Genomic DNA, 54808 nt, shown 5'->3' on the forward strand with positions numbered 1-54808 from the left:
TTGGTGGGCGCGGGCGTAGCGCTGGGCGCGAGCTTGCTGGCGAGGCCTTTAGGTTTGCCGCTGTCGGCGTTGACCGCTGACCTGCGTACGGGCACCGGCGAGCGCCGAACCGTCGAGTTGGCCGATGGCAGCGAGTTGCTGCTCAACGCGCGCAGCACAGCGGATATCCAATTCGATTCTCAGCGACGGCTGGTGCGCCTGCGTGAGGGCGAGTTGCTGGCGAAGATTGCCAATGATGCGAGCCGACCGTTTCTGATCCAGACCGAGCAAACCCGATTGCGCGCCTACGGCAATCGGTTGCTGCTGCGTGAGCGGGAAGGGCAGGGCCACGTGGTGGCGCTCAACGGCGCCCTGGAGATCGACAGCCCGAATGGCGGCCACCTGCAATTGGCGGCCGGGCACGAAGTCAGTTACGACCGGGGCGGTTTTGGCCCGGTGCAGGTCAGCTCCTCGGGGGCGACGGCGTGGATCGACGGCTTCCTGCAAGTGCGTGACCGTCCGTTGGTGGAAGTCATCGACGCCTTGCGGCCGTATCACAATGGCGTGTTGCGCCTGGATCCAGCGGTAGCCGGCTTGCGCGTCAGTGGCCTGTACCGGCTGGACAATCCCCAGCAGATCCTCGACACCCTGGCGCGCACCTTGCCGATTCATATCACCCGCCGGACCGGGTTGTGGGTGACCGTCAGTGCGGCCTGAAAAACACCGACAACTCAATGTGAAAGCTGTCCCTGTAGCCGCGGCCGAGGTACGAGGCGGCGATGGGCTGCGCAGCGGCCCTATGGGCGGTCCTGCGGACACGCATCGCAGCCTCGTACCTCGGCAGCGGCTACAGAAAGCAGCCGCAGGTTCGGTGTTAGCCGTAAGGCGTTTTTTCAAAGACCTTGAAAGGCACGGTTCTAAGAACATAACCAAACGGTCTGCAAGTTTTCCCCGCGCCATCCCACATCACTCCCGTAAGCGCTGCGGGGAGCAGCGTTATGGAGTTTCCTTGGGGGGAGCCAATGTGAGCCAGTTCAACCGTATGCCGCTTCGAACCTTTGCGCTGGTGCCGTTGGCCAGTCTGTTTTTGTCGTTTGCCGCCAGCGCTGAAGACGCGCGTCAGCTCTACCACATTGCGCCCGGCCCCTTGGATGAGGTGCTGCTGAACATCAGTCGCCAGAGTGGCCAGGTGATTTCCTTCACCCCGCAGTTGGGCAGCTATTCGTCGGCCAGCGTCGATGGCTCGTTGTCTGCGCAGCAAGCGGTGGACGCCGCGCTCAAAGGCACCGGCCTGCAAGTGCAGGTCAGCCCGGACGGCGCCTTCATCATCAAGGAAGGCCCCAAGTCCAGCAGTAACATCAAGGCGCAAACCGCTGCCGCGCAAGCGCCGACCCTGGACCGCGTGGTCGCCATCGGCACCCGCCGCAACGATGCCACGGCCTTGTCCGGCAGTGCCCCGGTGGACGTGATCAACGCCGAAGAACTCAAGCAAACCGGTGCCACCAGCCTGAACCAGGCGCTGTTTCAACTGCTGCCCTCATTCAATTTTCCGCAGAACAACAGCGCCACCCGCGGGCAAGACCCGAAGGGCGCGTCGCTGCGTGGCTTGTCGCCTGACCAGACCCTGGTGCTGATCAATGGCAAGCGCCGCCACACCTCGGCAGTGGTGAATATCTCCGGTGGCGTGCCGTTCATTGGCGCGCAGCCGGTGGACCTGGACATGATCCCCATCAGCGCCATCGACCACGTCGAAGTGCTGCGTGATGGCGCCTCGGCGCAGTACGGTTCCGATGCCGTGGCCGGGGTGGTCAACATCGTGCTCAAGGAGCGCGACAGCGGTGGCCAGGTCAATACGCAACTGGGCAAATATGCCCAGGGCGACGGCTTCAGCAAGACCACCGATGGCTGGTACGGCGTGGGCTTGCCAGGGGATGGTTTCCTGACCCTGAGCTTCAATACCTTGAACAACAAGCCCGACGATATTGGCGACAAATACGTCGCCGACGGCCAAGTGCAGGACCCGCGTTGGGGCGGTGCCGGGCGCGACAAGTACAACCTGGCGGCCAATGCTGAAATCGGCCTGAATGATCAGTGGCGGCTCTACAGTTTCGCCACCTTTGGCCAGGACACCTCGGTGAACAACACGCCGCCGCTGTTGGCCAGCAGCCCGAACAACGTAGCGGGGATTTACCCGGGCGGTACGATCCCCAAATACCGCTACCGCTATGAAGACGGCGCCTTCACCCTCGGCAGCCGTTATGAAGACGAGACCCTGGGCCGCTTCGACCTGAGCGCCACCTATGGCCGCGACAAGCACGACGAACTGGCCTTCAACACCGTCAACCCGAGCTACGGCGTCAACAGCCCGACCAAGTTCGACGTCGCTACCCTGATCAACGAACAGACCAACGTGACCCTCGATTACGCCAAGGACCTGGACGTCAGCTGGTCCAGCCATCCACTGACGGTCTCCGCCGGCATCGCCTATCGTCATGAGCAATATCGTTTGGAGGCGGGCGACTACGACTCCTACTCCTACGGCGGTATCGACGGGGTACAGGTCGGTGCGGTGCAGGCCTCGGGACTGACTCCGGACGATGCCGGCACCTTCAAACGTGATGTCGGCGGCGTGTACTTCGGCCTGGAAAACCAAGTCACCGACAAGCTCCAGGTAGGCCTCGCCGGGCGTACCGAGCACTACTCGGACTTCGGCTCGGCCACCACCGGCAAGCTCTCGGCGCGGTATGACTTCACGCCGCAAGTGGGCCTGCGTGCCACGGTCAACAACGCGTATCACGCGCCAAGCCTGGGCCAGGTCGGGACCTCCTGGACCACCACCACCAACCTCGATGCCAACGGCAACCCGGTACTGACCCGCATGCTGCCTGCGGACAACCCGGCCGCCCGCGCCCTCGGTGCGCAGCCGCTCAAGCCTGAGAAGTCCACCAACTATTCCCTGGGCCTGGTACTGCGGCCTACCGAGCAAGCCTCGCTGACCATCGATGCCTACCAGATTTCCATCCGTGATCGCCTGCTGTTCAGCGGCGGTATTTCCGGCCCGCGTGCCGAACAGATCCTCAAGGATGCCGGCTTTGGCCAGTATTCCTGGGCGCAGTTCATGACCAACGCCGCCGACACCCGCACCCGGGGCGTCGATATCGTCGGCAAGTACAACCTGGACCTGGCGCAGTACGGCGGCTTGAGCCTGTCGGCGGGCTACACCAAGGCCCGTACCACCATCGAAAAGGTCCACGAAAATCCCAACGGTTTCGAAGTGCTGACCCGTGAGTCCCGAGGTTTTCTGGAACACGGCTACCCGGAAGACAAGCTGGTATTCGGCGCGATCCACAAGCTTGGCCAATGGACCATCGCGCTCAGCGAAACCCGATACGGCAAATACCGTAAATACGCCGCCAGCGAAGCCAACGCCCAATACGACCAGACCTTCGCCGCGCAATGGAACACCGACCTGGACGTGAACTACGCCTTCACCAAGCAACTGCGCGTGTCGGTGGGCGCCAACAACCTGTTCGACAGTAAGCCCGACGACTACAACACCCGCCTGCGCCAGACCCCGGGCCAGCAATACAGCTACCTGTCGCCGACCGCGCCGGAAGGGGCGTTTTACTACACGCGGCTCAGTTATGACTTTTAAACCCTGATCTTGAAGCTGACTCCGATCCCCTGTGGGACCCGACAAGCCAGTTCCCACATTTGCTCGGCTGTACTTTGAAACCCGAATCACCCTGAGGCTCTTCATGAAAAAACTAAAAAACCTGCTCGGTGGCTCGCTGCTGGCATTCACCGTCCTGGCACAGTCAGCCACCGCTGCGGTCCCGGCCAAACCGATTCACTTCGGCGACATCACCTGGGAAAGTGGCAGCCTGATCACTGAAGTCCTGCGCTTGATTGTCGAAAAAGGCTACGGCTATCCCACCGACACCTTGCCCGGCAGCACCGTGAGCCTGGAAGCCGCGTTGGCCAAGGACGATATTCAGGTGATCGGCGAAGAGTGGGCTGGGCGCAGTCCGGCCTGGGTCAAGGCTGAAAACGAAGGCAAGGTGTTCGGCCTTGGCGACACGGTCAAAGGCGCCACCGAAGGCTGGTGGGTGCCGGAATATGTGATCAAGGGCGATGCCGAGCGCGGTATCAAACCCCTGGCGCCGGAGTTGAAATCCGTGGCCGACCTGTCGCGCTACAAGGACGTGTTCCGTGACCCTGAAGACCCGACCCGTGGACGCTTCCTCAACAGCCCCACCGGCTGGACCTCGGAGATCGTCAACAGCCAGAAACTCAAGGCCTACGGGTTGACTGACAGCTTCGTCAACTTCCGCACCGGCTCCGGCGCAGCGCTGGATGCCGAGGTGGCGTCATCGATTCGCCGAGGCAAACCGGTGTTGTTCTACTACTGGTCGCCGACGCCGCTGCTGGGGCGTTTCAAGCTGATCAAACTGGAAGAACCACCGTTCAACGCCGAAGCCTGGAAGACCCTGGCCGACGCGAACAACCCGCATCCGCAAGGCACCCGCTCGATGCCGGCGCACCTGGCGATTGGTGTTTCGGCGCCGTTCAAGACCCAGTACCCGGAGCTGGTGACGTTCTTTGAAAAGGTCGACCTGCCGATTGATCTGCTCAACGGCATCCTTGCGCAAATGGCCGAAAAACGGACGGCGCCTCGCCAAGTGGCCGAAGCCTTTTTGAAAGAGCAACCACAGGTGTGGCAGCAGTGGGTACCGGCGGATGTCGCGTCGAAGGTCAGGGGGAGTCTCTAATGCGCAAGCTCGTCGCTGCAACGCTGCTGACGCTGTTGACCGGGCAGTTGCTGGCCGCTGAACCGCCCACCCTGCGCATCGGTTACCAGAAAAGCTCCGTGAGCATGGTGCTCGCCCGTGAGCATCACCTGTTCGAGCAGGCGCTCCCCGGTACTCAGGTGCGGTGGACTGAATTTCTCGGCGGCCCACCGCTGATCGAGGCGCTGAACGCCGGCAGCCTGGACATCGGCAACATCGGTGACATCCCGCCGATCTTCGCTCAGGCTGCCGGGATCGACGTGCAGTACATCGGCGTCGAGCCCAATGATGGCCGTACCGAAGCGATCCTGCTGCCCAAGGCCAGCACGGTGCAAAGCGTGGCGGACCTCAAAGGCAAGCGTGTGGCGCTGCTCAAGGGCTCCAGCGCCCACAACCTGTTCCTCAAAAGCCTGTTGCGCGCGGGCTTGCAGTGGAAGGATGTGAACGTGGTGTACCTGTCGCCTTCCGACGGTCGTGCTGCGTTCGAACAAGGCAAGGTGGACGCTTGGGTCGTCTGGGACCCGTACTACTCGGCGGCCGTGGTGGACGGTTCGGCGCGGGTATTGGGGGACGGCCAAGGGTTGAATCCTGCAGGCAGCTTTTTCATCGCCAGCGGTCCGTTTGCCAAGCAGCACCCGCAGGCCATCGCCGCCATTCTCAAGACCTTCGCCCAGGCGCAACGTTTATCCCTGGACCAGCATGACGAAAGCGTCGCGCTGATGGCCAAGACCCTGGGTCTGCCACCGGCAGTGGTGGAAAGCTATTTCAGGCATCGTTCGCCGACGCCTAGCCGTCCACTGGACGCGGTGGACATCGCCAACCAGCAACGCACCGCCGACCTGTTTTTTGCCAATGGCCTGATCCCGAAAAAGGTCGATGTGCAGCAGATTGTCTTCAAGGCCCCGTGACCTATCAGTGAGCAGACCATGCAACCGATCTACATCGATTTTCTCAACGGCCTGGACATTGACGAACTGGACTTGAGCAACGACGAAATCCTCAACGCCATCGAAGCCAGCCTGGCCATCCAGGGTCGTGGCGAGGCGGTGATCGAGCCGCGCACCCACCTGATTCCCGGCGGTGAAATCAACGGTCATTTCAACGTGCTGCGCGGAGTGTTGGGTGGCGCGATCGGCTACGCCGGGGTCAAGGTGGTGGGGGATTTTGTCGACAACTACCGCAAGGGTTTGCCTTCGGAACTGGCGATTCTCAACCTGTTGGACCCGGCCACCGGCATCCCGAAAGCCATCCTCGACGCCTCGGCCATCACCGACATGCGCACCGGTGCCGTTACCGCCATTGGGGCCAAATACCTCGCCCGAACGGACAGTAAAGTGCTGGCCCATATCGGTGCCCGAGGCACGGCGTATTGGAACGTGCGGTTGCTGGACCACCTGTTCGATTTCGAGGAAATCCGTGTGCATTCCCGTCGCAGCGAAAGCCGCGAAGCCTTTGCCGAACGCCTGCGTCGCGACCTCGGCAAGCCGGTGATTGTCACCGAGGATTGGGCGTCCACGGTGCGCGGCGCTGACATCGTGGTCGAGGCCTCGCGGCTTGATCAACCAGAACCGCTGTTGCGCACCGAGTGGATCAAACCCGGCGCCTTTGTGGTGCCTTACGGCACCATGAGTGCGGTGGAACTGTCCCTGACCGACATCATGAACAAGCGGGTGGTGGACGACTGGGGGCAGTGCAAAGACGGAATGTTCGGTGCGTTGCGCGCCCATGTCGATGCCGGGAAACTCAGCGCCGACACCTTGCACGCCGAGTTGGGGCAGATCGTCGCGGGCTTGAAAAGCGGCCGGCAAAACCCCGATGAAACCATCCTGTTCTGGCACCGGGGCTTGAGCCTCAGTGATATCGCCCTGGGCCATGCGCTGTTGGAAAAGGCCAAGCGACTGGGTATCGGCCAAAGGCTGCGGTGGGCATGAAATACCTGGATCCCCAAGGACTGGCGCTGGTGGACTTGCTCGCTATTGCTGAACAGGACGCGCCCGTAGCCTTCAGCTTGTACGCTCGGCAGCGCATCGAGGAAGGGCATCGATTGTTGCTAAGCCTTGCCAGTCAGGGCACGCCGATTTATGGCGTGACCACAGGCCTCGGTGCGGCGGTGGATGTGCAGGTGCCTCTGGACGATTCGCTGCTGCAAGCGCGGATTCCCCTGGGGCGCGCCGTGGGCGTAGGACGCCTGGCCAATCGTCAGGAACTGCGGTCAATGATCACGGCGCGGTTGGCGGGGTTGGCCCAAGGCCGTTCGGGGATTTCCCCTCACGCGGCCGACAGCCTGCTGGCCTTGCTCAATGCGGGTATAGAGCCCGAGGTGCCATTGCTGGGCTCTCTGGGTGAGAGCGATCTGGCACCTCTGGCGCACCTGAGTCTGGCGCTGTTGGGTCAGGGGTGGGTGCAGTGGCGCGGGGAGCGCTTGCCGGCTGCTGAGGCGCTGCAACGCAGCGGTCTTCAAGCGGCACGGCTGGTGGGCAAGGATGGTCTGGCATTGGTGTCGGCGAATGCGGCCAGTGTCGGCCTTGGCGCGTTATTGGTGGCCGAGGCCGAGCGCGCGTTGCAGGCGGTGTTGGCGGCCATTGCACTGTCGTGTGAGGGCTATCGCGCGAACCTTAGCCCGTTCCAGCCCTGGGCTTCACGGTTGCGGCCAGCGCCAGGGCAAACCGAGCAGTCACAGGCGTTGTTTCGGCTGCTGGACGGTGGTGAGTTGGCGGACAACCCGCGTCGGTTGCAGGACCCGTTGAGTTTTCGTTGTGCCACTGTGGTTCAAGGCGCAGCTCGGCAGGCCTTGCAGCAGCTGCGTGAACAGATCGAGTTGGAATTGGCCAGCGGCGCCGACAATCCGGCGTTGATCAGTGAGGAGCAGCAGGTGCTGGCCACGGCCAACTTCGACAGCACTCACCTGGCGCTGGCCGGTGAAGGACTGGGCCTGGCCTTGAGCCGGGTGGCCGCTTGCAGTGCCGAACGGATTGCCAAGCTGTTGTCGCCGGCGTCCAGCGAGTTGCCGCGCTTTCTGATCGGCCAACCAGGACACGTCGGCATGGCGGCATTGCAACGAACCAGCGCGGCGCTGTTGGCGGAGATTGGGCACTTGGCCAATCCGCTGCCTGCCGTGAGCGTGCCGGTGGCGGATCGGGTGGAAGACTATGCGGGGCAGGCGCTGGCGGTGATCGACAAGACTCGACGCCTGACGGAGCGGGTGTTGTGGCTAGGTAGCATCGAGTTGATCGTCGCGGCCCAGGCCGTGGATTTGCGTGGGACGGTGCGGTTGGGGGAGGGCAGTGGCCGGATTCATCGGGCAGTGCGCAGCCAGGTGATGCACCTGGATCAGGATCGATCAGGGTCGGTGGATGTGTTGGCGCTGAGTGCGTTCATCGAAAACGGCGGCTTACTGGTGTAGCCGCCGAGGTATTTCAGGTCATGAGTTTTCGGCTGCAAGTGCAGCAATCACCGCAGGACGTGCACTGACTCGCTGCTGAAACCGCGCCAGTGCCGGCCACTGTTGCAGGTCGATATCGAAAAACGCCGCCCAGCGCAGCACCACAAACAGGTACGCGTCGGCCACCGAGAACCGTTCACCCTGCAAGTAGTCCTGGCGCTCCAGGGTTTGCACCAGGATCGCAAAGCGCTTGAACAGCGTGGCCTTGAACAACGCCTTCACCTCCTCCGGGATGGCTGAGTTGAACAACACCCCCAAGCCACCATGAATCTCGCTGGAGACAAAGTTCAGCCATTCCTGCAAGCGCACGCGCTCCCAACTGCCGTTGGCCGGCGCCAAGCCCGCTTCGGGCACCTGATCGGCCAGAAACTGGAGGATTGCGGCGCCTTCGGTCAGCACTTCACCGTTATCCAATTGCAGGGCCGCTACGTAGCCCTTGGGGTTGATCCGCAGAAAGTCGTCACCGTTGGCGGTGGTTTTTTTCTGGTTGTCGACGCGGATCAGTTCAAACGGCAGGGCCAATTCGCGCAACACGATATGGGAGGCGAGGGAACAGGCATTGGGGGAAAAATACAGCTTCATCGGGGGCAGACTCCTGCGGAATTTGCGTCAGTTTCCCGGGCATGGCACCGTGGGTAAAATTAATCCTTCAGAACTCACCCATAAGGTCAGCTACTGCCATGATGAACCTGATGCACTGGCGCCTCCTGGTTGCCGTGGCGGATAACGGCAGCATCACCGCCGCCGCAGAGCGGGTCGGCATGACCCAGTCCGCCGCCAGCCAAGCCATGGCTGCCATGGAGGCCACCCTCGGTGCGCAACTGTTCGCCCGCGAAAGCCGTCGCACTTTGCCTACTGCACTGGGCTTGCAGGTGATTGAGCAGGCGCGGGTGATGCTGAATGCCTTGCAAACCATTCGTCGAACCGTGGACGAGTCCAAACCCATGTTGCGCGGGACCATTCGCCTGGCGAGTTTCCCCATGGTGCTGGCCGCTTTCCTGCCGCCGTTGCTGCGGCGTTTCAACCAGCTTTATCCGGGAATTGAGGTAACGGCGCTGGAGGTCAGTGACGATGAGGTCAACACCTTGCTCGACGCGGATTTGATCGACTTGGGTGTTGTGCTCAATCCAGGGCCTGAGCGCAAGGCCACGGTGCTGGGGCGGGACAATTGGGTCGCGGTGTTGCCGATGGATCATGTGTTTTCCCGGCGCCCGGCCGAGGCTAGCGTCGCGCTGGAGGCGCTACTGGAACAACCCTTCGTACTGGCCACTGGCGGTTGCACAGTCAATGCCCGCAGCCTGGCAGCGGAAGCCGGGCTGGCATTGCAGGATGTCCGTGTGGAAGTGCGCGAATGGAGCAGTGCCTTCAGCCTGGTGCGCGAAGGTGTCGGCGTGACCCTGGTGCCCGAGATGACCTTGCCAGCCCAGCGCCAGGGCTTGCGTGTGATGCCGCTGACCTGTCCGGTGCACCGGGAGTTCGCCTTGGTCGCCTCTCGAACCCGTGCACCCTCGGCAGCCGCCACTGCGTTGTTAAAGATGCTGGCTGATTAGTGGCCTTGCATAGCGCCAAGCCCTGACTATGCTCACCCGTAGCCATTGATGGCGCTTGCCATATGAAGCGTTCCGAGTGGTTATTTCGACAGTAGTGCCTGACCACTGTGAAAGCCGTGAATAAAGCGAGTGCGTCTCCAAGTTGCCCAAAGACAGCGCTAAGGTGAACCGATCATGTTTAACCGCCAACACAAATCCGACCTGCTGGAAATCGAACGTTTTTCCTGCGCGCTGACCGAGGCCAATGCCAAGCTGGCCGCCATCAGCCGATCCATGGCGATGATCGAGTTTGATCGCGACGGCGTGGTGCTCAACGCCAATGAAAATTTCTGCAAAACCATGGGCTATGGCGCCGAGGAAATCCGTGGCAAGCACCATCGGATTTTCTGCGAAGAGGCGTTCTACCGCAGTGATGCTTACACCAAGCTATGGCGTGACCTGGCGCGGGGCGAGTCCATCAGCGGCACCTTCATGCGCTTGAATAAACGCGGCCAGGAAGTTTGGCTGGAGGCCAGCTATATGCCGGTGCTCGGCCCGGACAACCAGGTGCAGAGCGTGATCAAGGTGGCGTCGGATATTTCCGTACGGATCCATCGCGAGCATGAAAACCAGAGCCTGATCGATGCCATTGGCCGCTCCATGGCGGTGATCGAATTCACCCCACAGGGGCAGATCATCAATGCCAACGAAAACTTCCTGAAGACCATGCACTATTCCCTGAGCGAAATCGTCGGCCAGCACCACAGCCTGTTCTGTCACCGCAGCGAAACCGATTCGCCGGCGTATAAGGCGTTCTGGGCTTCCCTCAATCGCGGCGAGTATCACTCCCATCGTTTCGAACGGCGCAACAAACACGGGCAAACGGTATTTCTGGAAGCCTCCTACAACCCGATCTTCGATGCCAGCGGGCGGCTGTACAAAGTGGTGAAGTTCGCCAGCGATATCACCGATCAAGTCACCACCTTGCGAAGCGCTGCCGAGTCGGCCCACAGCACCTCGGTGCAGAACGACGTCTGCGCGCGCAAGGGCTCGGAAGTGGTGCAGCAAACGGTGCAGATCATCGAAGAAATTTCCCGCGACCTGAACGAAGCGGCACTGAGCATCGATGCGGTGAGCAAGCAGTCGGACATTATCGGCAGCATCGTTCAGACCATTCGCGGGATTGCCGATCAGACTAACTTGCTGGCACTCAACGCGGCGATTGAAGCGGCCCGGGCCGGTGAGCATGGCCGTGGCTTTGCGGTGGTGGCTGATGAAGTGCGCAGCCTGGCGGCCCGTACCAGTCAGGCGACGGTGGAAATTGTCGATGTGGTGCGCAAGAACCATGACCTGTCGCTGAGTGCGGTGTCGAGCATGCAATCGAGCTTGAGTCGCACCGGGCTTGGAGTGGAATTGGCCAATGAGGCGGGGCAGGTGATCCTGGAAATTCAGGAAGGCTCACGGCATGTGGTGGATGCCATCAGTCAGTTCAACTCCACCTTGCAGTTGCAATAACCTGGATGTGGTGAGTGGGCTTATCTAAGCCGCTGCACAGCTGCATTTTGTAGCCGCTGCCGAGGCACGAGGCTGTGATGGGTCGCGTAGCGGCCCCCGGCGGCGGTCCTGCGGCCCGCATCGCAGCCTCGTGCCTCGGCAGCGGCTACAGCCTCGCCACAGGGGCAGTGTTCGTCCCTCAGTGGGCGATATTCTCCAGCGCCAGGTTGCGCGTACGCGGGCCGAATACGCCGATAGTCACCATCACGATCAACATGCTGCTGGCGATAAACGCCAGTACCCCCGGCGTGCCGAGGTGTTCGAGAAAGAAGCCGATCAACAGGCTGCTGAACACCGTCGACAGGCGGCTGAACGAGTAGCAGAACCCTACGGCTCGGGCGCGGATGTTGGTGGGGAACAATTCACTCTGGTAGGAGTGATAACTGAAGCTCAGCCACGCATTGCAGAAGGTGATCATCACCCCGCAGGTTATCAGGCCCACGGCACTGCTTTGCAGGGCAAACAGGCTGCCGAAGATCACCGCGCCCATGGCCGAGCCAACAATCTGCCATTTGTTTTCGAAGCGGTTGGCGACCTTGACGAACAGTAGCGGCCCCAGCGGATAGGCAAGGGTGATGATGAAGGCGTACATCAGGCTATGGGTGACGCTGACACCCTGGCCGGAGAGCAGCGCCGGCAACCAGTTGCCGAAGCCGAAGAAGCCGATGGCCTGGAACACATGAAACACAATCAGCATCAACGCCCGACGGCGGTACGGCGGTTGCCAGATATCGGCAAAACGCCCAGTGCCCTGGACGCTGACGGCCTCGGGCTCCGGTTCATCCAGAGGTTTGCCGTGATCTTTTTCGCAACGTGCTTCAAGGCTGTCCATGATCTGCCCGGCTTCCTCGAAGCGGCCTTTTTGTGCGAGCCAACGGGGTGACTCCGGCAACCGTGAACGCAGCCACCAGATAAACAATGCAAACCCCGCACTGGCCAACACCACCCAGCGCCAGCCAGACACCCCGAACGGCGCCTGCGGCACCAGCCACCAGGACATCAGTGCCACCGCCGGCACCGACAGGAACTGCACAAAAAAGGCGAAGGCAAACGCCGAGCTGCGCATGCGCTTGGGCACCAGTTCCGAGAGGTAGGCATCGATGGTCACCAGTTCGATGCCCAGGCCGATGCCTACCAGAAAACGCATGCAGATAATGCCAAGGGCCGAAGTTTGGATGCCCATCAGCACCGTGGCAACGGTGTACCAGATCAGCGCGTAGGTGAAGATCGCCCGGCGCCCGTAACGGTCGGCAAACGGGCTGAGGAGGCTGGCGCCGAGGAACAGGCCGAGAAAGGTGGCTGAAGCGAAGGCCGCCTGGTCGGAGAAACCGAAGACGCCCTGGCTGCCGCTGGCAAAAATGCCATCACTGATCAGGCCCGGGCTGATATAGGCGGTCTGGAACAGGTCGTACAGTTCGAAGAAACCGCCAATCGACAGCAGGGCCACCAGACGCCAGACGGTGGCGACGGCCGGCAGGCGATCAATGCGGGCGCTGATATGGGCGGCTCGAACCGGGTCGACGCCGTCCGAGGCCATCGCTGAGCGTGAGGACATGGCGTGGGACTCAGTAGGTGATAGGAATCTCGAATGTCTGGAACGCATCATCCACCGGCTGATAACCCAGGACCCGCGTGGTCTCGCTCAAGTCCAGGCGTTTGAAGCGGTTATTGGAAATGCCGTGGGCGATCAGGTGCTTCACGCCTTCGGTTTCCACGGAGCGCTGGAGTAACTGCACGGCATCGCGAGGGCTGAGCCAGGCGCTGAGGTCACGGGCGTTATTCAGGTCGTGGGTTTCGGGAAACTCAAAGGCGCCAATGCGCAAGGCGATGGTGGAGAGTGGGGTTTTCGCCGCGTAGTACCCACACAGCGCCTCGCCGTAGCATTTGCTCACGCCGTACAGGTTGGCCGGCAGCACGGGCATGCCCGGGGTGATTTGCCGGTCCACCGGATAGCCTTCGATGGTCTGGGCGCTGCTGGCGAAAACCAGGCGCTTTACGTTGGCCGCGACGGCGGCTTCGAACAGGTACGTGGTGGCGAGGATGTTGTTGGGCAGTAATTCGTCGAAGGTGGCGCTGGCGTGGGGAATGCCCGACAGGTGCACGATCACGTCGATGCCGTCGAGCAATGCTGCCAGGGTCGCTTTATCACTCAGGTCGGCCCGCACGAAGCGATGGTCGCCGAGGGCGAAGTCCGGTGCGATGCGGTCGGTGAGGGTGAAGTGGTAGCGATCTTTCGAGGCTTCGAAAAACGTCTTGCCGATCCTGCCGCACGCGCCGGTGAGCAGTACGTTGAGTCCTTTCATCGTGTAATCCTTAGTTATGACCGTCGAGGGCAAAGGCCTGGAAGCCTGGGCGCTGGCTGAGTGTTTCGTAGTACGCGCTGACGGCAGGGTAGGACGGACGCTCCATGGGCGTCATCTGCCAGCGGTGTACTGACAGCCCCACCAGGATGTCGGCCAGTGTGAACGCTTTTCCGGCCACATAGGCACCGGTGTGGATCAATTGTTGTTCCAGCAGGCTCATCTTTTCGTTCCAGCCGCGCACGCCAGCGGCGATGCGTTGCGGGTCCTGAAAATCCGGGTTTTTGCGCACCAGGGCGTGGAAGGCGTAGCCCCAGGAGGGGTTGAGTTCGGTGGCTTGCCAGTCCATCCATTGCTCGACCTTGGCGCGTGGCGCAGCAGCGGCGGGCAGCAAGTCATGACGCTGGTGCAGGCCCACCAGATAGCGGCAGATGGTGTTGGATTCCCACAGCACACCGTTGTCATCAATGATCACCGGCACCTGAGCGTTGGGGTTGAGGGCCAGGAACTCGGGGGACTGGGTTGGGGTGAACCCGATGCCCCAGTCTTCGCGGTCATAGGGGATGGCCAGTTCCTGGCAGGTCCACAGGACCTTTCGTACGTTGATGGAGGAAGTACGACCCAAGATTTTCAGCGAATGGCCCATGGTGCTTTCCTGGCAATGGTGAGTTGGCAGGGGGCAATTTAGCAGGGGCCAGGAGGGACGGCGAGGGGTTAAGTGGACACGGTAAAGAATGTGGGAGCTGGCTTGCCTGCGATAGCGGTTGTAGCCGCTGTCGAGGCACGAGGCTGCGATGCGTGTCCGCAGGACCGCCTGGGGCCGAACCGCCATCGCAGGCAAGCCAGCTCCCACACTGACCGAGTTCGGCCTGCTCAGGTACTCTCGCGCACCATCAACTCAAACCCCATATCCACCACCGGCCGGGCAATTTTGTTGCCCGCGATCAGCGTCAGCAAATGCTCGGCCGCACGTCTGCCGATGGCTTCCCGAGGCGTGCTGATGCTGCTCAGGCGCGGCACCATGAAGCTTGATGCAGGCAGGTCATTGAACCCCAGCACCGCCACTTGCTCCGGCACTTTGATTCCGTGACGCAGGGCTTCCAGTAGGGCGCCTTGTGCCAGGTCGTCGTTGCCGAAAAAGATCGCGTCCACATCCGGATGGCTGGCCAGCAGTTGCAGGAACAGCTCGCCGCCCAGGCCCACCGATGATGGGCGCGGTGTCATCAGCTCCAGCGCGGGGTCATACAGCCCGGCCTGTTGCAACGCCCGACGAAAACCTTCACCGCGCAGCAATGTACGTTGGTCCAGTTGCGCGCCGATATAAGCCAGGCGCTTGCGGCCACGGGAAATCAAATGCGCCGCGGCGGTCTCGCCCGCGCTGGTTTGCGAGAACCCTACGCAGTTCAGGCCGGCGCCGGGGTCCAGGTCCATCATGTACACGCTGGGCACATTGCTGCTCTCGACCATGCGCCGGGCGCTTTCGGTGCGATCAAAACCGGTCAGCAGAAAACCCCGTGGCTGGTAAGCCATGTAGTTGCGCAGCAGGTTTTCTTCTTCTTCCCGAGAGTAGTGGGTGTTGCCGATCAGCACTTCGAAGCCTTTGGGCCGCAGTACCTGATGAATGGCTTCCAGGGTTTCGATGAACAGCAGGTTGGACAGCGACGGCACCAACACCACCACCGACTGGCTCTGGGCCGAGGCCAGGGCGCGCGCAGCGGGGTTGACCACGTAGTTGAGGTCGGCGGCGGCCTTCTGGACTTTTTCCACCAGTTCGGTGGCCACGGTGCTGATGCCGCGCAGTGCCCTGGAGGCGGTGATCGGGCTGACGCCGGCCATTCGGGCGACTTCGTTCAGGGTGGGGCGTCCCGTCGTGCGGGTATTTTTATCGTTCTTGGGGGTCATCAGGCGGCTTGCCAAACAAAAATCGAGGCACTAAGGTAGCGCTGTCTCCAAAGGCCTGCAAATCCTTGAGCGTTGGGTTGCCTGATCTTGCTCGAGGGTGCTTGGAGAGGATGCACGCGTCACTCCATAAAAATGAAAAGACGGCGCGGGAAAAGCCTGTTTTTGCACTAGCCTTAGGGCTGGCAAAGGTAGCGCTATCTGCGTCCTGAGGTGTTTCATGAGTCAACCTGTTACCGCCCTGGTCATCATGGGTGTTTCCGGCTGTGGCAAGTCCAGCGTCAGCGAGGCCCTGTGCCTGTTGAACGGCGCCACCGCCATTGAAGGCGACAGCTTTCACCCTGCCGCCAATATCGAAAAGATGAGTGCCGGTCATCCGCTTAACGACGACGATCGTGCCGGCTGGCTCGATATCCTCTGTGATGAACTGCGCCGCTCGCTCAAAGCCGGCCAACATCCGGTCCTGACCTGCTCGGCCCTGAAGAAAAAATACCGTGACCACCTGCGTGAAGCGGCGCCGGGCCTGGGTTTTGTCTTCCTGGAACTGACCCGTGAGGTGGCCGCCGATCGTGTTTCCCATCGCCCCGGTCATTTCATGCCGGCGAGCCTGATCGACAGCCAGTTCGCCACCCTCGAATCGCCGAAGGGTGAGCCGCTGACCCTGGCCTTGAACGCCAGCGAAGACAGCGTCGCGGACCTGGCCAAGCAAACCAATGCCTGGTGGCTTGAACACGGCTTTGAACCCATTCAATAATTTTTTGCCTGACAAGATAGCGCTATCTGACGGCACGAAATTCAACACCGGCTTTAATAACAACAACAAACAGGAGAGATCCCCATGTTTGGCATGTCCCACGATTCCTACTTGCTGCTTGATGCAGTGGTGACCATTATCGGGCTGATCGTCTTGATCACCCGGTTCAAAGTCCACCCGTTCATTGCGCTGATCATCGCCGCCGGCTTTCTCGGCCTGACCTCGGGCATGCCCGTGGACAAGATCATCAAGGCGTTCCAGGACGGCTTCGGCGGCGTGCTTGGCTTTGTCGGGATTATCCTGGCGCTCGGTACGATGCTCGGCAAGATGATGGCCGATTCCGGCGGTGCCGATCAGATCGCCCAGACGCTGGTCCGCGCGTTCGGCAAGGACAAGGTGCAGTGGGCAATGATGTTCGCCGCGTTCCTGGTGGGCATTCCGTTGTTCTTCGAGATCGGCTTCGTGCTGCTGATCCCGCTGGTGTTTATCGTCGCGCGCCGTACCGGTGTGTCACTGATCAAGATCGGCATCCCGCTGCTGGCCGGCCTGTCGGCGGTCCACGGCCTGGTTCCACCGCACCCAGGGCCGCTGCTGGCGATTGGCGTGTTTGGTGCCGACATCGGCAAGACCATTCTCTACGGCCTGATCGTCGCGCTGCCTACTGCGATCATTGCCGGACCGCTCTACGGTTCGTTTATCGCCAAGTACATCCCGGGCAACCCGTCCCAGGAGCTGGTGGACCAACTGGCCAGTGAGCAACCGGAATCCAAGAGCCTGCCGAGCTTCAGCATCACCCTGATCACCGTGTTGTTGCCGGTGTTCCTGATGCTGCTGAAAACCTTCGCCGACGTCGCCCTGCCGGACGGCCATGCGATCCGCAACTGGATGGACATGATCGGTCACCCGATCACCGCGTTGCTGCTGGCGTTGCTGCTGTCGCTGTACACCTTTGGCCATCGCCAGGGCATCGGTTCCAAGCAAATCCTCAAGCTGCTCGATGCCAGCCTGGCGCCCACCGCAGCGATCATCCTGATCATCGGCGCCGGTGGCGGTTTCAAGCAGATGCTGGTGACCAGCGGCGTGGGTGATGTGATCGGCCAAATGGCAGTGACTGCGCAGATCAACCCGATCCTTCTGGCATGGCTGGTGGCGGCGGTGATTCGTGTGGCCACGGGTTCAGCGACCGTGGCGACCATTACGGGCGCGGGCATTGTGGTGCCGGTGGTCGGGATGATTCCGGGTGTGAACCGCGAGTTGCTGGTGTTGGCGACGGGGGCGGGATCGTTGGTGTTGTCTCACGTCAACGATGCGGGGTTCTGGCTGGTGAAGCAGTACTTCAATATGACCGTGGCTGAAACCTTCAAGACCTGGACGGCGATGGAGACCATTCTGTCCGTGGTTGCGCTGGGCTTCATCATGTTGCTGTCGCTGGTGGTCTGACAGACACATCGCACAACCAAATGTGGGAACCCGGTCCCTGTGGGAGCCGGGCTTGCCCGCGATGCAGGCACCTCGGTCTGTCAGGTAAACCGAGGTGATGCTATCGCAGGCAAGCCAGCTCCCACATTTGACCGGGTTCCCACATTCAGATCAGGCGTTAGCTTTCTGGACTAACCCATCCGCCCGAAACATCCCGCGAATGCCCCGCACTGCCTGGCGAATCCGATCCTGATTCTCGATCAGCGCAAAGCGCACATGATCATCGCCATACTCGCCAAAGCCGATCCCCGGCGACACGCACACCTTCGCTTCCAGCAGCAGCTTCTTGGCAAACTCCAGCGAGCCCATCGCCGCATACGCCTCGGGAATTTTCGCCCAGACGTACATCGACGCCTTGGGGTTTTCCACCATCCAGCCCAGCTCATGCAGGCCTTTGACCAGCACGTTACGGCGCTGGCGATACTGGTCGGCGATGTCCTTCACGCATTGTTGGTCGCCTTCCAGCGCCGCAATCGCCGCCACTTGCAGTGGGGTGAAGGTGCCGTAGTCGTGGTAGCTCTTGATCCGCGCCAGGGCGTTGACCAGTTCCGCATTCCCCACCATGAAACCAATGCGCCAGCCGGCCATGTTGTAGCTCTTGGACAGGGTGAAAAACTCCACCGCAATGTCCTTGGCGCCCGGCACCTGCATGATCGAGGGAGCCTTCCAGCCGTCGTAGACGATGTCGGCGTAGGCCAGGTCATGCACCACCAGCACGTCATACTGCTTGGCCAGGGCGATCACCCGCTCGAAGAAATCCAGCTCCACGCACTGGGCGGTGGGGTTGGAGGGGAAGCCGAGGATCATCATCTTCGGCTTGGGGATCGAGCCGCGAATCGCCCGTTCCAGTTCGGCGAAGAAATCCACACCGGGAATCAGCGGCACCGAACGCACCTGGGCCCCGGCAATCACCGCACCGTAGATGTGAATCGGGTAGCTGGGGTTGGGCACCAGCACCGTGTCGCCCTGGTCGAGGGTGGCAAGCATCAAGTGCGCCAGGCCTTCCTTGGAACCGATGGTGACGATGGCCTCGGTTTCCGGGTCGATGTCCACGTCATAGCGGTCTTTGTACCAGTGCGAAATCGCCCGGCGCAGACGCGGGATGCCTTTGGAGGTGGAATAACCGTGGGTGTCTTCACGCTGGGCGACGGTCACCAGTTTCTCCACGATGTGCGGTGGAGTGGGGCCGTCGGGGTTGCCCATGCTCAAGTCGATGATGTCTTCGCCACGACGACGGGCGGCCATCTTCAGCTCGGCAGTGATATTGAACACGTAGGGGGGGAGTCGATCTATGCGCGCAAAGCGGCGCGGCGAACCTTGGTCTGCCATTGTTGCCTCGAAATACGTAAGCGCCCGGAACCGTCCGAGCGACGTCGGCCACTGCGGTGGCCTGCGGGGCAGACAATACGGGCGATGATGGCCCGTTGTCCAGATGGGGCGGCGAGTATTTTTGGGCTTTGAGCGAAGTGCCGATATGACCCTATACTCGTTACGGTTTTGTTCACTCATCGATGGAGACTGTTCAGATGGACCAACAGGCAAGCCAACCGCTGTCACCGCGTATGGAAGAGGGCAAGGCCCTGGTGATCGCCGGTGTAGAAGGGCGTTATTCGAAAGCCACGGTGGGAGACATTCCCAAGCTGTGGGAGTTGTTCGACAGCTGTATCAACGACATCAAAAAGCGCATCGGTGGCGTGACCTACGGCGTCTGCCATAACCCCAATCACGGCGAGTTCGACTATCTCGCCGGGGTCGAAGTACCCGGCAAGGGCGACGTTCCCGGCAACTTCCAGTCGGTTGAGATTCCCGCCCATCACTATGCGGTCTTCCCGCACTACGGCCCGGTGCAGGCGCTTGAGCAAACCTACGAGCGGATCATGTTCGAGTGGCTGCCGCACTCGGGATACAAGGTCGCCGGCCCTGATTTCGAGCGTTACAGCGCGGATTTTGATGCGAGAAAGGGCACGGGCGGGGTGGAAGTCTGGTTACCGGTTGAAGCGAAGGACTGACCCGCGAGCCGAGGGTGATTTGTCCTCCTCGGCTGTTTTCTTTCGAGTGTTCCCCGGCAACGGTGGTATAGGCGTTCAATACAAACTGGCCTTGAGCCTGTCCGGCATCTCCCGATCATAGGTCTCGGCATCGAACTGCCCGTCATTGAGCCGCTTGTGAAATGCCCCGGCCGTGGGCAGCGCGGAGCGGTCCAGGTGTTTGTCGGGGTTCCAGCAGTCGGAGCGCACAAACGCCTTGGAGCAATGGAAGTAGGCGGCTTGCACCTGCACCAGAATCACCGAACGCGCCGGCTTGCCATTGACGGCAAAGCTCTCCAGCAGTTCAGGCTCGATGGAAATCTGCGCCTGGCCATTGACCCGCAATGTCTCGCCAATCCCCGGGATGATAAACAGCAAGGCAATGCGCGGGTCCACCAGCAAATTGCGCAAGGTATCCAGGCGGTTATTGCCTGGTCGATCCGGTATCGCCAGGGTGCGCTCATCGATGATCCGCACAAAACCCGGCACATCGCCCCGTGGCGAGCCATCGAGACCGTCAGGGCCTGATGAACTGACCACCACCAGCGGCGAAGCCCGGACCATGGCCTGATAGTCCTCGTTGAGAAACGCGATTTCCTTGCGCACGGCCCGCTCGTGGGGGAGGCCATAGAGGGTTTCGAGTTGTTCCAGGGTAGTCAGCATCGGGTTCCCGTTATCCATGGATGAGCCTATTCGTCAGGTCGATGCGGTCAGCTACCAAAGCTACGTTGGTAGTCCTGCGCGGATTTCTGGATGGCCTGCGCAACATTGGGTGCTTGTCGGCAATAGTCGTCTTCGCGCTTGAGAACAATCTCAAGGGTCTGGAGCAGATTCCGGATACGCTCCTCGGGTTTTTCGATATCGCAGGTTTTCGCAAACTCGAGGATGCCCAGGCGCGAAGCAAAAAATGATTTGTTACCGACCAAGTCTAATGCCAGTGAATCCTCTGGAATATAGGCCGTGGTATTCGCGATGTCGTAAGCCGGTGCAAGACGTGCGTCTTGTTTGACCGGGTCGCTGTAAAGCAGACCGAAATTTTTCAGATGGGCGTCACCATTACCGACGATGCAACTCAACGCTACGCTATCGAACAGTTGTTCCAGTGAACTGCGTACTTCCTCAGGTGAGCAATAGAGGCGCACGGCCCTGGCGATCATGGTGTAGCTCTTGCTGTATTTTTGTTCGGCAGACAGGCCCATCAGTGTTGTCATGTCTTCGAACCCCAGGGGGTTGAGCTGCTCATCCCGATCAAAGCGTCGCATGATGAAGAGTTTGTGGTTCTGTGAGAGGTAAAACGGCGGGACCGGTATGCCCGCGTCCCTGGCAATGGACATGCACAGGTATTCGTTGATGGCCAGTCCTGGGAACTCGTCGCGTCCGCTTTTGATAATCAGGTCATTGGTTTTCGACGTGAATTTCTGCTCGGGTGTCTGTGGAGATTCCGGTACCAGTACCTTGGGTTGCACGCCGGAAATACCCGCCCGCAGGATGTACCGGTCTACCAGGTCGGCGAACAGGTCTTCGGCGCCATCCCAGGCAAGAATCTGTGCCAGGCTCTCGCCGTTGGCAGGCGGGCTGTTACGCTGAATCAACTCATTGACTTGAGCCGAAGAAACGAAGACTCGGCCTATGGGGGCACTGCTGCCCGACAATGCGAGTAACAGCATCGGATCGACCCTCACTGTCTTGGCCAGGCGGTTTCTAAGTTGCTCCAGCACATACCCTTCCGGAAGGTTCATCTGGAAGATCGGGTGCAGTTCCCGACGACGATACTCATCGGCGCGAACCGGCATCAGCAGGCTCACTGCGCTGTGCGCCAAGGCGTTATCGCCGTAGCGGAACAGATAGTTATCAGCTCCGATGAACACGCTTCCACTGGCGCCTTGAGGGGTATGTACCTGCAGTCTGGGGCTATTCATTAAACAAGTCGTCCACTTCATCCAGTGTTGGCAGGGACGCAGGTACGAGTTTGACTTCACTGCCCAAGGCCGCAAAAACCCGTGCGTAGGCGCTCATTGAAACAGAGGGACTGCCTTGCTCGATTTCGATCAGTTTTTGCCGAGTAACACCTGCCAAACGTGCCAGTTCCGCTTGCTTATAGCCGCGGTTCAGCCGCATTGAGCGAACCTGGCTACCGATTTTGTGAGTGAGAACTGAAAAATTCATGTCATGCAACCATTACATAATCGAATATAAGTTATGTATACGTTACATTTTATCGCTGTCAAGGCTGACCTGATCAAACACCCACGCCAACCGACGCTCATACCCAATCCGCCCCTTGTAAGCCTCGCCGCTATCTACCCAGCCTTGCTGCAAATACAGCCCCATCGCCGCCACATTGTCATGGTCCACCGATAACTCCAGCGCCTTGATCTGCGGCCACGCCCGCCGTGCAGCCGCGGGCAATGCTTGCAGGCAGGCTTTGCCGAAGCCCTGGCCTTGTTTGCTGCGGTCGACTTGCAGGGCGTGCAGGGTGGCGCTGTGTTCACCGGCCCAATGGGGCAGGCAGGGTGGGCGCTTGAGCAGAAGAAAGGCCACCGGGATGTCTTCGGCCAGTAGCGCGAAACCTTTGACGCCAGGGCTGGGATTGACCAGCAGGGTGTTCAGCGCACAGTAGATATCGCCGGAAAACGCCAGTTGCTCGGGATGGACTTCGAGGGTGCTGAGTTGCTGCTGTTGGGCAGCGGTCAGCGTCTCATAGGCGACGAGGTGGGTTTCCATTGGTAAGGCATCCAAGTTCCTACGGAGAGGTCGCAAATTCTAGCGGGTTTGTTGTGCCCGCAATTATTTTTTGCGAGCGTGTCGATTGGCCGACGGCTCACTCGACTAAGGGTGTCTTCAGTGATTTTTCCATGAAAGGAGTATCGCCATGAGCACTCAGGTTAAAACCGAAATCAGCGCCTTGATCGAACACTGGCAGCAGGCCGTGATGGCCAAGGATATCGAGCGCATTGTCAGCTTTTACGCCGATGATATCGTCTCGTTCGATGCCGTTGGTGCCCTGCAATTCAAAGGCAAGGCCGCCTACCGCGCGCATTGGGAAGAATGCATGAAAGTCTGCCCCGGCCCGGGTATTTTCGAGTTTCATCAATTGCACATCGTGCCGGCTGCCGAGAGTGCCTTTGCCTTCTGGCTCGCTCGCTGTGGTGGCGCCGGACCGGACGGTGTGGTCAAGGCGTGCTGGATGCGCGTGACCGCTGGCTACCAGCGCATCGGGGGCCAATGGCAGGTGGTGCATGAGCACTGGTCGGCGCCGTTCGATATGCACACGGGCACCACATTGTTCGAGCTGGAACCCTGATCACCGGGGACTATAGTTGAGAGTCCGAAAACGGAGAATGTTATGAAATACCTCTGCCTGATCTATAGCAATGAGCAGGTGCTGCATGATTCGCCTGATAGCCCCAAGGACCCGGAATGTTTCGCTTATGGCCAGTTCGTGCAGGCCAGCGGTCGGATGCTCGCTGCCGAGCCGCTGGAATCAGTGACCACCGCTACCACCGTGCGTATGCGCAACGGCAAGCTGTCGATCACCGACGGTCCGTTCGCCGAGACCAAGGAGCAACTCGCCGGGTTTTACCTGATCGAAGCCAAGGACTTGAATGAAGCAATCCAGGTGGCCGGCGGCATTCCGGCAGCCCGGGTCGGCAGTGTAGAAGTGCGCCCGGTGCGTGAACTGAATCTCTGATCACAACAATAAAATTCAGGAGGTTTACCCATGATTAACCAATCCCAACCCGCCGAGTTTGAACTGTCCATCAGCCGGCTGATCGACGCGCCCCGCAGCCGGGTATTTCGTGCCTGGACCGAGCCTGCGTTGTTGCAGCAGTGGTGGGGCCCACACGGCATGACCACGCCCGAGTGCGAAATGGACCTGTGGGTCGGTGGGCAGTTTCGCACACTGATGCGCGCGCCCGATGGCAGCGAATACCCGACCCAGGGCGTATTCCTCGAAATTACGGCACCCCGGCGCTTGGTGTTTACCGATGCGTTCACCCCCGGCTGGATTCCCTCGGGCCAGCCGTTCATGACCGCCGAAGTCACCTTTGAGGACGTCGATGGCAAAACCCTCTACACCGCTCGCGCGATGCACTGGAGCGCCGAAACCAAGCAGGCCCATGAAGCCATGGGCTTTCATGACGGCTGGGGCCAGAGCCTGGATCGACTGGTGGCATTGGTGACCACAGGCATGCGCGATTGACGGTCCAGGCCCGGGTCGAAGCGGTTTATCGCAGCGAATCGCGGCGCATCCTGGCGACCCTGATTCGCCTGCTGGGCGATTTCGACCTCGCTGAGGAAGCCTTGCATGAGGCTTTTTTTGTCGCGGTCGAGCGCTGGGAGCAGGATGGCGTACCCGATAATCCCAGGGCTTGGCTGGTCTCTACCGGACGCTTCAAAGCGATCGACCGCTTGCGCCGCCAGGCCCGTTTTGCCGCGCACCAGAAGCTGCTGCTGGCCCAGGCCGAGGAACTGGAAGCGGCCGACTGGAGCGCCGAAGACGTGGAAGATGACCGCCTGCGCCTGATCTTCACCTGTTGCCACCCCGCACTGGCGGCGGATGCGCAGACGGCACTGACCCTGCGGGAAATCTGTGACCTGACCACCGAGGAAATCGCCCGGGCCTTCCTCGCCACGCCCGCCACGATCGCCCAGCGCATCGTGCGGGCCAAGGGCAAGATCCGTGAGGCGAAAATCCCTTATCAAGTGCCATCCCTGGCCGAATTGCCGGAGCGTCTGGACAGTGTGCTGCAGGTGATTTACCTGGTGTTCAACGAAGGGTATTCGGCGTCGATGGGCGCCGACCTGACCCGTGACGACCTGACCCGCGAAGCGATCCGCCTGGGCCGTTTACTGTTGGAGTTGCTGCCGGAGCCAGAGGTCATGGGCTTGCTGGCGCTGATGCTGCTCCACGAGTCCCGGCGCCTGGCACGGACCTCGGCCAACGGTGAGCTGGTACTGCTGGATGAACAGGACCGTTCGCTGTGGGACGCTTCGCTGATTGCTGAAGGCTGTGATCTGGTGGAGAAAGCGCTGACAACCCGGCGTTTTGGGCCTTACTGCCTGCAGGCGGCGATTGCTGCCGTGCATGCCGAAGCGCAGAGCGCTGTCGAGACCGATTGGCCGCAGATTGTCGGGCTTTATGACGTGTTGCTCAGGGCGGTGCCGTCGCCGGTGATCGAGCTCAATCGTGCGGTGGCGATGGCCATGCGGGATGGGCCGTTGGCGGGGTTGCAGCAGGTGGATGGGATCCTGGGGCGAGGTGATTTGTTGGACTATCACCTGGCCTATTCCGCGCGGGGGGAGTTCTGCCGGCAGTTGGGAAGGGTGGAGGAGGCGCGGGTCGCGTATGCAAAGGCGTTGGCGCTGACTCAACAGGCTCCGGAGCGACGCTTCATCGAGCGGCGTTTGGCCGATCTCCGTCAGCCGGAATGAATGAGGCAGGCGCGGGGCTTGGCGCGTTATTCGAGCATCTTCTGCAACAACCAGCTTCCCGCCGGGCCGGGTGGGTGTTGGCGTGACCACAGGGCGTCCACGGCCACCGAACGCGGCCAGCCGCGGGCTTTGAGCTCCTGCAGGTGGCCGCCGCCAAAACGCTCCACCAGCCAGCGCGGCAGCGGTGCCCAGCCGAATCCCAACTGCGCCATTTCCATCAACATCAGGTAACTGGGCGCCGACCACACCCGGCCGAGGCCCCGCGTTTCATTGGGGTTGATGATGCTTGCCAGGCGCAGTTCGCGGTGTTGTTCCAGGGTCTGCTGGTCGATGCCATCCAGGCTCGCCAACGGATGTTTGGGTGAGACAAACAGGGCAATTTCCGTGCGCTCTTCTACCGGCGCCCTCGTCAGGTCCGGTGGGTAGACGTCTTGCATCTCGATAAAGGCAATCTGCGCCCGACCGCTTTGCAGCAGTGCGATCAAGTCTTCACATTCGGCGATCAGGCATTCCAGCTCCAAGTCCGGATAGCGCTGCTCAAAGGCGCTGAGGGCAGACTCGAAACGCTCTGACTGATAGGTGTCGGACATGGCGATACTCAGCTTGGGCTCCAACCCTTGGGATAGCTGACTGGCTGCCAGTTCCAAACGGCTACTGGCTTCCAGCACCTGCTCGGCCCGTTGCAGCAACACATGGCCTGCCGGGGTCAATGTTGGCTTGCGGCTGCTGCGGTCAAACAGCACCACGTCCAGATCAATCTCCAGGCTCGCCACCGCTGCACTGACGGTGGACTGGCTCTTGCCCAGTTTACGTGCCGCTGCCGAAAACGAACCTTGGGTCGCCGCCTGGACAAACGCCTGGAGCACTTCATGGGACGCCATACTATCGCCTTGGTCGATGGTTACTGGTTATGAAGTATCGGTTCATGGTGTGAATATGGCAACCACAGTCACTCACGGAGCACGGGTCATGAGCCCTACCAAAACCATCACTGAACGCGTTTTCCAGGCCATCGGCTTCGAGGGTCTGGCCTTGTTGATCTGCACCCCGTTACTGGTGTGGATCACTGGCAGACCCGCCCTGGAGATGGGCGCGGTCACCCTGGCTATCAGCATTCTGGCGCTGACCTGGAACATCATCTTCAACGGCCTGTTCGACCGTCTGAAGGCGCGCCTGCAACTGAGCAATAGCGGCTGGACCCGGGTGTTGCACGCCTTGATGTTCGAAGGTGGCCTGATCCTGTTTGCCGTGCCGTTGATCGCCGCGTGGCTGAATATCAGCCTGATGCAGGCTTTCATCCTCGACATCGGCGTGCTGCTGTTCTTCCTGCCGTACACCTATGTGTACCACTGGGGTTACGACGTGCTGCGGGATAAGTTTGTGCAGCGCCGAGCGTTGACGGTGTAGGAGCCGGTGTACCGGCTCCTGATGCGGGGTGGGCTTACAAGAACATTCCGCCCGACGCCTCAACCCGCTGGCCGGTGATCCAGTTGCTGCCGTCGGCCAGCAGGGTGGAAATCGCCCCGCCAATGTCGTCCGGCAAGCCTGCCCGACCCAGGGCGGTATTGTTGGCAACCATGGCGTTAAGGTCTGGATTGTCCCGCACGGCGCCACCACTGAAATCGGTGGCAATCGCGCCAGGAGCCAGGGTGTTGACGCTGATACCACGCGCGCCCAGCTCCTTGGCCTGGTAGCGGGTCAGCACTTCCACCGCGCCTTTCATCGAGGCGTAGGCCGCATAGCCGGGCAGGCTGAAGCGGGTCAGGCCGCTGGAGATGTTGAGGATCCGGCCACCGTCGGCGATCAGCGGCAGCAGTTTTTGCGTCAGGAAGAACGGGCCCTTGAGGTGGATGGCGACCATCTGATCGAACTGCTCTTCGCGGGTGTCGGCAAAGCTGGCGTGGGCACCGATGCCGGCGTTATTGATCAGAAAGTCGAAGTGATCCTGAGCGAAAACCTTCTTGAGCAGCGCGCCGACTTCAGCCGTGAAGGCCGCGAACGTTGAACTCTGGCTGACGTCCAATTTCAGCATGGCCGCGCGGCCACCGAGTTTTTCGACCTCCGCGGCCACCGCCTGGGCTTCGTCGGCTTTGCTGTGGTAAGTGCCGATGATATCGACGCCTTGCGCGGCCAGGTGCAGGGCTGCGCTTTTGCCCAGGCCACGGCTGGCGCCGGTGATGAGTGCGATTTTACGGGTCATGGTGAAGTCCTTGGAGTGAGCGATTGATCGTGGGACTGAGTGTATTTGTCCGCTCATAACGTGATAAACAGAGCTGAACCGGAATCACTGGCCGGATAGGCCGAACAATCAAGGTCGCCCCATGAACAAGCTGGAACTGCTGCGCACCTTTGTCCGCGTCACCGAACTGTCGAGTTTCACTCAGGCCGGCGAGAGCCTCGGCTTGCCGCGCTCCACGGTGTCCGAGCATGTGCAGGCCCTGGAAGAGTTGCTCGGCGCCCGACTGTTGCAGCGCACCACCCGCAGGGTTCAGGCGACCCAGGACGGTCGGGTGTTGTATGAGCGCAGTAAGGATCTGTTGTCGCACATGGAGGAGCTGGAAGGGTTGTTTCGTCAGGACGAGACACAACTGAGCGGGCGAATCCGCGTCGATATGCTCAACGCCATGGCCAGGATGGTGATCGTGCCACGCCTGCCGGAGTTCATGGCACGGCATCCGCTGATTGATCTGGAAATCAGCAGCTCTGACCGACAGGTGGACCTGCTGGCCGAAGGCTTCGACTGCGTACTGCGGGTGGGCGCGCAGCCGGACCAGTCGGTGGTGGCACGGGTGCTGTGCAGCATGCCGATGATCAACTGCGCCAGCCCCGCGTACCTGCAACGCTATGGCGTGCCCAAGACACTGGCTGACCTGGCCGACCATCAGTTGGTGCATTACGTGCGTCCGCTGGGTTCGCGTTCGTCGGGGTTTGAATACCAGCAAGGCAACAAGGTGCAGCGTGTTGAGATGGCCGGGCGTGTCACAGTCAATAGCACGGATGCGTATCAAGCGGCCTGCCTGGCAGGTTTCGGCCTGATTCAGGTGCCGTGCCTGGGGATTCGCGATCTGCTGGCCAGCGGTGAGCTGGTGGCGGTGCTGCCTGAGTATCCGGCGCCTTCGATGGATGTCTCCCTGCTATACGCCGGTCAACGGCATCTGCCGTTGCGGGTGCGGGTCTTCATGGACTGGCTGACCACCACGCTGCAAACCGCGTTAACGGCGTGCTGACAGCTGTTGCGGGGCGAGGAAGGCATCGTGGAAGTAATCACGAAACGCCTGCATCGCCGGGGTGAACACGCGTTCGCGGTGCCAGGCCAGGCCGACGCTCATTGAGGGCACCTGGTCGGTCACGCTCACCGTCTCGATCCGCTTGCCTTCCAATGACCAGGGGCGGTGTACCAGGTCCGAGAGAATCGCCACGCCGCTGCCGTTGGCGACCATGCTGCGTACCGCTTCCACCGAGCTGGTGCGCAGCCGCACCTTGGGCGTTTGCCCGGCCTGTTCCCAGTAACGCATGGCGCTTTGTTCGGCTTCGTCGACGGTCAGGAAAATGTACGGTTCTTGGGCCACGTCCGCGAGGCTGACAGCGGCGCGTTCGCACAGCGGGTGGTGGCTGGGCAGCCACAGGCGGCGTTCGGAGTTGAAGAGGATTTCCGAGACGATGTCCGGGTGGGTGAGGTTGGCGGTGAGCACCACGGCCATGTCGAACTGGCCGTCCAGCAGGCCGTGTTCGATGGCTTGGCGTTCCTGCTCGAACACGTCGATGGTCACGTCCGGATGCCAATGCGCCATGCGCTGCAAGTGATGGGGCAGGAAATAACCCAGCACGGTGTAGCTGGCCGCCACCCGCAGCCCACCACTGGCTCGGTAGTCCGGCAGTGGGCTGTTCAAGGCGTCGTCGACGCTGCGCACAATCACATAGGCCCGGTTGAGAAAGTGCCGCCCGGCGTCGGTCAGGTTCATGCCTTGGGCCGAACGTACAAACAGCTGCGCGCCGAGCAGGGCTTCCAGCTCCTTGATCGCGGTGGTCACGGCCGACTGGGAGATGTTCAGGTGAATGGCTGCCTGGGAGATCTGGCCGATTTCGGCGGTGGCAACGAAGTAGCGGACTTGGCGCAAGGTGAGGGACATAACAAATCCTGGACTGTAGCCGCTGCAGAGGCACGAGGCTGCGATAAGGGCCGCAGGACCTTCCGGCGGTTTTAAGGCCCCGCGACTGCTTCGCAGCCGATCGCAGGCTGCGCCAGCGGCTACAGCGTAAGTGGTTATCTGATTTTCAGAAGATGCCCCATCTGATAATAGATCTTCCCAAGGGGTCAAGCCGCAGCCTAATTTCCATGGCATGAACTTTCTCGGAGCAACCTCGATGCAGGCAGTGGATTTCAATTCGGACATGGGCGAAGGCTTTGGTCCCTGGACTATTGGTGACGGCGTGGATAGCGAGCTGATGGCGTTTATCAGTTCCGCCAACATCGCCACCGGTTTTCACGCCGGCGACCCAGGCACCATGCGCCGCACGGTCGAGCGTGCCAAACAGTTGGGCGTAGCCATCGGCGCCCACCCCGGCTTTCGCGACATGGTGGGGTTTGGCCGTCGCCACATCAACGCCCCGGCCCAGGAACTGGTGGACGACATCCTCTACCAACTGGGCGCCCTGCGAGAAATCGCCCGGGCCCAAGGCGTTTCCCTGCAACACATCAAGCCCCACGGCGCGCTCTACATGCATCTGGCCCGGGACGAAGAAGCTGCACGCCTGCTGGTGGAAAACCTGCAAATCCTTGAGCCGACGCTGTTGCTGTACTGCATGCCCAACTCGGTGATCTGGCGCATCGCCAAGGAGCTCGGCCAGCCAGTGGTGCGGGAGTTTTACGCCGACCGCGAGTACGACCTCTCGGGCTCCATCGTCTTCACCCGCCATGTCCGCGCGCTGGATCCGAAGACCGTTGCGGCGCGGGTGGTGCGTGCCTGCCAGAGCGGTGTGGTGCGGACCGTGGAGGGTGAAGACTTGTCCATCGAGTTCGATTCCATCTGCTTGCACAGCGACACGCCGGGTGCGTTGGCGTTGGTTGAGGCCACCCGTACAGCACTGAATGAGGCGGGGATTAAAGTTGTGGCGGGCTCGCCACAAAAACGATAGGCCCTGTGCCACTGTCAGATGATTTTTTGCCTGCCTTTCTATAATGATTCCAAGAGGAACAGACATGGCTGAATCTTCCCCGATCCGCTACAGCTTTGGCGGTGATGAACACCTGTTTGCCGAGGTCAGCGAAAGCATGTCCCTGGAAGCTTTCTTCAAGGGCATGGCGGTTACCCGTGCGGTAGAACGCCTGGCCCTGGAAGGTGTGCTGGACGTGTGCCTGGCCAACGCCTCATTCCAGATTCGTTTCGACCCGGACCGTATCGCCCCGCACGTGCTGTTGGATGCGGTGCAGAGTGCTGAGGCCCAGGCCGTAGCCGAGCGTACCTTGCACACTCGGATCATCGAGATTCCGGTGTTGTACAACGACCCCTGGACCTTAGAGACCCTGATGCGTTTTCGTGACCGTCATCAAGACCCCAGCGGCACCGATCTGGAGTATGCGGCACGCATTAACGGTCTGGCGGACGTCGAGGCCTTTATCGCCGCTCACAGTGGCGCGCCGTGGTTTGTCTCGATGGTCGGCTTTGTCGCCGGGCTGCCGTTCATGTTCCAGATGGTGGAACGCGAGCGCCAGTTGCAGGTGCCCAAATACCTGCGCCCGCGCACTGACACGCCAAAACTGACCCTCGGTCATGGCGGCTGTTTTGGCTGTATCTACTCGGTCCGTGGCGCCGGGGGTTATCAGATGTTCGGCGTGACGCCGGCGCCGATCTATGACCCTGAGCAGCAGTTGCCCTACCTCAAGGAACACATGGTGTTCTTCCGGCCCGGCGATATCGTCCAGTTCAAACCCATGGACCGCGAGGCGTATGACGTGGCGATCGCAGAGGTGGAGGCGGGGCGTTTCGACTTGCGCATCCGCCCGGTGGAGTTTTCCCTCGACGCTTTCCTCGCCGACCCTGTCGGCTATCCGAAAACCCTGCAGGAGGCGCTGGCATGATCAAGGTCCTCAAACCCGGCCTCGCCACCTCTGTGCAGGATCTTGGCCGTGAAGGGTATTACCACCTGGGCATTCCTCCGTCCGGTGCGCTGGACCAGTATGCCTTGAGCGCAGCCAATCACTTGGTGGGCAACCCGGTGGGCGCGGCGGGGTTGGAGTGCACGCTGATCGGGCCGGAGCTGGCGTTTCAGCAGGACGCTTTGGTGGCCTTGAGCGGTGCGCTGATGTCGCCGCGCCTGGATGGAGAAGTGGTGCATCAGGACACGGCTTTCCAGGTGCGCGCCGGGCAAGTGTTGCGGTTCGAGTTTCCCAGGGCCGGAGCGCGGACGTACCTGGCGGTGGCCGGAGGCATTGATGTGCCGCTGGTACTCGGTAGCCGCTCCACTTACACCCTCGGTGCGCTGGGTGGTTTTCACGGCCGGCGACTGGCAGAGGGTGATGAACTGCCCATAGGTGTTGCCAGTGGCAGCGGCCGAGCGGGCAACAGCTTGCCCATGGCCTTGCGTCAGTCGGTGGGCGGCGAGGTCACGTTACGGGTGGTGCCGGGGCTGTATTACGAGCGGTTGACGGCGGAGGCGAAAAGCAGCTTTTTTGCCGAACCCTGGACCGTCGGATCGGAGGCCGACCGTATCGGCTATCGCTTCAAGGGCGGTAGCGCCTTGAGCTTCCAGCCTCGGGAGCAGCCGTTTGGCGCGGGCTCGGATCCTTCAAATATCGTCGACAGCTGCTACCCCATCGGCTCGATCCAGGTGCCGGCGGGGCTGGAGCCGATTGTGTTGCATCGGGATGCGGTGTCGGGAGGCGGTTACGCAATGATTGGCACGGTGATCAGTGCCGATCTGGACCTGATCGGGCAGATGCAGCCCAACCAGCGCGCCGGGTTTGTTGCGGTGACGTTGGAGGAGGCGCTGGAGGCGCGGCGGGTGTACAAGAAGCGGCTGAAGATGATGGGCGGGTTGTTCAGCAACTGAATGTAGGCGCAGGTTTGTGTGGGAGCTGGCTTGCCTGCGATGGCATCGCCTCGGTGTAACTGATACTCCGAGGCGATGCCATCGCGGGCAAGCCCGGCTCCCACATGTTTATCTGCGGTGTGTCAGAACAGCTGGGTAAACAACCAATACAAGCTGCCCGACAACAGAATCGCCGCCGGCAGGGTCAGCACCCAGGCCATCAGCAGATTACGGATGGTCCTCATCTGCAAGCCGCCGCCGTTGGCGACCATTGTCCCGGCCACGCCGGAAGACAGCACGTGGGTGGTGGACACCGGCAAGCCGTACATGTCCGCTGCACCGATGGTCAGCATCGCCACCATCTCTGCCGAGGCGCCCTGGGCGTAAGTCAGGTGGGTCTTGCCGATCTTCTCACCCACGGTCACTACGATTCGCTTCCAGCCGACCATGGTGCCAAGGCCCAGCGCAATCGCCACGGCAATCTTCACCCACAACGGAATAAACCGCGTGGCGTTATCGATCTGTTGCTTGAACAGTTGCAGCTTGTTTTGGGTGTCGGCGTCGAAGTTGCCGACCTTGCCTTTGTCCATCAGGCGAATGGTTTCGCTGGTCAGGTACATGTCGTTACGCACGTTACCCATGGCTTCGGCGGGCACCTTGGCGAGGGAGCCATAACCTTTTACTTCCTCACCGATATGCCCGGTGATGGAGGCGAGGGCGGGGACCAATTCCGGGGTGGCCTCCTTGGTACGCACGTAAGTCGACAAGGTGGCGCGTGAGTCGGCCGGGGCCAGTTGCGGCGCGCTTTTCACCAGCGCCTGCTGGGTGACTTCGGCCACGGCGGCGAATTGCAGCGACTGATCGGCAGGCATGGTGCGGTTCAGTGCATAGGCCATCGGCAAGGTGCCCACCAGGATCAGCATGATCAGGCCCATGCCTTTCTGGCCGTCGTTGGAGCCGTGGGCAAAGGACACACCGGTGCAGGTGGCGATTAGCATGCCGCGAATCCACCACGGCGGCGGAGTGTCACCTTTTGGTGCCTTGTACAGCGAACGGTTCTTGACGAAGGCACGCAGGGCCAGCAACAGCAGCGCGGCGAAAGCGAAGCCGATCAGCGGCGACAGCAACAGGGCATAGCCGATCTTGATCGCCTGGCCCCAATCCACGCCGCTGGTGCCGTCGCGACCGTGCATCAAGGCATTGGCTACGCCGACGCCGATGATCGAACCGATCAGGGTGTGGGACGACGATGCCGGCAACCCCAGCCACCAGGTGCCGAGGTTCCACAGGATCGCGGCGATCAGCAGGGCGAAGATCATCGCGAAACCGGCGGAGGAGCCGACTTGCAAAATCAGTTCAACCGGCAGCAAGGCAATGATGCCGAACGCCACCGCGCCGCTGGACAACAGCACGCCGAGGAAGTTGAAGAAGCCGGACCACACCACCGCAAAGTGTGGCGGCAGCGAGTTGGTGTAAATCACCGTGGCGACGGCGTTGGCGGTGTCGTGGAAACCGTTGACGAACTCGAAGCCCAGGGCGATCAACAGTGCTACGCCCAGCAGCAGGAACGGCGTCCAGGTGGTGACGACGGTGCCCAGTTCGTGCATGTCGTGCATCAGGCTGTAAGCGGTGAACAGCAATCCCATGGCGAGCACGGCGAAGAAAATGATCACCGTCAGCAGGCCGGGTTTCTTGTCCAGGCGGGGTTTTGGGTCGGTGGTAGTCGCTTGCGTGGAGGCGGTCAGGGAAGGGGTGGCCATGCCGGAGCATCCAGTGTGGGGAGGATGTCGCCCATGATCATTGCGAAATGTTACAGAGATGCTGCGGTAAGTCAGTGTTTAGGTGAATGGGAGTGCCGCTGGTCTACAAAACACCGCAGATCAAATGTAGGAGCTGGCTTGCCTGCGATGGCATCACCTCGGTCTGTCAGTTAGAACGAGGTGATGCCATCGCAGGCAAGCCAGCTCCTACATTTTGACCGCATTCCAATGTCAGTAGTCTTTGCGCTTTCGAAAAGCCCAGCGCCCGGCAATCACAGTAAAGGTGGCGACCAATGCCACCAGAATCCAGAACCCCTCAGGGTCCGTGGAAAGTGGCACGCCCCCGACGTTCATGCCAAAAAAACCGGCAATGATATTGATCGGCAACGCCAGCACCGTCACCACGGTCAAGGTGAACAACGTGCGGTTACTCTGCTCGTTGAGGTTGGCGGCAATTTCTTCTTGCAACAGTTTGATCCGCTCTCCCAAGGCCATCAGGTCGTTGATGATCAGCGCAAACTCCTCGGTGGATTTGCGCAACTCCTTCACGTCCTCTTTCTGCAACCATTGGGGCGGACGGTTGAGCAGTCGCAGCAACGAGCCCGGTTCCAGGGCCAGCAGCCGCTGCAGGCGCACCAGCACCCGACGCATGGCCCCCAGCTCGGCGCGGTTGGTGGACAAGCGCGAGGACAACAACTGGTCTTCGATATGGTCGACGCTGCTGCTGGTCTGGCGCACGATCTGCGTCAGCACTTCACCCTGGTCCCGTAACAGGTGCACCAGCAACTCCAGGGGCGAGCGAAAACGTTCGCCAGCCTTGACCGATGAGCGCAGCTTGTCCACCGAATGCAGCGGTTGCAGGCGCGCACTGATCAGCAGCCGGCTGCGGGCACAGACCCACAAGGTGGAGATGTCCGAAGACATCATGCTGCTGAAGTTGAACACCACGTCGTTGACCACCGCCAGCAAGGCCGAGTCCACGTGTTCGATACGGGTGGAGCGCGAACCTTCGTGCAAGGCTTCAAAAAATTCTGCCGGCAGTGCCAGGTGCGCCTGCATCCAGCGCTCGCAAGCGGCGTGAGCCAGGTTCAGGTGCAACCAGAGAAACTCGTCGGGGTCACCGGGTTGCCGCAAGGCCGCAAGCGCGGTGGCTGAATCAATCTGCTCGCCTTTTTCACCGGGGCGAAAACGAAAACCGTAGAGCAAGCCAAACAGGTCGGAATCCTGATGACTGTGGTCGATGCTGTGGTTCATGGAGGCTCGCAGGGAAAGCGCCTGTAGGAGATTTCACAGGTTCACTTGAGCGCATCATGGCAAGTGGATTTGACGGTTTTGTGACAGTTTGGAGAGGCGTATAAAAACGCCGCGCGGCCTGAGGGCGGCGCGGCGTTTTTGAGAGGGTAAATCAGGTGTCTTGCTTGTTTTCCAGGACTTCGCCGGTCTTGGCGTCCAGCTTCACGTCCCACTTCTTACCGGTGGTGTCGGTCAGATCGACCTCGTAGACCAGGCGACCGGCTTCGTGATCCAGTTCGGTGTCGTTGATGGTGGCACCCGCGTGCTTGGCCAGGGCGGCGCTATTGAGCTTCTCGAACGCCATGACTTCGCCGGATTTGAGCAGTGCCGGAATCTGGTCCGGACGAACGTCGGCTTGGGCCAGGCCAGCGGTGAGGGTCAGGGCGGCAGCAGCGAACAGGGCAGTAAAGTTTTTCATGAGGTGGTCCTTGGTGTGAGTTGTTTAAGTGGCGCCAGATTAACCGGCGCAACTTAACTCATCCTTAATGGCAGACTGACTCAGTAGCCATTGTCCTGCAGCAGATCCGACACGCTCGAGGACGGCCAGCGCTTGTAGTACTTGAGCAGTTCGCCAGCGCGGTTGGTGAAGATGCCATCAACGCCTGCGTCCATCACCTTCTTGAAGTCCACCGGCTCATCGACGGTGTAGACGTGCACCAGCATGCCTTTATCGTGGGTCATCTGGTTCATCCATGGCTGGACCAGGTCCGAATAGCTCTGATCGCCCAGATTGGTCAGCAGCGCCGACGGGCCGGTGCCGATGGCGCCCAGGCTCTTGGCCTCGTCGATCCATTTTTCGAATTCGGCGTTGTCTTTCGGCTCTTGTTTGGCGTAGTAAGCGGCCTTGGTGGGTTCACCGGACTCGGCGAAGGTCACCTTGGACTTGGGTTCGATGCTGCCTTCACCTACCCACAACAGCAGGACTTTCGGGGTGTTGGGCATTTCTTCCTGGAGCTTTTTCAGGCTTTCCTTCTCGAAGGTTTGCAGCACCACGCGGCCCTTGCCTTGGCCGACACCGGTGTTGCTCTTGCCCAGTTTGGAGCCGGCGGAGCTCAGCCAGCCTTTGTCCAACAGCTTGTTTTTCAGGTCGGCTTCGATCCCTGGAAACTGTTTTGGCTCCTTGGTTTCAATGTACAGGCCCGGCTTGTGTTGCGGGTTGCCTTCGGCGATCTTGATGATTTCGTCGAGGGTCTGGATCTTCAAGCCAACGAAGCCCGGCCGTGCGCGATCCGGGTAGGCGGCGTTGAACCAGCTGCCGGCATCGAGGGTTTTCAGCTCGGCCATGGTGAACTCGTTGGCCGGGCTGTCCTTGCGCTCAGGGAACTGGGTGGCCACGTCGGTGGTACGTTGCAGGTTGTTGTCGTGGAGGGCGAACAGTACGCCGTCCTTGCTGCGTTGCAGGTCCATTTCCAGGTAGTCGGCACCCAGGTCGCGCGCCACTTTGTAGGCTGCTGCGGTGGATTCCGGTGCGTCAAAGGACGCGCCGCGGTGGGCGATCACTGCCGGATGAGGGATTCCCTCATTGGTCGCCAATTCAACCGGGCTGATGGGGTTAGCCTGTGCGTGGCCAAGGCCCAGCATCAAGGCGAGCAGCAGGGCACTCTTGGTAAACGTGGCAGGCATAGGCGAGGTCCTTTCGTGGAGGTAGCGTCAGAAGGGCTCCTTTTTAACAATTGATTGCGAAAGGCGCTATCACCAAACCGACATTAACGTGCGCATCGGCCATTTTTCTGCACTTTTGTGCTGTACATTGCAGTACTCTGGGTCCGAATTGCCCCATCAGAGGGCAATCCCTTTCTTGCCACGCGTGTAAACCATCTTTCCAGTCCACGTAGGACTTTTCAGTGAGGTTTACCATGCGCATCACCTCCGAACTTATCTGCCAGGCCGCCGATCAACTCAAGGGTTTCGTCGGGCTGAACCGCAAGACCGGTCAATACATCGTGCGATTCAGCGAAGACTCCTTCGGCATGGACGTCGCCGACGACGGCATCATTGCGACCGCCGAATTCGTCTGGCAGCCTGTTGACCAGCAGACCATGACGCTGTCTCGCCGGCGTATCCAGTTGCTGCTGGATCAGAACATCGATGAGCGCATCAACATCACCGAACCACTACGGGCGTATATGCGCCGGGTGGAGATTCCACAGATCAGTGCGGTACGCAGCCTGGTCGGCTAGCGAATGTGTAATCGCGCTCCACCTTGCACACCCGCGTCTGAAACGCCGCGTACCAGGTGGAGCGCCCGCTCTGGCGTACTTCGCGGTGTTCGGCGTTCTGCTTCCAGGCGAGGATGGCGGCTTCGCTCTGCCAGTACGAAACGGTAATCCCCAATCCGTCATCCCCGCGCGCCGATTCAACACCGAGAAATCCGGGTTGCTCGCGGGCCAGTTCCAGCATGCGGTCGGCGGCCTGGCCGTAGCCTTGATCGCCCTCGGTACGCAGGGAGCTGAAAATAACGGCGTAGTAGGGTGGGGCGGGTGTCTTGGCGATCATGCTGATGCTTCCTGGCAGGCCTTGAGCAACGCAATGGCCAGTGGCGGGATACGCCCTTTAAGGGCCGCCCGCTCTGGTTGGAACAAAGTGGCGACAAAAAACGGGTGCCCCTCCAGTTCCAGTGCTCGCAAGTCGCCGGTGGAGTCATGGCCGGTGGCGTGCAGGGCGCCTGCCAGCAGTGCGCTTTCAAAGTCAGGGTTAACGCCGTAGCGGCAGCGGTAGCCTTCATGGATGTCGAGGGTGGCGTAGGCCTTGGCGATGCGTGACCCTTCCCGCAGCTGGATGCGGTCGGTGGCTTCAACCAGGGCACAGCTCAGGGGCGTAAGGACGGCGCGCGCTGCATCGGGCGCCAGTTCGCCGTGTTCGGCATCAGCCCAGCCCAGGACGTGACGGGCATATTCCAGCACCGCATGTTGAAAACCACCGCAGGTGCCGAGGAACGGGCGGCGCTGTTCGCGGGCATAACGGATGGCCAATAGCGCGCCGTCGAGGTCTCGATAGGGGCTGGCGGGGACGGCCCAGAAACCGTCAAAGGCCTGTAATTGACCGGTGGATTTGAGGGTGTCGGTGGTCAGCCAATCAAAATGGACCGTCAGGCCCAGCGCCTCGCCCGCCTGTTGCAGCGCCACAGGAATAGCCTGGTGTGCGGTGACTTGCGGGTCATAGTCGCCGATCAGGCCCAGGTGCAGAGTGGTTTTTTTCATCGCGTATTCCCCGTGGCTTGTTGAGTCCAGGTGCTCACTATAGATTGGCGTTCACGCAATCAATATTGGCAATGCCCCATATGTTCAATGCAGTGACGCACTATCGAATGGACTACCCCGACCTTTCGCTGATCCTTGCCCTGGTGCGCGGCGGCACCCTGGCGCGGGCGGCAGGGTTGTTGCGGGTTGATGTGTCCACGGTGTTTCGCGCGGTGCGGCGGCTGGAAGCGGCTCTGGGCCAGACGCTGTTTGAAAAAAGCCGCGCCGGGTACTTGCCCACGACGTTGGCCACCACCTTGGCCGAACAGGCTGAGCGTGCCGAACAGGCGCTGGATGCTGCACGTATTGGCGTGGAGCAGGGGGGTGAAGTGATCAGCGGCACCGTGCGCCTGACCTGCACCGACTCCGTGCTGCAAGGCCTGCTCCTGCCGGCCCTGGGCCAGTTCATGCCCGACTACCCGGCGCTGACCCTGGAACTGAGCACCTCCAACGACTTTGCCAACCTCAGCCGGCGTGATGCCGACGTCGCTTTGCGCCTGACCACGACGCCGCCGGAACATCTGGTGGGACGCTGCCTGGGCACGGTGTCCTATCGGATCTGTGCCAGTGCCCGTTATGTGCAACAACATGCAATGGGTGAGCTGGCGGACTTGGCCTGGATCGCGCCGGATGATTTTTTGCCGGATCACCCCACCGTCGCCTGGCGCCGTCAGCACTTGCCTGGAGTCGTGCTCAGTTACCGCTGCAACAGCATGCTGTCGGTCGCCGAACTGGTGCGCGCGGGGCTGGGCGTGGCGGCGCTACCGGATTACCTGCTGGGGGACGGTCAGGGCTTGCTGCCTTTGGGGCCGGCATTGGCAGGGCATGACACGGCCCTTTGGCTGTTGACGCGGCCCGATTGCCGGGCCCTGCGCTCAGTGGTGACGTTGTTTGATGAGCTTGGAAGGCATGTCAGTCTGCCTGGTCGTACACAGACGTAATGCATGACCCAGCGCATTCGGGGCGCCGATTACTTAATGGATAAAAATCTAACCGGCGAAGTGAAACACTTGTGGGAGCTGTCGAGCCCCACCGTTGATCAAGGGTCTGTTTAGGTTTTGCGCACGAAGTGCTCATGCATTTCCGAGGTCAGGCCTTCGATACGCTCAGTCAGTTGCTTGGTCATCTCGGTCAGCCGGGTGTTCTGCTCCAGCAGATCCATGAGTTGCCGGGTGGTCTGCGCCGCTTGAGCCTGACGCTCGGTATTAGCAACGGCCAAGGCTTCACGGTGCTGCGCATCGGCATCGGACTGGGCCTTGTCCCGGGCGGCCTGACGGGTTTGGGCCAGCAGAATCAGCGGCGCGGCGTAGGCCGATTGCAGGCTGAACGCCAGGTTGAGGAGGATGAAGGGATAGACGTCGAAGTGGGTGACACCGGTCATGTTGAGCACGACCCAAAGGATCACAATCGCCGTTTGCGCGCCAAGGAAGGTCGGGGTACCAAAGAACCGGGCGAAGGCTTCGGCTTTCAGGGCAAAGGTGTCGTTGCCGAACGTCGGCCCGAGGTGAGCATGGGCGCGGTGAAACCGCAGGTGATCAACTTTGCTGGCAGGGGCTGCTTCAGGTTTGTCTGGGGTCATGGCGGGCTCGACTCATCGGTATCAGTCACACAGTGAATCACTATAGACCGAGCCTGACACATGAAGATTCCTGTCGCCGCTGCCAGCGGCGACAGGCTGAGCGAAGTCAGGGGGTCACAATCCCCCTCGTTCGTTGGCAAACATGCTCACTGCCTGCACCGCTTCCGTGGTGCCTTGGCGGATCTGCAGGATCACGGTGCCCGCCTGGTTGGCCAGGTCCACACCGAGGGCGGCGCGGTCGCGGGTGCCGTCCATGCTGTCGATAGCCTGGCGGGTTTCGGTCTGGATCATCTCGATCATTGATGAGATTTCCGTCGTCGAGCCGCTGGTGCGGGCCGCCAATTGCCGCACTTCATCGGCCACCACCGCAAACCCACGCCCTTGCTCACCGGCTCGGGCTGCTTCAATGGCGGCATTCAAGGCCAGCAAGTTGGTCTGGTCGGCAATGCCGCGGATGGTGTTGACGATGGCGGTGATCTGCTGTGAACGTTCGCCCAATTTGGCAATCAGCGCGGAAGATCCATCAATGTCGGCAGCAATTTCGCGCATGCCGAGGGCGGTTTGCTGAATCACCTCGGCGCCTTTTTCGGCAATGTCCCGGGTTTGCAGGGAGATGTGATAGGCCTGGCTGGCGCTCTGGGCATCGGCGGCGTGCTGTTCCACCTGGGAGGTGACATCGGAGGCGAACTTGACCACTTTGCACAAGCGCCCGCTGGCGTCATACACCGGGTTGTAATTGGCTTCCAGCCATAGGGTCTGGCCGTTTCTTGCAACCCGTTCAAACTGACCGCTGAACAGCTCGCCCTGATTCAAGCGGCGCCAGAAATCGGTATAGGCGGCGCTGTTGGCCAACTCCGGTTTGCAGAAGATCCGGTGATGCTTGCCCTTGAGTTCCGCCAGGCTGTAGCCCACTCGATTGAGGAAGTTCTGGTTGGCGCTGATGATGCTGCCGTCGAGGTTGAACTCGATCACCGCCATGGCGCGGTCGATGGCCTGTAATTTGGCGTTGGCCTCACTTTCCGCCTGCATCTTGCGGGTGACGTCCATGGCGTACTTCACCACTTTGACCACCTGGCCGGACTCGTCGCGCACCGGGTTGTAGCTGGCTTCAAGCCAGACCGGCTGGCCATTGCTGGCCACTCGCTCGAAGGTCCCCGACTGGAACTGGCCATTGCGCAGTTGCGCCCATAGCTGGGTGTATTCAGCGCTGCGAGCGAAGGCTGGCGTACAAAACAGGCGATGGGACTGGCCCACCACTTCGTCTATGCGGTAGCCCATGGTCTTGAGGAAGTTATCGTTGGCATGCAGCACGGTGCCTTGCAGGTCGAACTCGATCACGGCCATGGAACGGTCGATGGCTTCGAGCAGGCTGGCCTGGTGGGCGATGGTGTGTTGTTGGGTCGCGACGAGTTGTTTATGGCGGTTGAATAGCATGTTCGGGTGCTCTGGGAGGCAAGCGTCCTTGAGGGGGTATGTCCATGCGTGCGCGCTTGTCCCGTAGGGCACTGGGACCGTACGGTTGACTTGCTCATTGTCAGCCTCCTTGTGCTGACAGATGGGTGAAACCAGGGGTTCTGAGTGCTGTGCATCACCAGAAGTTCGCCGCCCGGCAAGGCAAATTTCGGGGGAACAGATGAATGGCGGCATTATGCTATCGGCTAATTGCCGGAACCACAGGAATCAGGTAGGTGCGACGATAATTCGGACGAGATGTCGTGAAACGGATTTCAGGCGGAATGGGCGATCATGTATTCGTCGACATTGACCCGATTGCGGCCGGTGTCCTTGGCGGCATACAGCGCTTTGTCCGCAGCATTGAGCCACATCGCGGCGTCGGTGAAGGCGGGCCGGAAGGGCGCCAGGCCGATGCTCAGGCTGACCCGCAGTTCGGGGATCTCGGGGTTGCGGTGGTTGCTGAACACTTCTCGCATACGGTCCATGATCAGGGCTGCCTGTTCCAGCGGCATATCCGGAAGAATCACGCAGAACTCATCCCCCCCGTAGCGCCCGGCCAGGTCGTTTTTCCGTAGGTTGCGTCGCAACTCCAGACTCAACTGGCGCAGTACCGTATCGCCAATGATGTGTCCGTGGGTGTCATTGATCTGTTTGAAGTGGTCGATATCGATCAGGGCGATCGTGGCCTGGGCCTGTTGTTGCTGGCACTTGTGGAACTTCAAGTGCAGCAAGTCTTTCCAGGACCCGTGGTTGAGCAGGCCGGTCAGGCTATCGGTGCGGCTCAGAGCACTCAAGGCGCGCTTGTGCTCCGACAATTTGATCGCCAGGCGGTAACACACCATGCCCAGTGCCATGGGGTAGAACATCAGCATCGGCAGGCACGCGTAGACCTCAGTGAGGCTGACATCGCCGTTGAAGCTGACGCCCAATAGTAGCCATGCCAGGCCGACGCCAGCCACTTGAGCCATTGCGCCGCGGATAAACATACGCTTACCGCCGGCGGCGAAGTTGTTCATGACCATCATCGACAGGATGGTCACGGCCGTCAGCGGCGTGAACTGCGTAGCTGCAGCCCAGAACCCGCCACACAGTGAGTCGTACAGTATGTTGCGTCGTTCAGCCTGGTAGGGGAATTCGGAGCGAGTCGAGAGCTGATACGCCAGGTGCGGCCAAGCAAACCCGTTGAATATCAACGCGCCCCAGACCCAACCTGGAATCTGCAGTGGGTACAGTGCGGCGGCGACACTGAAGCAGCCGATGCCCAGGCCGATGATCCTTGGCCTGTAGATACGTCTGGCAAATGACAGCCCTTTGCCTCGTTGGTTTTCCATAGATTCCTGGGTCAGCTGTTCTTTTTGCAGATACGACGGCGTGCGATATCGGGAAGACTTGGGGTCGGATAATGCCGGTGAATATTGTCAGTTATTCGCGCCGGAATAATCAGTGTCCTTCCAGGCCATTCGCGTCGCAGACGACCGCAATAGAGCAAAAACGACATGCAGATGTCGTGCCTGCAACAGGATCTGTAAGTGAGATGAGCGGGTGTATCAGGGCTGTTCAGCAATCTCGTAACCGGCCAGGAACAGGTCCATTGCCGATTCGATGACGTTGGCTTGGGTGGCGGTGTCGAGGATGGGCTGGCCAAGGGTGATTTGCGGCCAGAAGGCAAAGGCTTTGAGCAGGCTTTGAACCTGGTGGGCAGCGAAACATGGGTCCACCGCCTTGAGTCGACCGTCCTCTTGGGCGGCGCGTACCCACAAGGTGAAACCTTCTTCTCGTTCGCTCAGGCGGTTGACGATGTCCTGGGCCCGTTCCGGGGAGTGGATGGTTGCGGCAATCGCCACGCGGGCCAGGTCGAGGAAATTGGTGTCCGACATCATCTTCATCTTCGCCTCCAGCAGCACACGCAACTGGTCGCGCAGGGGATGCGCGCTGTTGTAGCTGACATCCAGTTGCGCCACGCTGCTGGCCCACAGCTTGTGCAAGATTTCGGTGAACAACTCTTCTTTGCTGGGGAAGTGGTTGTACACGGTGCGCTTGGACACGCCGGCGGTGGCGGCAATCTTGTCCATGCTGGTGACCTCGAAACCGTTGTCACGAAACTCGGCAATGGCAGCCGCCACAATGGCTTCGCGTTTACGGTCGGTGAGGCGCTGGGGGGCAGTCATGGGTTGCTTTCGGCTCTTGAGAGAAAATTACACTCAGTAGTTTACTTGTTACAGGTTTTGTTGCAATCTTGAAACTACACTGTGCAGTGTAGTTGTTGACCGACATGTCGGCAGGAGTCACTCCGTAATGGCCACAATCTCAACCCGTCTCGACCCTTCTTCAGCGCCCAAGCGTTCGGAGTCGCAGCAAGGTCACTTCAGCAATGACACCCCGGTACCGCACGGGGGCTTTGGCAAAACCTTGCAGATTTTCTGGAAAATGATTTTCCACAAACCCCGCAGTACACGGCCTGTAGGCGAAATTCCGGTGCGGCCGCTGACACGCGAGCAGTTGTTTGCCGCCCCTGATCACAGTGTGTTTCGCCTTGGCCACTCCACGGTCTTGCTGAAAATGCGCGGCAAATTCTGGCTGACCGATCCGGTGTTTGCCGAGCGTGCATCGCCCTTCAGTTGGGCCGGCCCCAAGCGTTTTCACCAGCCCCCCATCAGCCTTGAAGAGCTGCCGCCGATTGAGGCGGTGATTCTTTCCCACAACCATTACGACCACCTGGACCGCAAGGCCGTGGTGCAACTGGCCGAAAAGACCCGCCATTTCCTGGCGCCGCTGGGCGTGGGTGACACCTTGATCAAATGGGGTGTGGACGCCAGCAAGGTACGGCAACTGGATTGGTGGCAGGGCACTGAGGTGGACGGCATCCGCTTTGTCGCCACCCCGGCCCAGCACTTTTCCGGGCGAGGCTTGTTTGATGGTAACCAGACGCTATGGGCGTCGTGGGTGATGATCGATGGTGCGCGGCGGATCTTTTTCAGTGGTGATACTGGCTACTTCGATGGCTTCAAACGCATCGGCGAACAGTACGGCCCGTTTGACCTGACCCTGATGGAAACCGGTGCTTACAACGTCGATTGGCCCCACGTTCACATGCAGCCGGAACAAACGTTGCAGGCCCATATCGACCTCAAGGGGCGCTGGTTGCTGCCAATCCATAACGGCACTTTCGACCTGGCGTTTCATGCCTGGCATGAACCGTTTGACCGCATCATGGCCCTGGCTTGGGAGCGCAATGTGTCGATTGCCACGCCGCCCATGGGGCAGGCGTTCATGCTCAATCAGCCAGAGCGCGGGCAGGCGTGGTGGTTGGAGGTGGAGCACGCCGGCAGTGAGGAACGTGTCAGCGGATGATGGCTATTCGGTTATTGGCGCTGTGTTGAAGAAAAGGCAGTTGCAAGGTGTTTCCGACCTGCGACAAGCGTGAGAAAAGGATGCAATCATTTCTTGAAAGAGCCATTTCGAGGAGTGGGTATCTGTGGACGAAAAGTGTAAGAAAGCCATATCACTGGGTGCGCCGTGCGTGTTCAGTCCGTCAGTGCCAGGGGCTAATGTTGCTCCTGCGTCTTGTACGCCCGTAAAGGACAAGGTCGACGAGGCCGGTTCGGCACGCATGGTATTTTGCATCCAGGGCGGCGGTGCAATTACCGATTCGAGTTCCCATCAGGAAGGCATCGATTTTGGTGCGAGTCATGCAGGGTATGGACCCAGGTTCGACATCCCGGGGCCTATGATGCGTACTGTGCGCGATCCCTCGCTCTTACTGATAGCTATGGGCGAGGTCGATCCCGAGGGGCCGGTGATGGTAGAGATCCCTCCGGTTGCCGATGCCAGCCACTTGAGACATAACCTATCGCTGGCGGGCAGCCGCATCGGTTTTGCCAGTGAGTACGTTTCAGGCGATGTTCGGGAGACGATCGAGCACAGCGAACATTTTGCCCTGGTGCTGAACTCGCTGCGCATAGCGGGGGCGCAATTGGTGCCGGTGCATGCTTTTCTGGTGGATGACTCGCGTCATTTCACACTTGATTTGAGCAATGAGATTAACGACCGAGTAACGGAAAATCGTCTGGACGTCTTGGTCTCTGATACACAAAGCGCCGCTTTTCATAGGGCCGCTACCTCCGGGAATCCAAGCGTTTGTGTGCCCACCGGTACGGATGCCGATGGGGTGACGACTTCTGTCTGGTTCTATGGGGCCCATTGGGCCGGTGACCGCTTGGCGTCGTTGGTGCAAGGCTATCAGCAGGTGTTGTTACAGGTTTGAACTCCCGGCAGCTTGGACCCGGCACGAAAACTGGATGAATATGCCCAACTGCCCGGCCATTCGGCTGGACTTTACGCACCCTTCGGTTGAGGTGTTGTTGGGTCCATTGACGCCGCTGTTGAGTCCATAAACCGGGAGATGATCCCTTTGGCGGCCGGTTCCGTAGTGGTCGCGCGGCCCCGCACACTCATCCCCCAGCCCGGTGCGAATCCCGGGAAAAACACCAGGCCTTCGGCCTCCAGGCGAAACGCCAACGTCAGTCGGGTTTCGTCATTCACCTCACCGTGGCTTTCAAACCGTTGGAGGGTGACGGCATCCACACCGGACTCCCGGGCGAAGTCCTCGCGGCTCCAGCCCAGCATCGCGCGGGCCTGGACACTGTGTCGTGGGGTAAATTGATGAAGGACGATTTGCTGTTCTACGGGGCTGCTCATTGCCAGAGAGGACATGGGTTTTCTCCAGAGTTCGATGGGGAGGACAAACTATACTGTGTTTTTGTACAGTTGTTTTGACCGCTCATCAACTCGATTTTTTCATAGTGCTGTCTCGCTCTATTTAGCCCCTTCCAGGTAGGTGCTGGGTGACTGGCCCAACACCCGGCGGAACATGGCAGAAAACGCTGCCGGGCTTTCATAGCCGAAATCCAGGGCAATACGGGTGATTGCGTCCCCGCTGGCCAGCCGTGCCAGGGCCTGCACCACACAGGCACGCTGGCGCCATTGAACGAAACTCAGCCCGGTGTGCTGACGGAATACTCTGCTGAAGGTGCGCAGGCTCAAGTGCACGTGTTCGGCCCATCTCCCGGGCGACTGCTGTACGTCCGGCTGCTGGAGAAACGCCAGGCAGAGCGCGAGCAAACGCGGATCGTCGGGCAGCGGAACATGCAGCGGCAGGTGGGTGGCGCGGGTCAGTTCATGCAGCAGCAGGCTGACCAGCGTCCCGTCGCGCCCGGTTTCGTCGTACTCCAGCGGCATCTCCACGGCTTCCATCAGCAGTTGGCGCATCAGCGGCGAAACGCGGATCACCTGGCAGTTGTCGCCAAGGGCGGTAATGGCTGTCGGTTCGATATACAGGCTGCGGGTCGAAACCCCGAGCATCAGCACTTCATGGGGTACGTGGGCGGGTATCCATACCGCTCGCTGGGGTGGTACCACCCAGTTGCCCTGCTGGGTGCTGACCTGCATGACCCCCGTGGCCCCATAGAGCAATTGCCCGCGCCGATGGCTGTGGCGCGGCAGCAGGTAGCCGTGGGAATAGTCCGTGCCGATAGCCACCACCGTGCGGGGCGTGTGATCCAGTTGATGAATGGAAACGTTGCGCATAAGGCTGACACCGATAATGGCAAAATCTCACGCATTATTGGCCGACTTGCGCAAGCGGGCCAAGCCTTGAATCCCTATCGTCGACCGCTCAAGTCCTCAGGCACGAAGGCGGTACTCGATGTTGTATCTGTTGCTGGCGCTGTTCGGCTGCATGAGCGGTGTGACCGCCGTGCTGTTCGGGTTCGGCGGTGGGTTTGTGGTGGTGCCGTTGTTGTACGGCATGCTCAAGCTCAGCCCGCAGGTGGGCGTGAGTGAGTCGGCGATGCACATCGCCGTGGCGACTTCCACCTGCGTGATGATCGTCAATGCGCTGATCGCCACCGGAAAACACCGTCGCAAGGGTAATCTGATTCGTCATTATCTGTGGCCGCTAGGGGGCTTTATCGGCCTGGGGGCGATGGTAGGGGCGGGCGCTGCGATGTTTGCCAGTGGCGGCTTCATCCGCTATGCCTTTATCGCCTATCTGGCAGTGACCATCGCCGATTGCCTGATACGTCGAGGGTTTCTCAATCAGAGTGGCAGTTTGCAAACACGGTGCTTGAGTGGAACAGAAGTGGTGGGCGGCGGCATTGGTATTGGCCTGATCGCCACGTTTCTGGGCGTCGGTGGCAGCGTCATGACCGTGCCGTTGCTGCGCCGCTGCGGCCTGAGCATGTCCCAGGCCACCTCCATGGCCAATCCATTGAGCGTGCCGGTGGCGCTTGCCGGTACGTTTACGTACATGATCATGGCGGGTTTCGCCAAGGTCGAACTCGGGTCGTGGTTTATCGGCTACGTCGACTTGCTGGCGTTCGCCATTCTCACCGTGGGCTCGCTGCTGGGTATTCGCTTGGCCACACCATGGATCGGGCGTATCCCGGATGCACTGCATGCACGGGTGTACATCGGCTTGTTGGTGGTGGTGATGTTGAGCATGCTGGCCTGATGACGTTCAGGTTTCCAGGCCCGGTGCCTCGCGGATAATCAGGTGATCCAGGTTCTCGATATCGGCACTGAATACCCCGAACGTCTGCTCGGGGTTCTTCTTGCTCGGCACCTGTTTCAACGCCGGCGTCACTCCATAAAAGAAGCAATACAGTGGCCGCTCACTGTCCACTGCGGCCTTGATCTGCTCCAGGAACACCTTGCGCTTACGGTAGTTCTCGATCAATTTTTTATTCAGGTAAACATTGACGGAGTAGGGCTTCTTGTCGAGCCAGACTTTCTTTTCGAAGTCGATACGAAAGCTGTTGGTGTAGTCCTTGATCTCCTTGATCCGGCCCCAGTAGATCAGGCCTTTGTTGTCCTGCAGGTACTCGACTTTTTTGAAAAACGTCCAGTAGGTCGCAGCAGTCTCGCCGATCTTCAACGGCATGCCCTTGAGTTTGTCCTTGTCGTCGATATTGGACACGTAGCACTCAACCGGGTGGGCGAAGACACTGGTCTTGTCCGGGGTGGTGTCGCTGGAACTGTGGGATGCATGGGAGCGGCTTGACGGTGTTTTCGGTGGATCTTGTGGGGCAATGCCGTCGGAGCCCGGTTCGGGTGTACTGCGTTCGTACTGACGCCGCGTCAGGATAAATTCCGATGGGAAACTTTCCTCGCGTTCATCCTCGGTTTCACTCGCTCCAGCCTTGTGACTGGCGTAGCGGCAGCCGTTGATATGGCGGGTGCTGGGGGTGTTCTTGAAGTGCGGCGTGCGTTGGTAATTGACGTTTTTCGCGTTGAAGGTAGTCAGCACGTTGCTGGCTGCAAACGCCGCCCGGCATTCATCATTGGGGCAGAGGAAGCTGTCCTTGTCGGAGTCGAAGGCGGTGGTTTCATCGAAATTCAGGTCCCGCACGTCGTAGATCGACAGCTTGTCATCAAGACTCAGGCTGTAGGCCGTGTCGAATTTCATGGGGCTCGGGTCCGTGAGAGGTTTCGCTATTAATAGCGGGATATTGCGCAAATATCAGCAGAAATCACGTACGGACCATTACCCGTCGCCCACTCAAGAAGCACAACGTTCCCCCCACCGCCGTCAGCCCGCTCAACACATAAAACATGCTCGCCGGTGCCGCGTTGATCAGCAGGTACCCGCAAATCACCGGGCTCAATGCTCCGCCAAATGCCGCCAGGTTCTGCGCACCGTAGTAGCTGCCGCGCAGGGCGTCGGGAGCGATGGTGTCGATAAACAGGAACTCGGAGGGATAAATGATCATCTCTCCCAAGGTGAACACAAACATTGCGATACACCATGACACCAGGCCGTCCGCCATGCTGAAGCCAATCAACCCGGCAATAAACAGCGAAGTCCCCAGCACGATCCAATACCGCAGTTGTTCACGCTTGAGAAAGCGACCGATCTGGTACTGCATCACAATCACCGTAATGGCGTTGCACGCCAGCACGGCAGAGAGAATTTTCAGCGCGTTCTCCGGCTTGTAGGCCACCAGTAAAAACTGTGACAGATACAGGGTGTAGCGCCCGTGGACAATGGTGCTTAACAGGCTGCCACCGGTAAACAGGATCAACGTGCGGTCGTTGCGCAACGTCCTCAAGGTGCTGAGGAAGCTCAAGGGTTTGTTGCTGTCGTCGCGCTGGGTCGGCGGGATACCGATCATCAGGAACAGGCTGCCAAAGGCAATCGCGCTGGCGATCAGAAAGGGCGCCAAGGGAAATTGGCCGGCAATCACCACGCCGAGCATGGGGCCGGTGGCATAGCCGACATTGGTCAGGGTATAGCGCAGGGAAAACACCTTGGCCCGCTGGCCCACCGGCAGGTTCTCGCTGATGATTGCCTTGGAGCCAATCAGGAACAGCGCCGAAGCGGCTTCGGTGATCACCAGGGTCAGAGTGGTCAGGTACAGGTTGTTGGCAAAAGTCAGCAACAGAAAACCGATGGAGCTGGAGAGCATCGCCAGGATCAGCAGCTTGCGCTTTTCCAGGCGGTCGATGATGTAGCCGCCGTACAGGCCAAGCAGGGTGGCGATGAATACGGCGATGCCCATCAGCAAGCCGATGTCTTGCTGGTTGAGGCCTAGGCGTGTGCTCAGCAAAAGGGCCAGCAACGGGCTGGTCATGGCGCGGCTGACGACGATGGTCACCGAGCAGATCATCAGGCGGCGGATTACCAGGGAGTAAGTGGCCACGGTGGGGCGGGTGTCCTTATTCTTCGGGTTGAGCGAGATCTTTCATACACCGTTGATCCCTTGTGGGAGCCGGGCTTGCCCGCGATGAGGGCCTGTCAGTCGATATTTCTGGTGGCTGACACACTGCAATCGCGGGCAAACCCGACTCCCACAGGGTTATGCGTTGTTACTGCCCGGCATTGATGCTGATTTTTTCCACCGCACCCTGCTCCAGATCCCACTTCTTCAGAATCTTTCCGTACGTCCCGTCATCAATCATGCCCTGCAGCGCCTCACTGATCGCCGTGACCAGTTCGGTATTGCTCTTCTCAATCCCCAGCCCCGTGAACTGCTTGGAGATCGCCAGGCCCACCGGCTTGTACTTACCCTTATCCAACGACATCAAGTAAGGAATGGTCTCGCTACCCTGCATCGCCGCATCCAGACGGTTCTGCTGCAACTGCGCCCGGGCATCGGCCGAACCTTCAGTGCCGATCACCACAATGGCCGGCTTACCGGCGGCTTCGCAGTTTGCCTTGCTCCACGCGGTAATTTCCGACGGCCAGGTAGTCCGTCGGCTGGTGCCGACTTTCTTGCCGCACAGGTCGGTCAGTTCCTTGAGGTCTTCACGTTTGACCAGCGTGTACAACTGCGGGCCGCTGGTGAAGTAGTCAATAAAGGTCACCGACTTTTGCCGCTCGGCGGTGTCGGTCATGCCCGACAACACGATGTCGACGCGCTTGGTGGTCAAGCCGCTGAGCATCTGTTCGAAACCGGTCTCCTGCCACTTGATCTTCACCCCCAGGCGCTCGGCCAGGGCGTTGCCCAGGTCAAAGTCCAGGCCGGTGAGTTTGTTGGTGGCGGTGTCCTTGAAATCCATCGGCGGGTAGTTCGGCACGATGGCCGCGCTGATCTCACCCTTGTCCTTGATCGCTGCCGGCAATGCCGCCAAAACCGAAGTGGAGGCCATCAGGCCTGCGAGCAAAAATGGAAGTGTCAGATTTTTCATGGAGGCGTTCTCGTTAGTTTTTTAGTTAAGTGCGAACGGCAGAAATAAAGCTTTGGGTACGCGGGTTTTGTGGGCTTATTAGAATTTCTTCCGGGCTGCCAGCTTCCACAATCTGGCCGGCATCCATAAACACCATGCGGTTGGACACTTCGCGGGCGAAGCCCAACTCATGGGTGACCACAATCATGGTCATGCCGGTGGTGGCCAAATCGCGCATCACCGACAGCACTTCTCCTACCAGCTCCGGGTCGAGAGCTGACGTAGGTTCATCAAACAACATCAGCTTCGGCCGCATGGCCAGCGCGCGGGCAATCGCCACGCGCTGCTGCTGCCCGCCGGACAATTCCACCGGGTAGGCATTGCGTTTGTCCGCCAGACCGACGCGCGCCAGTAACTCCAACGCATCCTCGGTGGCTTCCTTGGGCGAGCGCTTGAGCACCTGGCACGGGCCTTCGATGATGTTCTGCAACACGGTCATATGCGGGAACAGATTGAAGCGCTGAAATACCATGCCAGTGGCCAGTCGCTGACGAGCAATCTGTGATTCATTCAGCTCGTGCAGCTTGTTGCCGACGACCCGGTAGCCCACCAGTTCGCCATCGACCCACAGGCCACCCTTGTCGATTTTTTCCAACTGATTGACGCAGCGCAGCAAGGTACTTTTGCCGGAACCGGACGGGCCGATGATGCACAGGACTTCGCCTTGTTCGACTTCCAGGTTGATGTCCTGTAACGCGTGATACTGGTCGTAATACTTGTTCAGGTTCACGGCCTTGACGATGCTTCTCATGGGGCAAATCTCCTCAGTCAGGGCTTACGAACGCTTGCCGGCGCCGCGGGCAAAACGACGCTCAAGGCGGCTCTGACCGAATGAAAGAACCGTCACCACCGCCAGGTACCAAATGCCGGCAACAATCAGCAACTCCATGACCCGGGCGTTGGCGTAGTAGATGTTTTGCGCGTTGTGCAGCAGCTCCGAGTACTGGATCACACTGGCCAGGCTGGTCATTTTCACCATGCTGATGAACTCGTTGCCTACCGGCGGAATGATCACTCGCATCGCCTGGGGCAGAATCACCCTACGCAGCGCTTGCAAGCTCGGCATGCCGATGGACTTGGCGGCTTCGTACTGGCCGGTGTCTACCGACAACAGACCGGCGCGCACCACTTCAGCGGTGTAGGCACCCTGGTTGATGCTCAAGCCGAGGAGGGCGGCCACGAACGGTGTCATCAGGTCCACGGTGTCGATACTGAACAGGCCAGGAATCGCGATTACCGGGAAAATCAGCGCCAGGTTGAACCACAACAGCAGTTGCAAAATCAGCGGCGTGCCACGAAACAGCCAGGTGTAGGTGATGGCCACGTAACGCAGGATCGGGTTGGCCGACATGCGCATGATCGCGGTGATCACCCCGATCACCACCCCCAGCGCCATGGCCAGGATCGACATGATGATGGTGTTCAGCAGCCCCCAGATGATCGCCTCGGACGTGAGGAACTGACCGATGTAGGACCATTCGATCTGGCCATTGGCAAACGCACGCAACAACGCTGCCAGCGCAATCACGATCAACGTGGCAAAGAACATCCGCCCGTAATAACGACGAGGCACGTGCTCGTACTGTGTGATATCGAACTGGTTCTCGGACTGCTGACGCTCGGCCTGCAAGCGCTCTGCCGGGGTTTGTTTCATGGTGACTCTCCGAAACTAATAAATCTCTAGCGGCTGTACTCGGTCCAAATGTGGGAGCTGGCTTGCCTGCGATAGCGCCGACACATTCACCCCAAGTCCCACAGGCTTAAATCCGAAACCCCTGATAACTCTCAGCCCACTTCTGCTGCCCAGCCAACGCCACCTTCAACCGCCCAATCTGCTCTCTAACCCGCTCCGGCGCCGTGCCACCCCAACCACTGCGCGCCGCAATCGCCGCCTCCAGGGTCAAGCAATCCCGCACCTGCGGCGTCAATCGCGCATCCACCTCCGCCAACATCGCCGGCGAGGCTTCCCACAACTCAATCTCATGCTTCTCACAGGCCTGCACCAGGGCCCCGGTAATCTCATGCGCCTCCTTGAACGGCACACCGCGCGTGGCCAACCAATCCGCCACCTCCGTCGCCAAGGTGAACCCCATCGGCGCCTGACGCCGCAGTTCTTCCACCTGCACCTTCATCGTCGCAACCATCCCGGCCATCGCCGGCAGCACCAACAGCAACGTATCCACGCTGTCCAACACACTGTGCTTGTCTTCACTCAAATCGCGGTTGTACGACAGCGGCAGAGACTTCAGCGTCGACATCAACCCCGTCAGGTTGCCAATCAAGCGCCCAGCCTTACCCCGCGCCAATTCGGCAATGTCCGGGTTCTTCTTCTGCGGCATGATCGAACTGCCGGTGGCGTAGGCATCGTCCAACTGCACCCAACGAAACTGCCGCGACGACCACAGGCAAAACTCCTCCGACAACCGCGAAATGTTCACCCCGAGCATGCCCGCCACAAACAGAAACTCCGCCACATGATCACGACTGGCGACAGCGTCGATGGAGTTTTCGCACGGCCCGGTGTAACCCATCTCCTTGGCCGAATGCTCCGGTTGACGCGCAATCGCCGAGCCGGCCATCGCCGCAGCACCCAACGGCGACAACGCCGTACGCGCATCCCAATCCACCAGACGCTGCACATCCCGCAACATCGATTGCGCGTGAGCCAGCAAGTGGTGAGCAAAGACGATAGGTTGCGCCTGCTGCAGGTGAGTAAAGCCTGGGCAGATGCTCTCGACATGCTGCTCGGCCTGCTCCACCAGCGCCTGCTGCAAACCCAGCACCTCAGTGGTGATGGTGCGCGCGTGGTCCCGTAGGAACAGTCGCAGATCATTGGCCGTCTGGTCATTGCGCGAACGCCCGGCGCGCAATTTGCCGCCCAGGGCGCCAAGGCGTTCGGTCAACACCCGTTCAATGAAGGTGTGCACGTCCTCGTCATCCCGCGTCGGATGCAGGCGGCCCGCAGCGAAATCTTCACCGATCCGATCCAGTGCTTCCAGCGTGCGCAAGGTTTCCGACTCATCCAGCAACCCGGCCCGCTGCAACTCGCGGGCATGGGCCCGGGAGCCCGCCAGGTCGTAGGGCGTCAGGCGAAAATAGCGCTCAGGGCAACGGGACAACGCCGCCAACGCAGCAGACGGGCCGGACTTGAAACGAGCACCCCAAAGGCGATCGGTGGGCTGAGACATGGGTGTTCCTCACGCTTGTTTTTAGAAGAGTCGGAGGCAGTCGAAAAGTAAAAATTCCTGATCGGAGTGTCAGGTTTTTCAGGGCGTTAAATCAGCCTCTGTGTGCTGTTCAACCCGCTATATTCAAGGTTGCCAAGGGCGGATGTTTATGTTCATTATCGCCGCCTGGCTATGTTCAAGGACTGGGTCGCAGCCTGTTGAATATGGCACTTGAGGTCAACGCGTATTATGGAAACTCCACTTTCCACTTCTGGAAACATGCCACCAAAACCCGGCACAAGACCGCCGCTGCAACTGAGCGGCCTGGACTTCAAATTGCTCCGGGTATTTATGGCCGTGGTCGAAGCCGG

Annotated in this window: 56 protein-coding genes and 2 pseudogenes (2 of these 58 only partly in view); 27 read left to right on the forward strand and 31 right to left on the reverse strand. The window is 60.3% G+C overall.

The annotated features are described in order from the left end of the window. From GNF76_RS01825 to GNF76_RS01850, 6 genes are all read left to right on the forward strand, one after another. Positions 1-696, forward strand: the 3' portion of a protein-coding gene (locus tag GNF76_RS01825; RefSeq protein ID WP_155581454.1) for a FecR domain-containing protein. Its footprint begins 249 nt before the window's first position; only the last 696 of its 945 coding nucleotides appear in the window; its start codon lies beyond the left edge, outside the window; its stop codon occupies positions 694-696. Positions 697-1003: 307 nt separating this feature from the next. Then, entirely contained in the window at positions 1004-3634 is a 2631-nt protein-coding gene (locus GNF76_RS01830; protein WP_178123134.1) for a TonB-dependent receptor domain-containing protein, read from the forward strand. A gap of 103 nt (positions 3635-3737) precedes the next feature. Further along, positions 3738-4751 carry an ABC transporter substrate-binding protein gene (locus GNF76_RS01835; RefSeq protein ID WP_155581455.1) on the forward strand — a complete coding sequence of 338 codons (1014 nt, stop codon included), beginning with the start codon at positions 3738-3740 and terminating at the stop codon, positions 4749-4751. Next, positions 4751-5677, forward strand: a complete 927-nt coding sequence (locus tag GNF76_RS01840) for an aliphatic sulfonate ABC transporter substrate-binding protein (protein ID WP_155581456.1) — start codon at positions 4751-4753, stop codon at positions 5675-5677. Before GNF76_RS01835 ends, GNF76_RS01840 begins: the two co-directional genes overlap by 1 nt. A gap of 18 nt (positions 5678-5695) precedes the next feature. Beyond that, positions 5696-6700 (forward strand): ornithine cyclodeaminase family protein, encoded by a 1005-nt coding sequence (locus GNF76_RS01845; protein ID WP_155581457.1) that lies wholly within the window; start codon positions 5696-5698, stop codon positions 6698-6700. Next, a complete protein-coding gene (locus GNF76_RS01850; RefSeq protein WP_155581458.1) occupies positions 6697-8172 on the forward strand; it encodes an HAL/PAL/TAL family ammonia-lyase in 1476 nt (491 codons plus the stop codon). The genes GNF76_RS01845 and GNF76_RS01850 overlap by 4 nt, the downstream gene beginning before the upstream one ends. Before the next feature lie 18 nt (positions 8173-8190). Here GNF76_RS01850 and gstA read toward each other — a convergent pair whose 3' ends face one another. Then, positions 8191-8793, reverse strand: coding sequence for a glutathione transferase GstA (gene gstA / locus GNF76_RS01855; protein ID WP_155581459.1), 603 nt, complete (start codon positions 8791-8793; stop codon positions 8191-8193). Between the two features lie 98 nt (positions 8794-8891). Between gstA and GNF76_RS01860 the strand changes: the two genes are divergently transcribed. The 3 genes and pseudogenes from GNF76_RS01860 to GNF76_RS29875 all read left to right on the forward strand — a co-directional run. Further along, a complete protein-coding gene (locus GNF76_RS01860; RefSeq protein ID WP_155581460.1) occupies positions 8892-9761 on the forward strand; it encodes a LysR family transcriptional regulator in 870 nt (289 codons plus the stop codon). A 174-nt stretch (positions 9762-9935) separates the two neighbouring features. Then, positions 9936-10712 (forward strand): annotated as a pseudogene (locus GNF76_RS29870) (PAS domain-containing protein); the annotation flags it as partial. Between the two features lie 123 nt (positions 10713-10835). Continuing rightward, positions 10836-11255, forward strand: a pseudogene (locus tag GNF76_RS29875) (methyl-accepting chemotaxis protein); the annotation flags it as partial. Between the two features lie 178 nt (positions 11256-11433). Here GNF76_RS29875 and GNF76_RS01870 read toward each other — a convergent pair. From GNF76_RS01870 to gntR, 4 genes are all read right to left on the reverse strand, one after another. Next, entirely contained in the window at positions 11434-12849 is a 1416-nt protein-coding gene (locus GNF76_RS01870) for an MFS transporter (RefSeq protein ID WP_155581462.1), read from the reverse strand. A gap of 10 nt (positions 12850-12859) precedes the next feature. Then, on the reverse strand, positions 12860-13597 hold the full coding sequence (locus GNF76_RS01875) for an NAD-dependent epimerase/dehydratase family protein (RefSeq protein WP_155581463.1): 738 nt from the start codon (positions 13595-13597) through the stop codon (positions 12860-12862). A 10-nt stretch (positions 13598-13607) separates the two neighbouring features. Then, positions 13608-14240: a glutathione S-transferase family protein gene (locus tag GNF76_RS01880; RefSeq protein WP_155581464.1), complete on the reverse strand. Its 633-nt coding sequence runs from the start codon at positions 14238-14240 to the stop codon at positions 13608-13610. 227 nt (positions 14241-14467) lie between these two features. Further along, entirely contained in the window at positions 14468-15499 is a 1032-nt protein-coding gene (gene gntR / locus GNF76_RS01885; protein WP_178123142.1) for an HTH-type transcriptional regulator GntR, read from the reverse strand. A gap of 214 nt (positions 15500-15713) precedes the next feature. Here gntR and GNF76_RS01890 point away from each other — a divergent pair, with 214 nt between their 5' ends. Both GNF76_RS01890 and GNF76_RS01895 read left to right on the forward strand, forming a co-directional pair. Continuing rightward, entirely contained in the window at positions 15714-16247 is a 534-nt protein-coding gene (locus tag GNF76_RS01890; RefSeq protein ID WP_155581466.1) for a gluconokinase, read from the forward strand. A gap of 84 nt (positions 16248-16331) precedes the next feature. Beyond that, positions 16332-17687 (forward strand): GntP family permease, encoded by a 1356-nt coding sequence (locus GNF76_RS01895; protein WP_155581467.1) that lies wholly within the window; start codon positions 16332-16334, stop codon positions 17685-17687. A gap of 150 nt (positions 17688-17837) precedes the next feature. Here GNF76_RS01895 and alaC read toward each other — a convergent pair whose 3' ends face one another. Further along, positions 17838-19055 (reverse strand): alanine transaminase, encoded by a 1218-nt coding sequence (alaC, locus tag GNF76_RS01900; protein WP_155581468.1) that lies wholly within the window; start codon positions 19053-19055, stop codon positions 17838-17840. A 197-nt stretch (positions 19056-19252) separates the two neighbouring features. Between alaC and GNF76_RS01905 the strand changes: the two genes are divergently transcribed. Further along, positions 19253-19735 (forward strand): GyrI-like domain-containing protein, encoded by a 483-nt coding sequence (locus GNF76_RS01905; protein ID WP_155581469.1) that lies wholly within the window; start codon positions 19253-19255, stop codon positions 19733-19735. A 75-nt stretch (positions 19736-19810) separates the two neighbouring features. Here the strand turns inward: GNF76_RS01905 and GNF76_RS01910 are convergent, their stop codons facing one another. The 4 genes from GNF76_RS01910 to GNF76_RS01925 are packed head-to-tail and all read right to left on the reverse strand — an operon-like array spanning position 19811 to position 22477. Further along, positions 19811-20416 carry a pyridoxamine 5'-phosphate oxidase family protein gene (locus tag GNF76_RS01910; protein ID WP_155581546.1) on the reverse strand — a complete coding sequence of 202 codons (606 nt, stop codon included), beginning with the start codon at positions 20414-20416 and terminating at the stop codon, positions 19811-19813. 47 nt (positions 20417-20463) lie between these two features. Continuing rightward, entirely contained in the window at positions 20464-21672 is a 1209-nt protein-coding gene (locus GNF76_RS01915; RefSeq protein ID WP_155581470.1) for a type II toxin-antitoxin system HipA family toxin, read from the reverse strand. Continuing rightward, positions 21665-21919 carry a helix-turn-helix domain-containing protein gene (locus GNF76_RS01920; protein ID WP_155581471.1) on the reverse strand — a complete coding sequence of 85 codons (255 nt, stop codon included), beginning with the start codon at positions 21917-21919 and terminating at the stop codon, positions 21665-21667. Before GNF76_RS01920 ends, GNF76_RS01915 begins: the two co-directional genes overlap by 8 nt. 42 nt (positions 21920-21961) lie before the next feature. Continuing rightward, entirely contained in the window at positions 21962-22477 is a 516-nt protein-coding gene (locus tag GNF76_RS01925; RefSeq protein ID WP_155581472.1) for a GNAT family N-acetyltransferase, read from the reverse strand. A gap of 148 nt (positions 22478-22625) precedes the next feature. Here GNF76_RS01925 and GNF76_RS01930 point away from each other — a divergent pair, with 148 nt between their 5' ends. The 4 genes from GNF76_RS01930 to GNF76_RS01945 are packed head-to-tail and all read left to right on the forward strand — an operon-like array spanning position 22626 to position 25189. Further along, positions 22626-23057, forward strand: a complete 432-nt coding sequence (locus tag GNF76_RS01930; protein ID WP_155581473.1) for a YybH family protein — start codon at positions 22626-22628, stop codon at positions 23055-23057. A gap of 42 nt (positions 23058-23099) precedes the next feature. After that, the gene (locus GNF76_RS01935; RefSeq protein WP_155581474.1) at positions 23100-23444 is read left to right on the forward strand and encodes a YciI family protein; all 345 of its coding nucleotides are present in this window, start codon (positions 23100-23102) and stop codon (positions 23442-23444) included. Positions 23445-23474: 30 nt separating this feature from the next. Next, a complete protein-coding gene (locus GNF76_RS01940; RefSeq protein WP_155581475.1) occupies positions 23475-23957 on the forward strand; it encodes an SRPBCC family protein in 483 nt (160 codons plus the stop codon). Next, positions 23954-25189, forward strand: coding sequence for an RNA polymerase sigma factor (locus tag GNF76_RS01945; protein ID WP_155581476.1), 1236 nt, complete (start codon positions 23954-23956; stop codon positions 25187-25189). Before GNF76_RS01940 ends, GNF76_RS01945 begins: the two co-directional genes overlap by 4 nt. A 26-nt stretch (positions 25190-25215) precedes the next feature. Here GNF76_RS01945 and GNF76_RS01950 read toward each other — a convergent pair whose 3' ends face one another. Next, on the reverse strand, positions 25216-26070 hold the full coding sequence (locus tag GNF76_RS01950) for a LysR family transcriptional regulator (protein WP_155581477.1): 855 nt from the start codon (positions 26068-26070) through the stop codon (positions 25216-25218). An 88-nt stretch (positions 26071-26158) separates the two neighbouring features. Between GNF76_RS01950 and GNF76_RS01955 the strand changes: the two genes are divergently transcribed. Then, on the forward strand, positions 26159-26596 hold the full coding sequence (locus GNF76_RS01955; protein WP_155581478.1) for a multidrug/biocide efflux PACE transporter: 438 nt from the start codon (positions 26159-26161) through the stop codon (positions 26594-26596). A 34-nt stretch (positions 26597-26630) separates the two neighbouring features. On the opposite strand, the gene GNF76_RS01960 is transcribed toward GNF76_RS01955, so the two are convergent. Next, positions 26631-27389 carry an SDR family NAD(P)-dependent oxidoreductase gene (locus tag GNF76_RS01960; protein WP_155581479.1) on the reverse strand — a complete coding sequence of 253 codons (759 nt, stop codon included), beginning with the start codon at positions 27387-27389 and terminating at the stop codon, positions 26631-26633. 121 nt (positions 27390-27510) lie between these two features. Between GNF76_RS01960 and GNF76_RS01965 the strand changes: the two genes are divergently transcribed. Next, the gene (locus tag GNF76_RS01965; protein WP_155581480.1) at positions 27511-28416 is read left to right on the forward strand and encodes a LysR family transcriptional regulator; all 906 of its coding nucleotides are present in this window, start codon (positions 27511-27513) and stop codon (positions 28414-28416) included. Here GNF76_RS01965 and GNF76_RS01970 read toward each other — a convergent pair. Beyond that, positions 28402-29319 (reverse strand): LysR family transcriptional regulator, encoded by a 918-nt coding sequence (locus GNF76_RS01970; protein WP_155581481.1) that lies wholly within the window; start codon positions 29317-29319, stop codon positions 28402-28404. The genes GNF76_RS01965 and GNF76_RS01970 overlap by 15 nt on opposite strands. Before the next feature lie 235 nt (positions 29320-29554). Between GNF76_RS01970 and GNF76_RS01975 the strand changes: the two genes are divergently transcribed. From GNF76_RS01975 to GNF76_RS01985, 3 genes are all read left to right on the forward strand, one after another. Beyond that, positions 29555-30325, forward strand: a complete 771-nt coding sequence (locus tag GNF76_RS01975; protein ID WP_155581482.1) for a 5-oxoprolinase subunit PxpA — start codon at positions 29555-29557, stop codon at positions 30323-30325. Between the two features lie 64 nt (positions 30326-30389). Beyond that, a complete protein-coding gene (locus GNF76_RS01980) occupies positions 30390-31268 on the forward strand; it encodes a 5-oxoprolinase subunit B family protein (protein WP_155581483.1) in 879 nt (292 codons plus the stop codon). Next, on the forward strand, positions 31265-32239 hold the full coding sequence (locus GNF76_RS01985) for a 5-oxoprolinase subunit C family protein (RefSeq protein WP_155581484.1): 975 nt from the start codon (positions 31265-31267) through the stop codon (positions 32237-32239). The genes GNF76_RS01980 and GNF76_RS01985 overlap by 4 nt, the downstream gene beginning before the upstream one ends. A 122-nt stretch (positions 32240-32361) precedes the next feature. On the opposite strand, the gene GNF76_RS01990 is transcribed toward GNF76_RS01985, so the two are convergent. From GNF76_RS01990 to GNF76_RS02005, 4 genes are all read right to left on the reverse strand, one after another. Beyond that, positions 32362-33978, reverse strand: a complete 1617-nt coding sequence (locus GNF76_RS01990) for an inorganic phosphate transporter (RefSeq protein ID WP_155581485.1) — start codon at positions 33976-33978, stop codon at positions 32362-32364. A 231-nt stretch (positions 33979-34209) separates the two neighbouring features. Continuing rightward, the gene (locus GNF76_RS01995) at positions 34210-35232 is read right to left on the reverse strand and encodes a transporter (RefSeq protein WP_155581486.1); all 1023 of its coding nucleotides are present in this window, start codon (positions 35230-35232) and stop codon (positions 34210-34212) included. 151 nt (positions 35233-35383) lie between these two features. Then, positions 35384-35689 (reverse strand): PepSY domain-containing protein, encoded by a 306-nt coding sequence (locus tag GNF76_RS02000; protein ID WP_155581487.1) that lies wholly within the window; start codon positions 35687-35689, stop codon positions 35384-35386. Between the two features lie 80 nt (positions 35690-35769). Further along, entirely contained in the window at positions 35770-36894 is a 1125-nt protein-coding gene (locus tag GNF76_RS02005) for a glycerophosphodiester phosphodiesterase (RefSeq protein ID WP_155581488.1), read from the reverse strand. 233 nt (positions 36895-37127) lie between these two features. Here GNF76_RS02005 and GNF76_RS02010 point away from each other — a divergent pair, with 233 nt between their 5' ends. Then, positions 37128-37451, forward strand: coding sequence for a DUF2025 family protein (locus tag GNF76_RS02010; RefSeq protein WP_155581489.1), 324 nt, complete (start codon positions 37128-37130; stop codon positions 37449-37451). Here the strand turns inward: GNF76_RS02010 and GNF76_RS02015 are convergent. Both GNF76_RS02015 and GNF76_RS02020 read right to left on the reverse strand, forming a co-directional pair. Next, the gene (locus tag GNF76_RS02015; protein WP_155581490.1) at positions 37423-37767 is read right to left on the reverse strand and encodes an antibiotic biosynthesis monooxygenase family protein; all 345 of its coding nucleotides are present in this window, start codon (positions 37765-37767) and stop codon (positions 37423-37425) included. The genes GNF76_RS02010 and GNF76_RS02015 overlap by 29 nt on opposite strands. Beyond that, positions 37764-38471 (reverse strand): CTP synthase C-terminal region-related (seleno)protein, encoded by a 708-nt coding sequence (locus tag GNF76_RS02020; RefSeq protein WP_155581491.1) that lies wholly within the window; start codon positions 38469-38471, stop codon positions 37764-37766. Before GNF76_RS02020 ends, GNF76_RS02015 begins: the two co-directional genes overlap by 4 nt. Before the next feature lie 17 nt (positions 38472-38488). Between GNF76_RS02020 and GNF76_RS02025 the strand changes: the two genes are divergently transcribed. Then, positions 38489-39451, forward strand: a complete 963-nt coding sequence (locus GNF76_RS02025) for a LysR family transcriptional regulator (RefSeq protein WP_155581492.1) — start codon at positions 38489-38491, stop codon at positions 39449-39451. Between the two features lie 110 nt (positions 39452-39561). On the opposite strand, the gene GNF76_RS02030 is transcribed toward GNF76_RS02025, so the two are convergent. The 4 genes from GNF76_RS02030 to GNF76_RS02045 form a co-directional block, all read right to left on the reverse strand. Continuing rightward, positions 39562-40089: a DUF1003 domain-containing protein gene (locus GNF76_RS02030; protein ID WP_155581493.1), complete on the reverse strand. Its 528-nt coding sequence runs from the start codon at positions 40087-40089 to the stop codon at positions 39562-39564. 114 nt (positions 40090-40203) lie between these two features. After that, positions 40204-41523 (reverse strand): methyl-accepting chemotaxis protein, encoded by a 1320-nt coding sequence (locus GNF76_RS02035; protein ID WP_155581494.1) that lies wholly within the window; start codon positions 41521-41523, stop codon positions 40204-40206. Positions 41524-41816: 293 nt separating this feature from the next. After that, the gene (locus GNF76_RS02040) at positions 41817-42875 is read right to left on the reverse strand and encodes a diguanylate cyclase (RefSeq protein ID WP_155581495.1); all 1059 of its coding nucleotides are present in this window, start codon (positions 42873-42875) and stop codon (positions 41817-41819) included. 216 nt (positions 42876-43091) lie between these two features. Continuing rightward, on the reverse strand, positions 43092-43712 hold the full coding sequence (locus tag GNF76_RS02045) for a TetR/AcrR family transcriptional regulator (protein ID WP_155581496.1): 621 nt from the start codon (positions 43710-43712) through the stop codon (positions 43092-43094). A gap of 127 nt (positions 43713-43839) precedes the next feature. Between GNF76_RS02045 and GNF76_RS02050 the strand changes: the two genes are divergently transcribed. Both GNF76_RS02050 and GNF76_RS02055 read left to right on the forward strand, forming a co-directional pair. After that, a complete protein-coding gene (locus GNF76_RS02050) occupies positions 43840-44895 on the forward strand; it encodes an MBL fold metallo-hydrolase (RefSeq protein ID WP_155581497.1) in 1056 nt (351 codons plus the stop codon). Between the two features lie 259 nt (positions 44896-45154). After that, positions 45155-45808 (forward strand): hypothetical protein, encoded by a 654-nt coding sequence (locus GNF76_RS02055; RefSeq protein WP_155581498.1) that lies wholly within the window; start codon positions 45155-45157, stop codon positions 45806-45808. Positions 45809-45879: 71 nt separating this feature from the next. Here the strand turns inward: GNF76_RS02055 and GNF76_RS02060 are convergent, their stop codons facing one another. Both GNF76_RS02060 and GNF76_RS02065 read right to left on the reverse strand, forming a co-directional pair. Beyond that, positions 45880-46257 carry a helix-turn-helix domain-containing protein gene (locus GNF76_RS02060; protein WP_155581499.1) on the reverse strand — a complete coding sequence of 126 codons (378 nt, stop codon included), beginning with the start codon at positions 46255-46257 and terminating at the stop codon, positions 45880-45882. A gap of 102 nt (positions 46258-46359) precedes the next feature. Further along, positions 46360-47130, reverse strand: a complete 771-nt coding sequence (locus GNF76_RS02065) for an AraC family transcriptional regulator (protein WP_155581500.1) — start codon at positions 47128-47130, stop codon at positions 46360-46362. A gap of 118 nt (positions 47131-47248) precedes the next feature. Between GNF76_RS02065 and GNF76_RS02070 the strand changes: the two genes are divergently transcribed. After that, positions 47249-48055 (forward strand): sulfite exporter TauE/SafE family protein, encoded by an 807-nt coding sequence (locus GNF76_RS02070; protein ID WP_155581501.1) that lies wholly within the window; start codon positions 47249-47251, stop codon positions 48053-48055. A 6-nt stretch (positions 48056-48061) separates the two neighbouring features. Here the strand turns inward: GNF76_RS02070 and GNF76_RS02075 are convergent, their stop codons facing one another. The 6 genes from GNF76_RS02075 to argH form a co-directional block, all read right to left on the reverse strand. Beyond that, positions 48062-49009, reverse strand: a complete 948-nt coding sequence (locus GNF76_RS02075) for a hypothetical protein (protein ID WP_155581502.1) — start codon at positions 49007-49009, stop codon at positions 48062-48064. 64 nt (positions 49010-49073) lie between these two features. Next, entirely contained in the window at positions 49074-50243 is a 1170-nt protein-coding gene (locus tag GNF76_RS02080) for an MFS transporter (RefSeq protein WP_178123135.1), read from the reverse strand. A 166-nt stretch (positions 50244-50409) separates the two neighbouring features. Then, complete coding sequence (locus GNF76_RS02085) at positions 50410-51231, reverse strand: ABC transporter substrate-binding protein (RefSeq protein WP_155581503.1); 822 nt, start codon at positions 51229-51231, stop codon at positions 50410-50412. Between the two features lie 25 nt (positions 51232-51256). Beyond that, positions 51257-52021 carry an amino acid ABC transporter ATP-binding protein gene (locus tag GNF76_RS02090; protein WP_003211502.1) on the reverse strand — a complete coding sequence of 255 codons (765 nt, stop codon included), beginning with the start codon at positions 52019-52021 and terminating at the stop codon, positions 51257-51259. 24 nt (positions 52022-52045) lie between these two features. Next, a complete protein-coding gene (locus tag GNF76_RS02095; protein WP_155581504.1) occupies positions 52046-52924 on the reverse strand; it encodes an amino acid ABC transporter permease in 879 nt (292 codons plus the stop codon). Positions 52925-53030: 106 nt separating this feature from the next. Next, the gene (gene argH / locus GNF76_RS02100; RefSeq protein ID WP_155581505.1) at positions 53031-54458 is read right to left on the reverse strand and encodes an argininosuccinate lyase; all 1428 of its coding nucleotides are present in this window, start codon (positions 54456-54458) and stop codon (positions 53031-53033) included. Positions 54459-54686: 228 nt separating this feature from the next. Here argH and GNF76_RS02105 point away from each other — a divergent pair, with 228 nt between their 5' ends. Further along, positions 54687-54808: the 5' portion of a LysR family transcriptional regulator gene (locus GNF76_RS02105; protein ID WP_155581506.1), read on the forward strand. Its footprint extends 838 nt past the window's final position; 122 of the gene's 960 nt are visible here — the first part of the coding sequence; the start codon lies at positions 54687-54689; its stop codon lies off the right edge, out of view.

Origin of the sequence: Pseudomonas spelaei (assembly GCF_009724245.1) — a bacterium.
Classification (GTDB): domain Bacteria; phylum Pseudomonadota; class Gammaproteobacteria; order Pseudomonadales; family Pseudomonadaceae; genus Aquipseudomonas; species Aquipseudomonas spelaei.

Coding starts and splice junctions, on each gene's coding strand:
- GNF76_RS01835 (WP_155581455.1), top strand. CDS start 3,738: ATGAAAAAACTAAAAAACCTGCTCGGTGGCTCGCTGCTGGCATTCACC.
- GNF76_RS01840 (WP_155581456.1), top strand. CDS start 4,751: ATGCGCAAGCTCGTCGCTGCAACGCTGCTGACGCTGTTGACCGGGCAG.
- GNF76_RS01845 (WP_155581457.1), top strand. CDS start 5,696: ATGCAACCGATCTACATCGATTTTCTCAACGGCCTGGACATTGACGAA.
- GNF76_RS01850 (WP_155581458.1), top strand. CDS start 6,697: ATGAAATACCTGGATCCCCAAGGACTGGCGCTGGTGGACTTGCTCGCT.
- gstA (WP_155581459.1), bottom strand. CDS start 8,793: ATGAAGCTGTATTTTTCCCCCAATGCCTGTTCCCTCGCCTCCCATATC.
- GNF76_RS01860 (WP_155581460.1), top strand. CDS start 8,892: ATGATGAACCTGATGCACTGGCGCCTCCTGGTTGCCGTGGCGGATAAC.
- GNF76_RS01870 (WP_155581462.1), bottom strand. CDS start 12,849: ATGTCCTCACGCTCAGCGATGGCCTCGGACGGCGTCGACCCGGTTCGA.
- GNF76_RS01875 (WP_155581463.1), bottom strand. CDS start 13,597: ATGAAAGGACTCAACGTACTGCTCACCGGCGCGTGCGGCAGGATCGGC.
- GNF76_RS01880 (WP_155581464.1), bottom strand. CDS start 14,240: ATGGGCCATTCGCTGAAAATCTTGGGTCGTACTTCCTCCATCAACGTA.
- GNF76_RS01890 (WP_155581466.1), top strand. CDS start 15,714: ATGAGTCAACCTGTTACCGCCCTGGTCATCATGGGTGTTTCCGGCTGT.
- GNF76_RS01895 (WP_155581467.1), top strand. CDS start 16,332: ATGTTTGGCATGTCCCACGATTCCTACTTGCTGCTTGATGCAGTGGTG.
- alaC (WP_155581468.1), bottom strand. CDS start 19,055: ATGGCAGACCAAGGTTCGCCGCGCCGCTTTGCGCGCATAGATCGACTC.
- GNF76_RS01905 (WP_155581469.1), top strand. CDS start 19,253: ATGGACCAACAGGCAAGCCAACCGCTGTCACCGCGTATGGAAGAGGGC.
- GNF76_RS01910 (WP_155581546.1), bottom strand. CDS start 20,416: ATGCTGACTACCCTGGAACAACTCGAAACCCTCTATGGCCTCCCCCAC.
- GNF76_RS01915 (WP_155581470.1), bottom strand. CDS start 21,672: ATGAATAGCCCCAGACTGCAGGTACATACCCCTCAAGGCGCCAGTGGA.
- GNF76_RS01920 (WP_155581471.1), bottom strand. CDS start 21,919: ATGAATTTTTCAGTTCTCACTCACAAAATCGGTAGCCAGGTTCGCTCA.
- GNF76_RS01925 (WP_155581472.1), bottom strand. CDS start 22,477: ATGGAAACCCACCTCGTCGCCTATGAGACGCTGACCGCTGCCCAACAG.
- GNF76_RS01930 (WP_155581473.1), top strand. CDS start 22,626: ATGAGCACTCAGGTTAAAACCGAAATCAGCGCCTTGATCGAACACTGG.
- GNF76_RS01935 (WP_155581474.1), top strand. CDS start 23,100: ATGAAATACCTCTGCCTGATCTATAGCAATGAGCAGGTGCTGCATGAT.
- GNF76_RS01940 (WP_155581475.1), top strand. CDS start 23,475: ATGATTAACCAATCCCAACCCGCCGAGTTTGAACTGTCCATCAGCCGG.
- GNF76_RS01950 (WP_155581477.1), bottom strand. CDS start 26,070: ATGGCGTCCCATGAAGTGCTCCAGGCGTTTGTCCAGGCGGCGACCCAA.
- GNF76_RS01955 (WP_155581478.1), top strand. CDS start 26,159: ATGAGCCCTACCAAAACCATCACTGAACGCGTTTTCCAGGCCATCGGC.
- GNF76_RS01960 (WP_155581479.1), bottom strand. CDS start 27,389: ATGACCCGTAAAATCGCACTCATCACCGGCGCCAGCCGTGGCCTGGGC.
- GNF76_RS01965 (WP_155581480.1), top strand. CDS start 27,511: ATGAACAAGCTGGAACTGCTGCGCACCTTTGTCCGCGTCACCGAACTG.
- GNF76_RS01970 (WP_155581481.1), bottom strand. CDS start 29,319: ATGTCCCTCACCTTGCGCCAAGTCCGCTACTTCGTTGCCACCGCCGAA.
- GNF76_RS01975 (WP_155581482.1), top strand. CDS start 29,555: ATGCAGGCAGTGGATTTCAATTCGGACATGGGCGAAGGCTTTGGTCCC.
- GNF76_RS01980 (WP_155581483.1), top strand. CDS start 30,390: ATGGCTGAATCTTCCCCGATCCGCTACAGCTTTGGCGGTGATGAACAC.
- GNF76_RS01985 (WP_155581484.1), top strand. CDS start 31,265: ATGATCAAGGTCCTCAAACCCGGCCTCGCCACCTCTGTGCAGGATCTT.
- GNF76_RS01990 (WP_155581485.1), bottom strand. CDS start 33,978: ATGGCCACCCCTTCCCTGACCGCCTCCACGCAAGCGACTACCACCGAC.
- GNF76_RS01995 (WP_155581486.1), bottom strand. CDS start 35,232: ATGAACCACAGCATCGACCACAGTCATCAGGATTCCGACCTGTTTGGC.
- GNF76_RS02000 (WP_155581487.1), bottom strand. CDS start 35,689: ATGAAAAACTTTACTGCCCTGTTCGCTGCTGCCGCCCTGACCCTCACC.
- GNF76_RS02005 (WP_155581488.1), bottom strand. CDS start 36,894: ATGCCTGCCACGTTTACCAAGAGTGCCCTGCTGCTCGCCTTGATGCTG.
- GNF76_RS02010 (WP_155581489.1), top strand. CDS start 37,128: ATGCGCATCACCTCCGAACTTATCTGCCAGGCCGCCGATCAACTCAAG.
- GNF76_RS02015 (WP_155581490.1), bottom strand. CDS start 37,767: ATGATCGCCAAGACACCCGCCCCACCCTACTACGCCGTTATTTTCAGC.
- GNF76_RS02020 (WP_155581491.1), bottom strand. CDS start 38,471: ATGAAAAAAACCACTCTGCACCTGGGCCTGATCGGCGACTATGACCCG.
- GNF76_RS02030 (WP_155581493.1), bottom strand. CDS start 40,089: ATGACCCCAGACAAACCTGAAGCAGCCCCTGCCAGCAAAGTTGATCAC.
- GNF76_RS02035 (WP_155581494.1), bottom strand. CDS start 41,523: ATGCTATTCAACCGCCATAAACAACTCGTCGCGACCCAACAACACACC.
- GNF76_RS02040 (WP_155581495.1), bottom strand. CDS start 42,875: ATGGAAAACCAACGAGGCAAAGGGCTGTCATTTGCCAGACGTATCTAC.
- GNF76_RS02045 (WP_155581496.1), bottom strand. CDS start 43,712: ATGACTGCCCCCCAGCGCCTCACCGACCGTAAACGCGAAGCCATTGTG.
- GNF76_RS02050 (WP_155581497.1), top strand. CDS start 43,840: ATGGCCACAATCTCAACCCGTCTCGACCCTTCTTCAGCGCCCAAGCGT.
- GNF76_RS02055 (WP_155581498.1), top strand. CDS start 45,155: ATGGTATTTTGCATCCAGGGCGGCGGTGCAATTACCGATTCGAGTTCC.
- GNF76_RS02060 (WP_155581499.1), bottom strand. CDS start 46,257: ATGTCCTCTCTGGCAATGAGCAGCCCCGTAGAACAGCAAATCGTCCTT.
- GNF76_RS02065 (WP_155581500.1), bottom strand. CDS start 47,130: ATGCGCAACGTTTCCATTCATCAACTGGATCACACGCCCCGCACGGTG.
- GNF76_RS02070 (WP_155581501.1), top strand. CDS start 47,249: ATGTTGTATCTGTTGCTGGCGCTGTTCGGCTGCATGAGCGGTGTGACC.
- GNF76_RS02075 (WP_155581502.1), bottom strand. CDS start 49,009: ATGAAATTCGACACGGCCTACAGCCTGAGTCTTGATGACAAGCTGTCG.
- GNF76_RS02085 (WP_155581503.1), bottom strand. CDS start 51,231: ATGAAAAATCTGACACTTCCATTTTTGCTCGCAGGCCTGATGGCCTCC.
- GNF76_RS02090 (WP_003211502.1), bottom strand. CDS start 52,021: ATGAGAAGCATCGTCAAGGCCGTGAACCTGAACAAGTATTACGACCAG.
- GNF76_RS02095 (WP_155581504.1), bottom strand. CDS start 52,924: ATGAAACAAACCCCGGCAGAGCGCTTGCAGGCCGAGCGTCAGCAGTCC.
- argH (WP_155581505.1), bottom strand. CDS start 54,458: ATGTCTCAGCCCACCGATCGCCTTTGGGGTGCTCGTTTCAAGTCCGGC.